The following is a 56501-nucleotide window of genomic DNA, read 5'->3' as shown; positions in this document are numbered from 1 at the left end:
GAACGTCTGGATTGTCGGCACCGCTGGCGAAGCAGATCACACGCTGTACCAGAGCAAAATGACCGGCCCGATGGCGCTGGTGATGGGGGCGGAAGGCGAAGGTATGCGCCGTCTGACTCGCGAGCACTGCGACGAGCTGATCAGCATTCCAATGGCAGGTTCCGTCTCCTCACTGAACGTCTCCGTCGCAACGGGCATCTGCCTGTTCGAAGCGGTGCGTCAGCGCAGCTAAAAAACGGGCGGGGTGGTCAACACCCCGCTTCAGACTTTTGGCAAACACCAGAAAAGCGTGGTTTTCTGGTGTTTGAGTAAAACCAGCAGACAATATTCTTTTTTTATTTTATAGATTTGTCGTCTGACAGTCTTATAGCTTCTGCAATACTCTGAGCGGGCTTACACCCCGCTTTGTGATCCCCCTCCGGGCACAAGCGCCATCTGCGTCCATAATTAATGGCAATGCCATTACAGGAGGGAACGCGATGCGCTGGCAAACTCATACCGTTTTTAACCAACCCACCCCTCTCAACAACAGTAACCTCTTTCTTTCCGACATCTCGCTGTGCGAGGCCGTTGCCCGTGAAGGGGCAGGCTGGGACGCCGAGCTGCTTGCCAGCATTGGTCAACAGCTGGGTTCCGCCGAGTCGTTAGAACTTGGCAGGCTGGCTAACGCCAATCCACCTGAATTGCTGCGCTACGACCCCAGCGGAGAACGCCTTGACGACGTGCGCTTTCACCCGGCCTGGCACCTGCTGATGCAGGGGTTGTGCGCGAACCGGGTACATAATTTTCCGTGGCAGGAGGACGCCCGTCACGGCTCTTTCGTGGCGCGTGCGGCCCGGTTTGTCCAGCATGCCCAGGTCGAGGCGGGAACGCTTTGCCCGGTGACGATGACGTTTGGCGCAATCCCACTGCTGCAAAAGTCTCTTCCGAAGGAGTTTCATTCATGGACAAAACCCCTGCTAAGCGACCGCTACGATGCCCATCTGTTGCCCGGTAGCCAGAAACGTGGGCTGCTGATTGGCATGGGGATGACGGAAAAGCAGGGCGGTTCGGACGTACTCAGCAATACCACCAGAGCGGAAGCCTTAGACAAAGCCGGGCCGGGTGAGATGTACCGCCTGGTCGGCCATAAGTGGTTCTTCTCCGTGCCGCAAAGTGATGCGCACCTCGTACTGGCGCAGGCCAAAGGCGGCCTTTCATGCTTCTTCGTGCCGCGATTTTTACCTGACGGCGAGCGTAACCATGTCCGGCTGGAGCGTCTGAAAGACAAGCTGGGTAATCGTTCCAACGCCAGCAGCGAAGTGGAATTTTGTGATGCTGTCGGCTGGCTAATCGGCGAGGAAGGGGAAGGGGTTCGCTGCATCCTGAAAATGGGCGGCTACACCCGCTTCGACTGTGCCCTTGGCAGCCATGGCCTGATGCGTCGTGCACTTTCCATAGCGCTCTACCATGCTCATCAGCGGCAGGCATTCGGTAAAAACCTTATCGACCAGCCCATTATGCGTCAGGTGCTTGGCCGTATGGCTCTCCAGCTGGAGGGGCAGACCGCATTTCTGTTCAGGCTGGCCCGGGCATGGGAATCACCGAACGAACCCCGTGAGCTGGCTTACAGCCGCCTGTTTACCCCCGCGGCGAAATTCAGCGTCTGCAAGGCAGGAATTCCGTTTGTGGCAGAGGCAATGGAGGTGCTGGGGGGGATCGGCTATTGCGAAGAAAGCGAGCTGCCCCGTCTCTACCGTGAAATGCCGGTTAACAGCATCTGGGAAGGCTCCGGGAACATTATGGGGCTGGATGTGCTGCGGGTTATCACGCGTCAGCCGGGCGTGCTGGAGATGCTCCACGCCGAGTTTGATGAAGTGAAGGGGCAGAACCGTCATTTTGACCGTAGCTGGCGGCAGCTTCAGCAGCGCCTGCGTAAGCCTCAGGAGGAGTGGGGACGTAACATTGCTAAGCAGCTGGCAAATCTGGCAACCGCTGCCCAACTGCTGCCGCACCTTTCCCCGCCGTTGGCAGAAGCCTGGTGCCGAATGGTGCTGGATGAGCGTGGAGAGTCCGTTTTGCCTGAATCGATACTGAAGGTCGTACTGCTGCGGGCGACTGGTCGCACGGCTTAAAATAAGAAAGCCACCCGGAGGGGCGGCTTTCAGGGAATATAAGATGTGTTTTCAGGCATACAGGATCGCCTGTGCACGCCAGCTATCAGCATGGTAGTTCTCCTGCATTTTAATAATGCGGTAATAGGATGCGCCTTGCTCATCGGCCTTCAGCGCGATCACTTTTTCCACATCCTGCGCGCTGCCTGCGATGCTGTTCAGGGATATCAGACCAATTTCATTCAGTCCTGTCACACAGTCAGCTGCGACATCTTCTGCCGATTGAGCCGCAGTAGTAATCATTCCTACGGATAGCAGCAATGAGGTTAAGGCAAACGATCGTTTCATTGTTAGTTCCTTATCAACAAACCCCGGTCATCAACAGGGCATTCCTTCGCTTAATCTGGGCCCCATGCAAGCCGGTGTGGCGTGAGGTCCATTGTGCATGTGAAACAATAAATCGCCGAAAATCTGTGTAAATATCAATAAACAAGCAGCATCAGGATCTCATTTTCGGTACAAAATCGCCTGCGCGTACCATTGTCCCGGAACGACCGTCTCGTCATTAAGGACGATGACATAAAAATCTGCTTTGGCCGCTGCTGCCTTTGCTTTGATTATCGCTTCAGAATCAGAAGGCGCGCCACGCTCAAGGGTGGAGACTGTTCCAATCTTTGTCAGCCCCTGGGTTTGGTTGCGCTGTATTTCCTGCGGATGATCCGCAACCGGTGGTGCTGGCTGGGGCGTTCCTTGCAGGACAGAACAGGCGCTAAGCGTTGTTGCCAGTAACAGAGCAGATAGCAGTCGCATGGTATTTTCTCGTTTCCTGATAGTCATAGTGTAGTTTCGGGCCGGCGCTGTGAAGAGGGAATGTTCCCTTTCTGTTACCTCTCCCGCGCTTTTGAATCACTTTCGAATGAAAATCGTCGGTGAGATCTCATCGTTACAATAATCCGTAATAGTGATTTTCTTGCCACCTGCTACGCCGTGGCTTACAACAGACATTCACAGCGTAACGACGGGGAGAGAATGATGATAGAAATGTATACGGAACGGCTGGCAGGGATCGAGGTTTTACATGCTGTTCCTGGCGGGCAGAGGCAAGAAGCGTTGCCCACCGTACTGTTTTATCACGGCTTTACCTCCTCGAAGCTGGTTTACAGTTATTTTGCCGTCGCGCTGGCGCAGGCGGGAATACGCGTGGTGATGCCGGATGCGCAGGCCCACGGCGCTCGTTTTAACGGGGATGTTGAAGCGCGTCTGAGCCAGTTCTGGCCGATTCTGAAAACGAATATTGACGAGTACCCCCTGTTGCGAGATGCGCTTGAGGAGCAGGGCCTGATTGCCGAAGGGCGTCTCGCCGTTGGCGGGGCATCGATGGGGGGCATGACCGCACTGGGCATAATGGCCCGCCATGAGGAAGTGCGCAGCGTGGCCTGCCTGATGGGATCGGGCTATTTCACCCAGCTCGCGAAAACCTTATTCCCGCCGAAAGCAGACCAGCTGGAAACCACTCTCGCCCGGCTTGCGGAATACGATATCAGCAGCCAGCTGGAGCGCATCGGCAACCGCCCGCTGCTGCTGTGGCATGGTGAAGAGGATGACGTAGTGCCAGCGGCAGAGACTTTCCGCTTACAGCAGGCGCTGATTCAGCAGGGGGTGGACCAGCAGCTGACCTGCCTGTGGGAAGCGGGCGTAAAGCACCGGATTACCCCCACCGCGCTGGAAGCGACCAGCCGCTTTTTCATCAGCAATCTTTAGCTAAACCAGAATGACCTGCACGCCTTGATCCTGAAGTTTTTTAACCACTTCAGGCGAGGCCTGCCTGCCGGTGATGACCAGGTCAATCTGCTCTGCGCGGCTGAACAGCATACCCGCCCGCTGCCCCACTTTGCTGCTGTCGACCAGTACCGCCAGTTTGCCCACCACCCCCAGCATTTTCTGTTCGGCCATTGCGGTAAGCATATCCGTTTTATACAGCCCTTCCGCCGTCAGCCCTTTACCGCTGGTAAACATCCAGTGGCCGGCGTACAGCGAGGTTTCGCTGTCCTGCGGGCCGAGGGTAATAGAGTGGCTCTTGTTATATTGCCCCCCCATGATAACCACGCTGTCATGCTCCTGCTCGATGAGGTAATTCGCCAGCGGCAGGTAATTAGTGATGATTTGTACCGGCTTGCCGCAAATTTCCTGTCCAAGCAAAAACGCGGTAGATCCACAGTTGATGACGACGCTTTCCCCCGGACTCACCAGCTGCGAAGCGGCGCTGGCAATACGGCTTTTCTCGTCGTGATTCTGTGCCAGGTGGATATTCATTGGCGTCCAGCGAGGCCGCTGCTGGCTTACCGCCTCCGCGCCGTTACGCACCTTTTTCAATCTGCCGCTCTCATCCAGCTTGTTGATATCGCGGCGCGCGGTGGCGGGTGAAATGGCCAGGCGTTCCATAACCTGCTCAACCGTGACGAACCCAGTTTGCTGCAGCAGTTCAAGCAGAATCTGATGACGCTGTGCTTCGGTCATGCTTATTCCCGATAAGATATGATTTTTAAAGATGATATTTGAAAACGGGTGAAAAACCTAAGTTTAACGCTGAAAAAGCCGGGCAGCTGCCCGGCTTAAGTTTAAAGGAAGGACCTGAAAGGGAGATCCGGCTCGATGGTAAAGCAGTCGTCGAATCCGCGCGGGTAGTGGTACTCGAACAGGTCTTTATCCAGCGGCCAGGTAAACTTGCCCCCCACCTGCCAGATAAACGGTTTAAAACCATATTTCAGCCGATCTTTTTTCATCTCCCATAGCACGCGAATCTCCTGCGGGTCCGCCTGGAAATTTGACCAGATATCATGGTGGAACGGGATCACGACTTTGGTGTTAAGCGACTCGGCCATGCGCAGAATGTCAGCGCTGGTCATTTTATCCGTGATGCCGCGCGGGTTCTCGCCGTAAGAGCCAAGCGCCACGTCAATCTGGTGGTCGTTACCGTGCTTCGCATAGTAGTTGGAATAATGGGAGTCACCGCTGTGATAGAGATTGCCCCCCGGTGTTTTGAACAGGTAGTTCACCGCGCGTTCATCCATTCCATCCGGCAAAACGCCAGCGGCTTTCTCTTCCGCCGCCAGGGTAATCAGCGCCGTGCGGTCAAAGGCGTCCAGCGCATGGATTTCAATATCTTTCACCTTCACCACGTCGCCCGGCTTTACCACGATGCAGCGTTCACGCGGCACTCCCCAGTTTACCCAGATATCCACGCAGGTTTGCGGCCCGATAAAAGGCACGTCTGAAGGACAGTTCTGCATGACTGCCGCCGCAACGTTCACGTCGATATGATCGTTGTGATCGTGCGTCGCCAGTACCGCATCAACAGTGCGAATGGCAAAAGGATCGAGTACGAACGGTGTGGTGCGCAGGTTTGGCTGAAGTTTTTTCACACCCGCCATACGCTGCATCTGGTGCCCGGCTTTCATCAGCGGATTACCGTGGCTCTGTTTGCCTGTGCCGCACCAGAAGTCGACGCAGATATTGGCCTGCCCCTGGGACTTCAGCCAGATCCCGGTGCAGCCCAGCCACCACATCGCAAATGTTCCAGGCACGACCGCTTCCTGCTCAATTTCTTCGTTCAGCCAGCTCCCCCACTCCGGGAAAGTGCTCAGTATCCAGGACTCGCGGGTGATCGTTGCTACTTTGCTCATGAACCTTCTCCTGATCTGTTTTTGAAATCAAGTTTAATCATTTAATGATTCGATATGATTTATATTGGCATCAAAAATCAGCCTTGAGAAGCATTATTTCTATGCTGCGTATCAGGTTATTAGGAGGTTACCGGGGCCGATCTGAAAGGTTAAATAACATAATTTTTATTTATATTGTTGATTTTAAGATAATTAAATGAGGTTTACGACCAGGGGCAATTACCTTCATAAGCGTAAGGTAAATAATTTGCGAAACATCTCACAAATAATCACATTTGATCTTGTTGTGATTACTTTTGATTCATAAAGTGTGGGCACACCGCTTCCACCTGTCGGTCACGCTTAAGTACATAGACAGGGAGCACTACCCTACGGAGAGCTTTATGGAAACCCTCTACAACGCCTTTACCATCTTTTTTAACCAGGTCATGACGAACGCGCCGCTGCTGCTGGGGATAGTCACCTGTCTGGGTTATCTCCTGCTGCGTAAAAGCGCCAGCGTCATCATCAAAGGCACCATCAAAACCATTATCGGCTTTATGTTATTACAGGCGGGGTCAGGCATTCTGACCGGCACCTTTAAACCGGTAGTCGCGAAGATGTCGGAGGTGTACGGGATTAACGGTGCCATTTCAGACACCTACGCTTCGATGATGGCCACTGTCGAAAGAATGGGAGATGCCTACAGCTGGGTGGGCTATGCCGTCCTCCTGGCGCTTGCGCTGAATATCTTCTACGTCCTGCTGCGGCGGGTGACGGGCATTCGTACCATCATGCTCACCGGGCATATTATGTTCCAGCAGGCGGGGCTGATTGCCGTCTTCTTCTTTATTCTCGGCTACCCAATGTGGACCACCATCATCTGTACCGCGGTGCTGGTTTCGCTCTACTGGGGCATCACCTCCAACATGATGTTTAAACCCACTCAGGCGGTAACGGAAAACAGCGGTTTTTCTATCGGTCACCAGCAGCAGTTTGCTTCCTGGATTGCCTACAAAATCGCGCCGTATCTGGGCAAAAAGGAAGAGAGCGTTGAGGATCTCAACCTGCCGGGCTGGCTGAATATCTTCCATGACAACATTGTTTCTACCGCCATTGTGATGACGCTGTTCTTTGGCGCTATTCTCTGCTCGTTTGGTCTCGACACTCTGCAGGCAATGGCCGGCAAAACCCACTGGACTATCTACATCCTGCAAACCGGCTTCCAGTTTGCTGTCGCTATTTTCATTATCGTTCAGGGCGTAAGGATGTTCGTAGCTGAGCTTTCGGAAGCCTTCAACGGTATCTCTCAGCGCTTAATTCCCGGCGCCGTGCTGGCCATCGACTGTGCGGCAATCTACAGCTTCGCGCCAAACGCGGTGGTCTGGGGCTTTATCTGGGGCACCATCGGTCAGCTAATTGCGGTAGGTATTCTGATCGCCATCGGCTCTTCCATCATGATCATCCCCGGCTTTATTCCCATGTTCTTCTCTAACGCCACTATCGGCGTATTTGCTAATCACTTCGGCGGCTGGCGCGCGGCGCTAAAAATCTGCCTGGTGATGGGCATGATTGAAATTTTCGGCTGCGTGTGGGCGGTGAAGCTTACGGGGCTAAGCGCCTGGATGGGGATGGCCGACTGGTCGATTCTGGCACCGCCCATTATGCAGGGGCTGACTCTTGGGCTGTGGTTCATGGGCGTCATTGTGGTTATCGCACTGGTTTACATGTTCTTTGCCGGGCGCACGCTGCGCCAGGAAGAGGACGCTGAAAAACACCTGACAGAAACTACCGTTAACGAAAGGAATTGAATTATGACCGTACGCATTCTTGCTGTTTGTGGCTGTGGGCAGGGCAGTTCCATGATTATGAAAATGAAAGTCGATCAGTTTCTGACCGAACAGGGCGTGCAGCACAGCGTCAACAGCTGCGCCGTCGGGGAGTATAAAAGCGAGCTGAGCGGCGCAGACATCATTATCGCTTCCACCCATGTCGCCAGCGAAATCACGGTGTCGGGCAACAAGTTCGTGGTCGGGGTTCGCAACATGCTGAGCGCCGCGGACTTCGGGCCGAAGCTAATGGAAGTGATTCAGGCGCATTTTCCGAAGGATATGCAGTAAGGAGCCATGATGAAATTACGTGATTCGCTGGCGCAGAACCACGCTATCCGCCTGCAGGCGGAGGCTGAAACCTGGCAGGAAGCGGTAAAAATTGGCGTCGATCTGCTGGTGGATGCCGGGGTTGTGGAGCCACGTTACTACCAGGCCATTCTGGAGGGGGTGGCGCAGTTCGGACCTTACTTCGTTATCGCTCCGGGTCTTGCCATGCCCCACGGAAGGCCGGAGGAAGGCGTGAAGCGCACCGGCTTTGCGCTGGTGACGCTGAAAACACCGCTGGTCTTCAATCATGACGATAACGATCCGGTAGACATCCTGATTACCCTGGCTGCGGAAGATGCCAATACCCATCAGGAGGTGGGCATCATGCAGATCGTCAACCTGTTTGAAGATGAAGCCAATTTTGATCGTTTACGCGCCTGCCGAACCGAGCAGGAAGTGCTGGACTTAATCGACCGCGCCACGGCTGCGGCTGCCTGAGGAGTTTTTATGTCTCATTCATTACCCATGTTGCAGGTCGCGCTGGATAACCAGACCCTTTCGGATGCCTACCACACCACGCGACTGATCGCCGAAGAGGTGGATATTATTGAAGTCGGCACCATTCTTTGCGTGGGCGAGGGCGTGCGTGCGGTACGTGACCTAAAGGCGCTTTACCCGCACAAAATTGTGCTGGCGGATGCCAAGATCGCCGACGCGGGGAAAATCCTTTCTCGTATGTGTTTTGAAGCCAGTGCGGACTGGGTCACCGTCATCTGCTGTGCGGACATCAACACTGCAAAAGGCGCGCTGGAAGTCGCCCGCGAATTTAACGGCGATGTGCAAATCGAGCTGACCGGTTTCTGGACGTGGGACCAGGCGCAGGAGTGGCGCAAAGCGGGGATTGAGCAGGTGGTCTACCATCGTAGCCGGGACGCACAGGCAGCGGGCGTAGCCTGGAGCGAAGCGGATATCACGGCGATAAAACGCCTTGCGGATATGGGCTTTAAAGTCACGGTTACCGGCGGTCTGGCACTGGAGGATTTGCCGCTCTTTCAGGGCATCCCGATTCACGTCTTTATAGCCGGGCGCAGCATTCGTGACGCCGCAGATCCCGTTGCGGCGGCGCGACAGTTTAAACGTTCCATTGCCCAGCTTTGGGGATAAGGAGCGGTTATGTTGCACAAACAGGTTCCGCTGGGTATCTATGAAAAGGCGCTCCCCGTCGGGGAGTGCTGGCAGGAAAAGCTGTCTCTTGCGGCAACGCTTGAGTTTGATTTCGTGGAAATGTCGGTGGATGAAACGGATAACCGGCTGTCGCGCCTGGACTGGAGCCGTGAACAGCGCCTGGCGCTGGTGCAGGCCGTGGCCGAAACCGGGGTTCGCGTTCCGTCGATGTGCCTTAGCGCCCACCGCCGCTACCCGCTGGGGAGTGAAGACGATGCGGTGCGTAACCAGGGGCTGGAGATCATGCGCAAAGCCATTGAGCTGGCGCAGGACGTGGGCATTCGCGTTATCCAGCTGGCGGGTTATGACGTTTATTACCAGCAGGCTAACGACGAAACCCGTCGTCGCTTCCGGGAAGGGTTAACCCTGGCGGTTGAAATGGCGAGCCGCGCGCAGGTGACGCTGGCGATGGAAATCATGGACTACCCGCTGATGAACTCCATCAGCAAGGCAATGGGCTATGCCCACTATCTTAATAATCCGTGGTTCCAGCTTTACCCGGATATCGGCAATCTCTCCGCGTGGGATAACGACGTGCAGATGGAGTTGCAGGCAGGAAGCGGGCATATCGTCGCCGTTCACGTTAAAGACACGCGCCCCGGCGTTTTTAAAAATGTGCCTTTTGGCTCGGGTGTCGTGGAGTTTGAACGCTGCTTTGAGACGTTAAAACACAGCGGCTACCGCGGCCCGTATCTCATCGAGATGTGGAGCGAAACGGCGGTAGACCCGGTAGTGGAGGTCATAAAAGCCCGGGACTGGGTGCTGGAACGTATGGCGCGGGCAGGATTGCTGGAGGAAGGTTATGCGGCAGCTTAAACAGCAGGTCTTCGAGGCGAACATGGCGCTGCCGCGCCATGGGCTGGTGACCTTTACCTGGGGAAACGCCAGCGGTATCGACCGCCAGCGCCAGCGCGTGGTGATTAAGCCAAGCGGCGTGGCGTATGAGCAAATGTCAGCAGATGACATGGTGGTGGTTGATATGAACGGCGTGGTCATTGAAGGGCGGTATCGTCCCTCCTCGGATACGGCAACGCACCTTGCGCTTTATAAAAAATACCCCGAGCTGGGCGGCGTGGTGCATACCCATTCTACGCACGCCACGGCCTGGGCGCAGGCAGGGTTGTCCATCCCCGCGCTTGGCACCACGCATGCGGATTACTTCTTCGGGGATATTCCCTGTACCCGTGCACTGTCCGCAGAGGAGATACAGGGCGAGTACGAGCTCAATACCGGCAAAGTGATCATCGAAACGCTTGCCCGGGCTAACCCGCTGCATACGCCGGGCATGGTGGTCTATCAGCACGGACCCTTTGCCTGGGGAAAAGATGTTGACGAGGCGGTACACAATGCCGTGGTGATGGAGGAAGTGGCGCGTATGGCGTGGATTGCACGTGGCATCAATCCGCAGTTGAAACCTGTCGATAGCTACCTGATGAACAAGCACTTCCAGCGTAAACACGGCGCTAACGCGTACTACGGGCAAAAATAAAAAAGCCCCCAGCAAAGGGGGCAAATCATACGTTGGCTTTCTATGTCGTTGTGGTATTCCTGGTGTTAACGCTGGGACTGACGGTGCTGCTTACTCGTACCTGTTGTTACCTGTAAATATCTGCGCTGACCCGCATGTTGCCATTGCTACCGGGTTCCCTCATCAGGATGGTGTGGTAGTAAGCTGCGCCATGCTGTTGCGCATCCTGCTGTATCGCCTGTTCCGCTTCCTGTTCGGTTGCGAAGTTATGGTTGATGTAAATCACGCCGAGGCTCTGCACATCATCCATATTTCTGGCGATACGGCTGTCTATTTTGATCGCTGCCGTCGCATTTGCGCTTAGCAAAAATGCCGCGGCAAGAAAATAAGCGAGGGTTTTCATATTTGCGCTCCACTACAGCTGGTGTGTTATCAGTGGTCGTCGCTCCTGTGAATGATTAGTGGCGGCCCTTGATACTAAGTGTAAACCGATGTGGTTGAATAAAAAGCGACCATTTCTGATGGTGTTGGTCAAAAATTTTTAGTGATCCAGCTCAACTTTATAAAATTCACGGTGTTAGTCCGCCGTCGGTTTTTTGTCCGTCAGCCAAAAGAATTAATTTCCGTTCGGCCTTGAGTTTGTCAGGCCCCGCAAGTATGATTACGCGTCAATTTTTCAGCCGCCTTTATAAACACGTTCCTTGCTTCCATGGGCCGCGGCTGACCCTGACAGGAGGCTGAATAATCCGTAAGGAGCAATTCGATGCGTCATTACGAAATCGTTTTTATGGTCCATCCTGACCAGAGCGAACAGGTTCCGGGTATGATCGAACGTTACACTGGTGCAATCACTGCAGCAGAAGGTACGATCCACCGTCTGGAAGACTGGGGCCGCCGTCAGCTGGCTTACCCGATCAATAAACTGCACAAAGCTCACTACGTTCTGCTGAACGTTGAAGCTCCGCAGGAAGCGATCGATGAGCTGGAAACTAACTTCCGCTTCAACGACGCCGTTATCCGCAGCATGGTTATGCGCGTTAAGCACGCGGTTACCGAAGCTTCTCCAATGGTTAAAGCGAAAGACGAACGCCGTGAGCGTCGTGACGATTTCGCGTCTGAAACCACTGAAGATGCAGATGCTGGGGATTCTGAAGAGTAATTTCTGATGACGGCAAACCGCCTGGTTCTGTCTGGCACAGTGTGCAAGACACCCCTGCGCAAGGTCAGCCCGTCAGGAATTCCTCACTGCCAGTTCGTGCTTGAGCATCGTTCTGTGCAAGAGGAGGCCGGTTTCAACCGGCAGGCATGGTGCAGAATGCCCGTGATTATTAGCGGACACGCACACCAGGCCATTACTCACAGTATAACGGTCGGCACGGTACTTACGGTTCAAGGCTTCATTACTTGCCATCAGGCAAAAAATGGGCTGAACAAAGTGGTATTGCATGCCGAGCAGATTGAATTGATAGATTCTGGAGACTAGCCATATGGCACGTTATTTCCGTCGTCGCAAGTTCTGCCGTTTCACCGCGGAAGGCGTTCAAGAGATTGACTATAAAGACATCGCTACGCTGAAAAACTACATCACCGAAAGCGGTAAGATTGTCCCAAGCCGTATCACCGGTACCCGTGCAAAATATCAGCGTCAGCTGGCTCGCGCTATCAAACGCGCTCGCTACCTGTCTCTGCTGCCGTACACTGATCGTCATCAGTAATCGGTCACGGTCCATTAATACGACTTTGAGAGGATAAGGTAATGCAAGTTATTCTGCTTGATAAAGTAGCAAACCTGGGTAGCCTGGGTGATCAGGTTAACGTTAAAGCGGGTTATGCTCGTAACTTCCTGGTACCACAGGGTAAAGCTGTTCCTGCTACCAAGAAAAACGTTGAATTCTTCGAAGCACGCCGTGCAGAACTGGAAGCTAAACTGGCTGACGTTCTGGCTGCTGCTGAAGCTCGCGCTGCGAAGATCAACGCACTGGAAACCGTTACTATCGCGTCTAAAGCAGGCGACGAAGGTAAACTGTTCGGTTCCATCGGTACTCGCGACATCGCTGATGCTGTTACTGCAGCTGGCGTTGAAGTGGCTAAGAGCGAAGTTCGTTTACCGAACGGCGTTCTGCGTACCACTGGCGCACACGAAGTGGACTTCCAGGTTCACAGCGAAGTGTTCGCTAAACTGACTGTAAACGTTGTTGCTGAAGCTTAATTTAAGCTGAAGTACACGTTAAAACGCCGGCCATGTGCCGGCGTTTTGCATTTATGAGCCAAGCCACTTATTGTGCGCGCAGGAAGCTGCCGTCCGGCTGGCGGGTAAATAAGACCTCACCGCTGCCTGAATCAAGTGACAGGCCTGTCACTATTCCATTCGCATTCTGACGAATCTTCACCATCTGCCCGGTCTGTAACGTTCTCAGGGGCTGATTGTCGCCTTGTACCTGAGCCATCGCGTAGACATCTGTCGGGGGTAAATTATGGTCACGGAACAGCTGTGCCAGAGTCTGCCCTGATTCCACACGGTAGGAACGCCATTGTTGTTCGATATCGTTATTGGCATGTGGCACCGGAGCCTGGCTCTGCGCTTCTGGCTGAACGGAAGGTTGAACAGGCGCTGGCTCTACGGGGGCGGCAGGCGTTGTATTAGTGGGCGGATTCACCAGCTCGGCATGCATTGGGGTCTGTGACTCAATCGAGAGCTGCGCGTCACGAGTGACCGGGCGATCTGGTTCATTGGGCGTCGGTAATAAAAAGCCAATCACCACGATAGCGGCCGCAATGATAATGCCTCGCCGATGCAGCGGGGGAAGCGGATCCATGAGACGAAAATGCTCAGGGGCGTGCCATATCCTTACGAGCTTTGGTTTAATAGCGAATCGCATCGGCAACCCTCCTCAAGTCCACATACTGTGCTGTGACCATTTCCCAACTCCATTATAGAACGCTAACTGTTTGATGCAGTGAACGATCCCGCTTTCCGTGACGCTCCACTGTAATTTAGCACTCCTGAAGCCATTGTTCCCGTTTCGTTCGCATTTGTCACCTTTCACCCTTTTGCATTTTACCCGACCAGGTGACGCTGCTATGCTGCACGCTTGCTTTTAAAACCCTAAAGGAAAACTCATGACAACCCCTTCTTTTGACAGCGTCGAAGCGCAAGCAAGTTACGGTATTGGTTTACAGGTTGGTCAGCAACTGAGCGAATCTGGTCTGCAGGGTCTGCTGCCAGAAGCGCTGGTGGCTGGTCTGCGTGATGCGCTGGAAGGGAATGCTCCGGTCGTTCCTGTTGATGTTGTTCACCGTGCTCTGCGTGAAGTTCACGAACGTGCCGATGCGGTGCGTCAGGAACGTCAGAAAGAGATGGCGGTAGAAGGTCAGAAATATCTGGAAGAGAACGTCAAGAAAGAAGGCGTGAGCAGCACCGAATCCGGCCTGCAATTCCGCGTTCTGACTCAGGGCACCGGCGCTATTCCTGCGCGCAAAGATCACGTTCGCGTGCACTATACCGGTAAGCTTATCGACGGCACCGTATTCGACAGCTCCGTACAGCGTGGCGAACCGGCTGAATTCCCGGTCAGCGGCGTCATCGCAGGCTGGATTGAAGCCCTGACCCTGATGCCGGTTGGCTCTAAATGGGAACTGACTATCCCTCACAACCTGGCCTACGGCGAGCGCGGTGCTGGCGCGTCCATCCCGCCATTCAGCACCCTGGTCTTTGAAGTCGAACTGCTGGAAATTCTGTAAGCAGTAGCAGAACCCCGCTTACAGCGGGGTTTAATGTTGTAAACCAAAAAGGAAAAACGTGGTTTTTCCTTTTTGGTTGAAGAACTGCCGAAAACCAATAAATTGATTTTCCTGATTATTTATCCGGCGAGATCTTTGCGAAATTCGTTCGCTACAGGTTTGTCATCAGTCTGGAACCCCGCTTACAGCGGGGTTTTCGTTTGGTTCTTAACAAATAACCATGATTTTATCTTGCATATGCTCACGTTACGGGTATTTTTGTGAGGCAGATCGCGTTGCGACAGTGATTTCGCACTCAAATAAAACAAAAAATTAACAAGATCGTTTTTAGCAGGTATTCATCCCGCCAAATCTCTCCTACTATCCATGTGCTTTATGAAAGCAACGTCACATCAATATTACGTAAAGGCCAGAAGAGCCAAACACAACGGTCAGGTACAGGAAAAACACAACATGGTAGATCAGGCAAAAGTCGCTGAGGCCGATCAGGCTCCGGCGGAGCAGTCACTGCGGCGAAATTTAACTAACCGTCATATCCAGCTTATCGCCATCGGTGGCGCTATAGGCACCGGGCTGTTTATGGGCTCCGGTAAAACCATCAGCCTCGCGGGGCCGTCCATCATCTTCGTCTATATGATCATCGGCTTTATGCTGTTCTTCGTGATGCGGGCGATGGGGGAGCTGCTGCTCTCAAACCTCGAGTACAAGTCATTCAGCGATTTCGCCGCCGACCTGCTTGGCCCGTGGGCCGGGTATTTCACCGGCTGGACATACTGGTTCTGCTGGGTTGTCACCGGCATGGCCGACGTGGTGGCTATCACGTCTTATGCACAATTCTGGTTCCCAGGGCTTTCGGACTGGGTGGCCTCTCTGGCCGTTGTCGTCCTGCTGCTGAGCCTGAATCTGGCCACGGTGAAGATGTTCGGTGAGATGGAGTTCTGGTTTGCAATGATCAAGATTGTCGCCATCGTAGGGCTGATTATTATCGGCCTGGTGATGATTCTGACGCACTTCCATTCGCCATCGGGCGTTGAGGCCTCTTTCAACAACCTGTGGAATGACGGTGGCTGGTTCCCGAAAGGCCTCAGCGGCTTCTTTGCCGGTTTCCAGATTGCGGTCTTCGCTTTCGTGGGGATTGAGCTGGTGGGCACAACCGCCGCGGAAACCAAAGACCCGGAGAAATCGCTGCCGCGCGCCATTAACTCGATTCCAGTTCGCATCATCATGTTCTACGTGTTTGCTCTGGTCGTGATTATGTCGGTAACGCCGTGGCGTTCCGTGGTGGCGGATAAGAGCCCGTTCGTTGAATTGTTTGTGCTGGTGGGGCTGCCTGCCGCCGCGAGCATCATCAACTTCGTGGTGCTGACGTCTGCCGCGTCCTCGGCTAACAGCGGCGTATTCTCTACCAGCCGCATGCTGTTTGGCCTTGCGCAGGACAAGATGGCGCCGCAGGCGTTCGCTAAGCTGTCTAAGCGTGCCGTTCCGGCTAAAGGGTTAACCTTCTCCTGCATCTGCCTGCTGGGCGGGGTGGTGATGCTGTATGTTAATCCGAACGTCATCGCAGCCTTCACGATGATCACCACCGTGTCGGCGATTCTGTTTATGTTCGTCTGGACGATTATTCTGTGCTCATATCTGGTGTACCGCAAACAGCGACCTGAGCTGCACAAAAAATCCATCTACAAAATGCCGCTTGGCAAACTGATGTGCTGGGTTTGCATGGCGTTCTTCGTGTTTGTGATTGTGCTGCTGACGCTGGAGGCGGATACCCGCCAGGCGCTGATGGTGACGCCGCTGTGGTTTGTGGTGCTCGGAGTGTGCTGGCTGTTTATGGGTAAAAAGCGTCTGGCTAATTCACGTAAATAACCTTTTGTGACCCTCTCCCTGTTTGGGGAGAGGGCTTAAAATTACTCCCCCGCCAAAGCCCGAGGGAACAGCACGTTGTTCTCAAGGCTGATGTGATTCATCAGATCGTCAATCAGTTCGTTAATGCCGTTATACATCGCTTTCCAGGTCGTGCACGCTTCCGGCGGTGGGGTGACGTTATTGGTGGTGTGCTTGATGACTTCCAGCAGCTCTCCCGCCTCATCATGTTCGCTCTCCATGACGCTAATCGGGCCGCCCGTCTGCGAACCCATGCCCTGCTTAATCATCGGGAACAGAATCTGTTCTTCCTTCATCATATGGCTGCTCAGTTCCTGATGCAGCATGGTGAGGTACTTCGCCAGCCCCTTCGGCACGTTCGGTTTATCCGCATGCACGCGCTCAACTTTAGTCGCCTGTAAGATCAGTTCAGGCAGCTGTTCGCGGTGCCTGTCGTGATAGCGAACCAGAATATGATCGATAATTTCAGGCAGCGGCGCGGTTCGCCACTCCTTCTCAAATGGCTCTTCGGCAAGGTTGGCTAGCTCAGCCTCTATGGCTTGCAGATCCAGCTCTTTGCGAGCGGCGGCGCGCTCAAGCGTCTGTTTGCCCCCGCAGCAAAAATCCAGATCCAGCTCGCGGAACAGCGCGGAAGCGCGGGGAATGGTCAGGGCTAATTCACCTAAAGATTGGTCGCGGAAGGTCATGGGCGGTTACCTCATCTTGAAAAATATAAGATGCATGTTAAATGCATCTTTAAGATAAGGCTATGACTATTTTTAAGTAGTGGCTGCTACTTCCGTGCAGCTACGACCTCGCTTACCTGCTGTTTTTGCGGCTTGGTCAGCACCGCCAGCACCACGCCGAGCACCAGGCAAAGAATACCCAGCAGCGTTAATACGGGAGGCCAGCTGTGGCGCAGCATAAAGGTATAGGCCAGCCCGGCCAGCGTTTCAAAGACGATAAGCGGCCCGACGATTACCGTCGGCAGACGCTGGCAGGCAATGTTCCAGCACAGATTGCCCAGCCAGGAGCAGAGCAGGGCGATAGCCAGCATCAGCGTGACGAACACCTCCGGGCGGGGGCCAAACGGCAGGGCAAAATCAGCGTTGCTGCTGGCCATAAACAGACACACGGCAACGTATCCCAGCAGCGAGAAGGGTAGCGTGGAGAGCCCCTGGGCCGTGGCCCACATCATCGGATTTTTATCAGGATTTTCCCGCAGCCAACGGGCGTTACGCAGCGCATACCACGCCCAGCAGATAACGGAAATGAAGGCCAGGATGATGCCGCTGACGTAGCGCCACCAGCTGAAATCTACACTCTCTCCGCGCAGTTCGGCGGTGTTCACCATCACCAAACCAACAGCGATTATCACCAGCGCAGGGGCGAGCCGTCGCCACGGCAGCTTGCCGTCACGCTTGCTGTACAGCAGATTGGCAAAGACCGGGATCACCACCGGCAGGGTGCCGATGATCATTGTCGAGATGGGTGCGCCGGTGCGCTGGATGGCGCTTGCCAGGCAGACGTAATAAATCAGGTTTCCTACGGTGGAAAGTTTCAGCGCGGTGAACCAGTCCTGGCCGCTAAGCTGGCGCAGACGCTGCCGCCCGAGCCACGCCAGCGGAATGGCGATCAGACCCAGCGCCAGATAGCGCCCGGTAGACTGCAAAGCCGCGGGATAGTCAGGCACAATAATCGGGCCGACAAAAATGAGCCCCCACATCAGCCCGGCCATCAGGGCATACAGCACGCCAGTTAACATTTTACTCTTCCGGTTAGTTCTTTGCGGCCAGTGTAGGGGCGAGGCGGGTGCGAGTATTGTATGAGATTGCGGTTTAGCTAGCGGGAAACCTGTTTTTGGTAGCGCACGGGCGTGATGCCGTAACGCTGGGCGAAAGCGCGGGTCAGATGTGCCTGGTCCGTCAGGCCGCTCATAGCCGCGACCTGCGCGGCGGGAACACCACTCGTCAGAAACTGCTTGGCGTACCAAAGTCGAATAGCCATCAGCATCTGATGGGGCGTGACGTGAAAGTGTACTTTGAACTGGCGCTGGAAATGCCAGGGGCTTAGTGAAACTACGGCGGCCAGTTCGTCGAGCGTTATTGGGTGCATATAGTTGTCGTGGAGGTATTCGCGGATGCGCTCGAAGCGGTGTGCGGCTTCCTGCGGCCCGGCTGGCTGATGATGCGCGTATGGCCGAAAAGCCTCGATGAGGTTGAGCAGCAGGCCTTGCTGAGTCATTGTGTCGCCCGCGCTCCAGAGGCCGTTAATCAATTGCCCAACCTGGCGCGAACGCAGCGGGTCATGGGTGACCGCATCGCTGAACCACCAGCGGCGCTCGCCGGTGACGGACTCGAGTAGCTCAGGATCCAGATAAATCATGCGGTACTGCCAGCCGTCTTCGGTCGCGGCTTCGCCGGTATGCAGTTCGTCCGGGTTCATCAGCACCAGCGAGTCCCGCGCGGCAACGTGCTGCGCGCCGCGATAGCGGAAGCGTTCGGCTCCCCAGGTGACGGTGCCGATGCCAAAGGCTTCGTGGGTGTGGGGTTCAAAGGCGTAGCGTGAGATGTGGGCGTGATAAAGCTCGACGCCGGGCAGCTGCGGCAGATGCCGGAACTGGGCGATGTCTTTCTCATCAATGAACTGCTCGGGAACGCCTTGCACTGAAAACCTCCGCGGGGACACCCCATAAGTATAGGGATGTCCACCGTTAACGGATAGTTAACAATTACAGCGTGCTGCGAACGCTTTCCTCAAGGGAAGTTGTGGGACGGCCAGTCAGCTGGCTGAGCTGGTGGCTATCGTCGAACAGGCCGCCTTTGGATGCGCCGATGTCTGAGTTTGCGAGCATTGCCGCAAAACCTTCCGGTAAACCCGCGCCCAGCAGCGCCGCTTTGAATTCCGCTTCGCTGAGGTTCTGATAAACCACGGTTTTACCGCTCTGCCTGCTGACTTCTTCCGCCAGCTCCGCCAGCGTCCAGCCGCGATCGCCCGCCAGCTCATAGGTTTTCCCAGCCTGATTATCCAGCGTCAGGACTTTTGCCGCTGCTGCCGCATAGTCAGTTCGCGTGGCAGAGGCAATTTTTCCTGCCCCTGCGCTGCCTATAAACACGCCGTGCTGCAGGGCAGCCGGAACGCTGGCAAGATAGTTTTCGGTGTACCAGCCGTTGCGCAGCAGCACGAAAGGAACGCCAGACTCTTTAAGCATTTTTTCCGTTGTCACATGCTCTTCGGCCAGGCCAAGCGGGGAGGTATCCGCGTGCAGCAGGCTGGTGTAGGCGATGAGTTTGACGCCTGCGGCCTTCGCGGCTTCAATAACGTTGCGGTGCTGAACGGCACGCTGACCAACTTCGCTGGAAGAAACTAACAGGAGCTTTTCGACGCCTGTCAGAGCCTGCTGCATCGCAGCCCTGTCGTTATAATCGCCTGCGCGAACCTGCACGCCGCGCCCGGCTAAATCACTCACTTTGGCTGGCGTGCGAACAATCGCCACTACGCTTCTTGCTTCCACGGTTTTCAGCAATTCCTCTACAACCTGACGGCCAAGCTGGCCGGAAACACCGGTAATCGCAATCATGGTAAACACCTTACTGTTTTGGGTTAGTTGTGCCACACTAGCACCCTAACTAACTTTTAGTAAGTACGCACAAAAAGGTAAGTATGGAATGAGCGATATTATCGAAAGTACGCCATCGCTTAGCGAGCAGATGCGCAGCGGCAATCTGTTTGCCGAGAAATGCCCTTCGCGGGACGTGCTGAAACATGTTACCAGCCGCTGGGGCGTGTTGATTCTGGTCGCGCTTCAGGGCGGCACGCACCGCTTCAGCGACCTGCGCCGTAAGATGGGCGGCGTGAGCGAGAAAATGCTGGCTCAGACGCTGCAATGGCTGGAAGCGGACGGTTTTGTGAATCGTAAATCTTACCCCGTTGTCCCTCCACATGTGGAATACAGCCTTACGCCGCTCGGTGAGGAAATCGCGCCCAAAGTCGCCGCACTGGCGGACTGGATTGAGGGAAATTTGCCGCAGGTGATGGCATCACGTGGGCAGGGCGGCGCGGCAGACTGACTTAATTTTATGTTGCTCAGTGATGGATATGCCTGAGCAATATTGATAAAGAATATGGATAAAATAATAACTCTGCGTGATGTTTATAGTGCGTAAATGAAAATATTTCCCCTAAGTGCATAACTATCGCTAAATATTATATTTACCAATGCGACAAATATAAATATATATAAGTCCATTTATTGTTTGATGATATATTTATATCGCCATAAATATGAGGTTATAAAATGTAAGGAGTTTTGCGACATGGATGCGAATTCTTATTTAGACGCCCCTTTGACAGGGCTGCATAATAATGACGTTAACCATCAGTTAGTTGCGCGAGCTGCGATGGTAAGTCTGTTCATGGTTAGTTCATTGATCGTAATGCCAACTGCGCAGGCCGCAAATACAGGAAGCCAGTCGGCGGATACGATAGCCCTTAATGACGGCGATCATGTCACCGCCGATCAACGTTTCAACGGCATACTTTACGGTATACTTAATCAATACGGTAGGACTGCTAATATTAATTTGGCCAATGATGTCTTCATTTCTGCCACGGACAGTGCGTATACCGAAGGTGTCATTATCCAGGGGGATAATACGATACTGAATGCCAATCGCCTCTCGATAGCGGTAAAGGGAGCTTCCGGTATCGCCATGGATGTGAGTGGCGCGAAAGACACGATTAATTTAGGGGCGGGAAGCCAAATTACGCTGGAAAGTCATGGCTCCAGTCTTAACAATATCGGGCTTTCTTTGCGGGGTGGTTCAACCCTTCAGGCCACGGGGCTTAATATTAATGTTACCAGCGATAATGCCAAAGGCCTGGCGGTTGAAGAACATGGCAGCACCGCCAACCTGGGAGCAGGTAGCTCAATTAGTGTCAGCGGCAACAACAGTTTCGGCCTGTACGTTTTTGGTATCAATGGCCGCGGCACGCTTCCCGCTAGCTTCAGCGCTACTGAACTGAGCATTAATACGCAGGGGCAGGCGTCCTATGGAATCAATAACCAGGACGAAGCCATCACGATTTTGGGTTCGAATAGTCGAATCAGTACCACCGGAGAGTACGCTTCCGGGCTCTGGAACCTTGGGCAATTCGCCGCCGACGCGCTGTCTGTTTCTGTTACCGGCCAGGACGCCATTGCCATTGAGTCTTACTCCGGGACTGTCAATATTGGTGCGGACAGCCATCTGTCAGCGCTAAAGGGCGGCGGGATTGTGGCAAATAATGACAGTTCTTCTGCGGAAGTAAACTTTCTGGGAACGGCACAGAAGCGCAATTCCATTGTTGCAGGTGGCTCGTACGGCGCATCTGCTCAGTTTGCAGGTTCCATTGTGAACTTGACCAACACCGATATCGAGGTTGACGCTAATGGGGCGGTAACGCTGGGCTTGTGGGCTTTAGGCGGAGGTCGTATCACCGGTGACAATCTTTCTATCACTGGCGCTAGCGCCGCTCGTGGTGTTTACGCCATGACGGATAGCCAGATCGATCTCACCGGAAACACCGTCATTCATATGGCCGATCCTGGCGATATGGCCATAGGCACTCAGCATAATGATGGGTATACGGCAAGCCGTATTAATGCCGACGGTGAAATGGATATTACGGGTGCCATTGCCGCCCGCGGTGGCGTTATTAATCTTGATATGGCTTCAGGCTCGCGCTGGACCGGCCAGGCCTACAGTGATGGTGTGAATGGTGGTGCGTTAAATATCACCATGCAGGACACCAGCTGGAATATGATTGCAGATTCCAACCTGGATAATCTCGAGCTGAATAACTCCACGGTGAATTTTGCTACAGAAAGCAACCAGGGACGGCTGACTATCGGTAATTTAGAAGGCAACGGTAGCTTTATCATGCACACCGATATCGCAGGGAAGGGAAACGGTGTGGATAATTCGGGTGATAAAGTCATTGTGACCGGAAGCAGCGCTGGTGAACACCAAATCACCGTCGTTAACCAGGGGAGTCAGACAACTAACGGAAGTGAAGTGTTAACCGTTGTTGAAACGCAGGATGGTAAGGCGACATTTAGCACTCCCGGCAAGACGGAACTGGGCGGTTATCTTTACAATCTTCGCAAGAAAGGAAACGACTGGGAGCTCTATGCAAGCGACAGCAACAAGCCAGACCCTGATATTTCGACCGGCGCAAGTGCCGGAGCAAACTTCCTGAATATTGGCTATTTAATTAACCGTGCGGAAAACCAGACGTTACTTCAGCGTATGGGGTATATGCGCCAGAACCAGCTGCATGGCGATATGTGGGTCAAAGGCTTTGCGGGTAAATACAACTCATTTAGCGGCGGCAAGCTCAGTGGTTTCGATATGAAATACAACGGCATCCAGTTTGGTGTTGATAAACGTGTTTCCGAGACGTTACCGCTGTATATCGGCCCCTTCATGGGCCTGACCACGGGCAAGCCTGATTATGGCTCCGGTGACGGTTCGGTTCAATCCTCCTATCTGGGGGTTTACGGAACCTATGTCACACAGGACGGGTTCTATATCGATGCTATTGCCAAATACGCAAGCTTACGCAACCACTTCTCAGTGTTAGACAGCCAGAGCAATCAGGTTTCAGGCACCGGCCGCTCAGATGGTTTTAGTTTATCGCTGGAAACAGGTCAGCGCTTTAACCCGACGCCGTCGGTAAAAGGACTCTATCTCGAACCGCAGGCAGAATTTGTTTATACCCACCAGAATGCCAGCAATATCCATGAAACTAATGGGCTGAACGTTAGTTTAGGGAGCTATGAATCCATGGTTGCCCGAGCCAGCGGTATTCTGGGGTACGAGGTTATAGACGCTAACAATTCGGTAAACGTTTATCTGAAAACTGGCATCTTACGTGAATTTTCAGGCGATACGGCTTATCGCCTGAATGGTTCTCGCGAGGATCACTCCTTTAAAGGAGACTGGTGGAATAATGGTATTGGCGTCAGCGCCCAGTTAAACAACGCGCATACTTTGTACGTCGATCTGGATTACTCCGTGGGCCATAAATTTGATCAGCGGCAGGTCAACGGCGGCTATCGCTTTAGCTTCTGATGGTTGCCCCAACAACAGGCCGCAGCGCGCTGCGGCCTGTTTTTTTATCCTCGCTATTTGTCTAAATCAATCTGATATAGCGCAAAACCGATATCATCCGTGCCGACATTTTTCATCGGATACTGAGCCTTCTCTTTAATGAATGCGGCAGCTTTTTGGCCTGGTAAAGTTTCAAAGCGAATATCCAGCGGCTGCTTGCTGTGAATCGGTGCCAGACGCCAGTTGTTATCCGCCGCCGGATGGATCTCCTTCTGCGCGCTAATCCAGTTCGCCAACACCGAGCGGTTTTCATCCGGAGACGCAAAGGCAATGTGCTTCTCGCCCGTTCCGGCGAAGGTGCCGCCGTAGGCGCGATAGTTGTTGGTGGCGACCAGGAAGGTGGCGTTCGGATCGACTGGCTTGCCTTTAAACGTCAGGTTTTTAATGCGCTCAGACTGCGGGTTCGCAAGCTTACAATCGCTGTCGTAGCGCGCAGGCTGAGAAACATCAATCTGATACTCCACTCCGTCTATCACATCAAAGTTATAGGTGCGGAAACTGTCCCAGTTGATGAGCGACTGCGGCTTGCTGCTGTTGACATCAATCTGGTTAAACTGCCCGGCGGAGCATTCCAGCCATTCCTTCACCTCTTGACCACTCGCCTTTACCACGACCAGCGTGTTTGGGTAGAGGTATAAATCGGCGGCGTTGCGGAAGGTCAGCTGGCCTTTTTCGACTTCGACAAAGCTTGCCGGATCGTTTTTACGCCCGCCCACCTTGAACGGGGCGGCAGCGGAAAGCACCGGGAGACTGGCCAGGTCCGGGTCGCCCTGAATGTATTTCTCCACGTAGGCGCGCTGGGCGTTGTTCACCACCTGCACGGTAGGATCATCCTGTACCAGCGCCAGATAGCTGTACATATTATCGGCTGATTTGCCGATGGGTTTGCTGACAAATTCACGGGTGGCGTCATGGTCGTGGGCCAGCACTTTCACCAGATCCTTGTCTTCCGGTGCCAGCGATTTTTTCGCCGCGTTGTCATAGATCGGGCGCGCCTCGGCTTTACTGCCGGTGACTTTCCACGAGCCGCCGTCGTTGTTGAGCACCAGATCCACCACGCCCAGATGATCGCCCCACATCCCCGGCATCACTGCGGGCACGCCGTTTAGCGTGCCTTGCTTGATGTCCGCGCCTTTGATCTTCGCAAAGTCTTTGCCCGGGAAAACGGCGTGAGCATGGCCGAACAGTATGGCATCGACCCCAGGTACCTGGCTCAGGTAATAAACGGAGTTCTCGGCCATCGCGTGATACGGGTCGCTGGAAAGTCCTGAATGCGCAACCACAACCACTAAATCCGCCCCTTCTTTACGCATCTGCGGAACATAATGCTTCGCGGTTTCGGTGATATCCCGCACCGTGACTTTACCCTCCAGATTCGCCTTATCCCACGTCATGATTTGCGGCGGCACGAAGCCGATGTAGCCGATGCGTAATGTCTGCGGCCTGCCGTCTTTATCCATCACACGGGTCTCTTTGATGAGATAAGGCGTAAACAGCGGCTTATTGGTTTTTGCGTCGATGATATTGGCGTTTACGTACGGGAATTTCGCACCGGACAGCGCCTTGTGCAGATAATCCAGCCCGTAGTTGAATTCATGGTTTCCCAGGTTCCCTACGGCATAGTCCAGCGTGTTCAGCGCCTTATAAACGGGATGGATTTCTCCTGCTTTTAATCCCTTTGCCGCCATGTAGTCGCCAAGTGGGCTACCCTGAATCAAATCACCGTTATCAACGAGCACGCTGTTTTTTGCTTCGCTACGTGCTGCATTAATGAGGCTTGCGGTCCGTACCAGCCCGAATTTCTCGGTTGGCGTATCTTTGTAGTAGTCGAAGTCCATCATATTGCTGTGCAGGTCGGTGGTTTCGAGGATACGCAGATCGACGGTTGCCGCGCTGACGCTGGTGGCAATCAGCGTGGCAAGCATCGTTACGCTAAACTTGATCATGATTAAGGTCCTTTTTCGAGGTACGCCACAAAAGGCAATGAATTTACAGGCCGTTGCTTACAAAAGTGTGAAGTCTGCCAGAAACAGGGCCTGGGAAACCGGAATCGCTTCACAGATAGCGCATCAGGACGCAATGAGATATAAGTAAAACAACAGGTTAATCGCGCGGTGAAGCGTGTGCTGCAATGACATGAGGTGGAGAATGTTAGAATCAATTTGCCAACTGGCACGAGAGGCGGGAGCCGCCATCATGCAGGTTTACGACGGGGAGATGCCGCTTGCGGCAACCCAGAAATCCGACGACTCACCGGTCACCGCGGCGGATCTCGCTGCCCACGGCATTATTATGCAGGGCCTGACGGCGCTCACACCGGACGTGCCGGTATTATCCGAAGAGGATCCGCAAAGCTGGGAACTTCGCCAGAAATGGAGCCGTTACTGGCTGGTCGATCCGCTGGATGGCACGAAAGAGTTTCTTAAGCGCAACGGTGAATTCACGGTAAACATCGCGCTTATTGAGAAGGGCAAAGCCGTCATGGGCGTGGTTTATGCCCCGGTGCTGGACATCATGTACAGCGCGGCGGAAGGCAAAGCGTGGAAAGAAGAGAGTGGGACACGTCATCAAATTCAGGTGCGAGATGCGCGCCCGCCGCTAGTAGTGGTAAGCCGTTCCCACTCAGACACGGATAGTGAACTGAAAGAGTATCTCCAGCAGATTGGCGAACACCAGACCACCGCCATCGGCTCCTCGCTGAAGTTCTGCCTGGTGGCGGATGGCCAGGCGCAGCTTTATCCGCGCTTTGGGCCAACCAATATCTGGGATACCGCCGCAGGCCACGCCGTAGCGGTTGCCGCCGGGGCGCATGTTCACGACTGGCAGGGCAAGCCTCTCGACTATACCCCGCGCGAGTCCTTCTTAAACCCAGGCTTCCGGGTGTCTATTTACTGAGTAGCTTATGCAGCAGGTCCATCACCTGCTGCACTTCTTCCTGCGTCAGGGCACCGTCTTTGGCGTACTGGATGCGCCCGTTTTTATCCAGCACCACAATCGCCGAGCCAGCATCTTCGAGCTGCCAGGTTTTTTTCGCCACGCCGTTGCTGTCCACAATAAACTGGGACCACGGGTACTGCTGCTTGTTGCTCTCAATGCTGCTACGCACAAACATCCCCGTGCCGACGATGGCGTCATCGGTATTCACAACCGTCGTCGTCTGGTAGCGGTCATGCGGGAATTTCGCGGCCTTAATCGCTTCTATCAGCCCCGCATTTTTCTCTTTCGCGCTTGAACGCCCGGCAATATGTTGCAGGACTCGCACTTTTCCAGGTAGCTGCGCGCTATTCCAGTTTTTATAGCTAAACTTATCATTATTCAGAACCAGCTCGCCGTTATCGGCAATGCCGACCGGCGGGACGCGTTGGTTCTTCTCAAAATTATGGGCTGAGGCCATCAAAGGCAGCAGCAGGGCGGTAAGCGCAAGCGCTGTGCGCAGGGTCATTATTGACTCCTTATTCTGGGTGACGAGTGACAGGTGATCCGACCACTTGGTCGCGGTGTTTTAAGCATAAGTGCTGAATCATTATTTGTCTCGCAACAACAGTGCCAGTTTGCGGGCCGCCGCACATATCCCTGATTTTTGAATGCTTAAACTGTAGTTTGGTTACATTTACATAGATTATTCTGAGAAATTGTAATCAAACGGTAAATAAGGTTATGCAAACTAGGTGTCAGTTTGTATATGGACTATAGTTTCCAGGCACCAAATTTTTCGCCTCGTTTTGTCGGACCAAATGTGGAACCGCAGGGGCGTAAACACTGCAGGAGAGTAAAAACAATGAAAATTTTCCAACGTTACAACCCGCTTCAGGTGGCGAAGTACGTGAAAATCCTGTTCCGTGGACGGTTGTACATCAAGGACGTTGGCGCTTTTGAGTTCGATAAGGGCAAGATCCTCATCCCAAAAGTGAAAGATAAGCAGCACTTATCTGTTATGTCTGAAGTAAACCGCCAGGTTCTGCGTATGCAGGCGGAGATGGCGTAAAGCCATCAGGTAGTACAAAACAGAACGGCACCCGAGGGTGCCGTTAGTGTTCCTGGCGGACGGGACGCCGGTCTATCTGCTGGAGGAAACCGCGAATCGTCGGCTCATTGCGCTGAAACTGCGTCACAACTTCCCTTATCGCTTTACCCACTCCCGTTGATTTCCACGCCAGAGAAAGCTGCGACGGCTGCCGCGCGCGCTCGACCTTCCTCGTCACCAGCTCGCCGCTTTCCAGCCACGGCTGGCAGAGGTTATAGGGTAAAAAACCAATCCCCAGCCCTTTGAGATGGCACTCCAGCTTGGTGCTGATATCCGGCACTTTGATCTCTTTCTGGCCCGGCAGCAGCCAGGCGACGCGGCGGGTTAGCGTCCGTGAGGTGTCATCGATGTTAATCGCCGGATAGCGACGAAGATGCTCCTCCGCGATGGTTTCACCGCTAAGTTTCGCTAAGGGATGGTGGGGCGCGACGACAAACAGCCACGAAATCTCGCCTAAAGGGTGCAGCGCGATATTGTTCGAAAGGGACTCCGAGCCGGTCACGCCGATGGCGATGTGAAAATCGTCGTACAGCAGCGCATCCCACACCCCCATGTAAACCTGCCGCGAAATTTGAAATTGCGTATGGGGGTAGCGCTGGTGCAGCCAGGTCAGGAACCGGGCGACGGTTTCAGGCTGATAGAGCAGGTTATTCACCACTATGTTCACCTGACGTTCCACCCCGGCGTTAATCTGTTTAAGCTCCGCGGGCATGCTATCCACCCAGCTTAGCCATTGCCGACAATGTTCCAGCAGACACTCGCCCGCCAGCGTGAGGTTCACCGTGCGCGTGGTGCGGGTAAAAAGCTGCGTACCCACATGTTCTTCAAGTGTCTTGATGCGGTAACTCATCGCCGCAGGCGTTTTGTGCAGCGCGGCGGCGGCCTGTGAAAAGCTGCCGGTTTCCGCGACCTTAATAAAAGTGCGAATCGTTTCATGGTCAAGCATGATTGGCTCCTGGAAACGCTTTCCTGAGCCAGCGCAGCCCGGTAACCAGCCCGAGAAGGGTATCTGCGCCGGAAGTATGGCCGTGACCGAGCAGATCACGGATGGCAGTTTCGCTATCGCGAGAATGGGCCAGACGGCCCATGAGTCTTACCAGCGGCGTTGAGAACTGCCCTCTGGCAGCGCTGTCGAGATAGCTACAGCTCACGGATGTCGTCAGTGTTAAAAGCGACTGAAAGTCCGGCAGAATTAAAGGGTAACGGTTAAGGGCAAGGAGTTGTTGGTTGGAATACAGCGCCGCCAGCGCGCCGATCAGCATATCATCGCCGCTGGGGGTCAGGCCTGGCCCAAGGCCTATCAGTGCGCTCCAGTCTGGAGTCTGCCCTGCCAGCCAGCGGTCCAGCTGGTGGGTTAGCAAATTCACAATCGGACTGTCAGGCTGTTTCACCGCTTCGTTGAGCGGGCCGAGCAGGCCTGTCGGGTTACTGAATTTGTGCAGGTTTGGTAGCGCAATCTCGCCTTCCGGGACGTTAAAATTCAGTCGACGCCGGTTTCGCAGCGTGTATCCACGGCCAGTAAAGCCTCGATCTTTGACGTTTAAGGAGCTATCAGCGGCAATAAAGCGGTTAATTTTATCGAAATCATCATTATAAAAAATCCAGCCCGTTGGGCTACAGCCTTTGCCATAACGATGAAAAGTAAACAGCCTGCCGCTGGGGTGCGTCACGTTAATGGCGTGGGTAAAACGGCTGTGCAGGCGAAGTTCGCTGCCGTCAGGAAAGGGCAGCCCGCTGCCGCCCGGCGCCAGAAAGAGATCCATTCATATCGCTCCATTTGAGGGGCAGCCGCGCCGCCCCCTCGTAGGTTTAAGCCGTAATATGATGAACTTGCGCAAGGGCTTCAAGTGCCAGTTCGAAGCAGGGCAGCGGTGCGCGCACTGTCCCGGCCCCAACCTGCCCCACGCCCGCTTCGCGGTGGGCAATCCCGGTATTAATCAGCGGTGTGATCCCCGTTTCCACCACGCGACGGATATCAAGGCCCAGACATGCCCCTTTAAAGTTCCACGACGGGATTTGCAGCATCGGGTTGCTGTCGAGATAGATTTCGGTCATCTCTTCGCTGGTTTCCAGCGCCGCGTCCATCCCGCCCGCGCCCACGAAGCGCGTCACGCCCGGCGCCGCAATCATCGCCGCGCCGCCGATGCCCAGCGTTTCGGTGATGGCGCTGTCGCCGATATCCGGGTTAGCGTCCGCCTGGCTGAAGCCGGTGAAGAACAGCCCCTGCGGCGTATTGACCGGCGCGGTAAACCAGCGGTCGCCCAGCCCGCTGACGCGGATGCCGAAATCGCGCCCGTTGCGGGTCATGGCGGTGACAATCGACCCTGCTTTAATCTGTGCGGCGGCGTCCATTACCGCTTTGCTGTAGGCCATCGCCAGGTTCAGGAAGAACTGGTCGGTGACGCTCAGGAACTGCATCACCTCCGCAAGCTCTGCCTTCGGGCGGTCCAGCTGCACGATATAAGGCGACAGGGTGCGCATCAGCAGGGCGGAGGCGGCAATGTTACGCTGGTGGAACTCGTCACCCATGGTGATTGCCTGCGCCATTAATGCGGTCAGGTCGATGCCGTTATCAATGCGCCCAAGCGCTTCCTGAAGCACCGGGGCCAGGGTGTCGCGCATCCAGCGCAGGCGCTGCTGCACGTCCGGGCCGTAGGCACCGAAGCGCATCACCTTACCGATCCCTTCGTTCAGGTTGCAGCAGGCCTGGTTGCCGTGCACGCTGTTTTTCACCACCAGCACCGGCATATGGGCGGAGGTAATGCCCCCCATCGGGCCAACCGCGCTGACGTGGTGGCAGGGGATGAATTCCACGCCGCCGTTGTCCAGCAGGGTCTTTGCCTCTTCTTCGCTAGCCGCCCAGCCTTCAAACAGGCAGGCCCCCAGGCATGCGCCGCGCATCGGGCCAGTCATCTCCTGCCAGGCGATCGGCGGGCCCGCATGGAGCAGCTTTTTGCCCTGCGCCAGCTCAGGAATGGCCTCATGGGCCAGACGTACGTCGGTCCAGTAGGGACGCGCCGCTTTAATTTGTTCAATGATTGCCGCATTGGCTTCGGAAATTGATGAATACATTGCCACTTCCTTCTTAATTCAGTTGTTTTAACAGACTGGCGAGCCGTGCGTTGCCACCGGCAACGGGTGCCCACTGATAGTGCACAACCGGCGTGCCCGTGCTTTGCAGATCGCTTGCAAAGCTGCGCAGGCCGGCATTGATGACTTTCACGCCGTCCAGAATGGCCGGGCGCGTTGCGGTGACAGGATGCTGATGCTGAGTGATAAGGTGGGTTGCCAGCAGGATGGCTTCCTGCAAATTGTTCATCACCACGATATCGGCGTTCAACAGCGTATCGGCCTGCGTTGTGCGGCACTGAGGATCTTTTTCCGTGCCGGTTAAGGTGGCGATAACGACCAGCGGATTGCCGGGTCCCCGGGCCTCGCGGACTTTCTGTACGGCTTCTACCACCGCGCCAGCAGGATCGGCGCAGGCGCCAAACCCCAGCACGACATCCAACAGGAGGACCCCAACGTCTTTTTGCTGGATGAGCTTTTCGATCTCAATGGAGCGGGTGGTCGGGTCGATCATCGGGTGCGGGCGGCCCACGGTATAAACATCGTCTCCCAGGTCGACAATGCGGTGACCTTTCGCCTCCAGCATGATGCCGTTGTGATGATGGGCATCCGGCTCAACGTCCAGCTGTGCGGCAAGCAGCATTGCGGCTTCGGCGGCAAGCGTGCCCCCGGCGTACAGCCCGGAGATAGTTTTGCCAACCACGGCAGACTGGGTTTCGGTGACTTCCGCCACGCAGGCGAGCATCACGGCAAGCTGCGCAGCCTGTGAAAGCGTGGAGGCCAGCCAGACGTTGCCCTCGTTGCATTTCTCTGGCTTCGCGCCGAGGAACAAGGCGACAATGGGCTTAGGGATGCGCTGCATGGCGGCGATAACCTTCTGGCGCACCGCTTCCGCCGGGGGCTTCGAGACAAATGCCAGCACTTTGCTTTGCTCATCGGCGGCCAGCCACTCCAGCGCCGTGAGCGCACTTATTCCGCCGACTTCCGCGCTGAGATCGCGTCCGCCCAGGCCAATTGCGTGGCTGACTCCGTGGTTGTGTAGGGCAATTTGCGAAGCGAGTTCCTGAATGCCGGTGCCGGACGCGCCGATAATGCCGATGTTGCCTTTCGGCAGCACGTTAGCAAACGCCAGCGGCGCTCCGGCGATCATTGCGGTGCCGCAATCGGGCCCCATGACGATCAGCCCGCGATCCCGCGCCTGCTGCTTAAGGGCGACCTCCTGCTCAACCGGTACGTTATCGGAAAACATCATCACGTTTTTGCCGCTCAGCAATCCCTGCTCGGCAACGCCTGCGGCGTACTCCCCGGCCACGGAGATCAGCAGCAGATTGGCATCCGGCATTTTGTCGCAGGCGCTCTGCCAGCGGCGCGCTTTCGCCAGATGCTGCCCCTGGCCCGCCGCCTGGGTGATGGCGGTCAGCTCGGTTTCCAGCTGTTCGCGGATCAGATCGACGATACCCGGATTTTCTGCACCAACGCGCACGGCGGCACAGATATCGTTCGGCGTGGCGTCGGTGAAATCGTCATGCCAGAACCCGGTGGTTTCCAGCAGGGACTTGTTCGCGGGCGTGCCCATCATTACCGAAACTTCTTCCACCTCGGGCGACGCGCTGAGCTTGCGCGAAATGAGCATCAGGCTGACGGAGTCCTGAAAGCTGCCCTTTTTGATAAACGCATAAATCATGGTTATTACCTCTGATTATTTCTTCTCTTTCAAAAACAGCATGCCGACCAGGCCGATGGCCAGCAGGACGGCGGAAACATAGAAGCTGGAGGCCAGGCTGCCGGTCATATCCCGCGCGGCGCCCGCGATGATCGGCGCAAGGATGGAGGAGCTCATGCCGATGAAATTGAACAGGCCAAACGCGGTGCTGTAGTTGTTCTCATCTACGCTGTCGGCGACCAGCGCCACCAGCACCGGGTCGAGCGCCAGCTTGCCAACCAGGCCATAGATGCACAGGGCGACCACCACGCCGGTCATACTCGGCATCCAGATAATCGACAGCATGCTGAGGATGGCGACCGGGACGAGGATTAAGATCAGCGGCTTACGTTTGCCGAGGCGGTCAGAAACCGAGGAGAAAATCAGCGCGCCGGGAATAGAGATCCACGCCACCAGTGAAGAGATAAAGCCGGTTTCGCTGCCCGCAATACCTCGTTCGCTTTGCAGGTAATACGGCAGCCAGGTGAGGATCACGAAGAAGCCAAACAGGCTGCAGAACACCATCAGATAGGTCAGCAGCAGGTTGCGGTTTTTCAGCAGGTCGCTGAACTTGCCTTTCTTAACGACAACGCCGTCGGCAGTGACCGCCGCGCGTTTTTTCTCTTTAACGAAGAACCAGATCCCCAGCCCCACCAGAATCGACGGCACGGCCATGGCGTAGAACGGCATCCGCCAGCTGTAGCCCTGGTCGTAAACCAGCCAGCTGGAGCTCATCAGGCCCAGCGCGATACCAAAGGCCATGCCGCTGTTGATGATGGCGCTGCCCAGCGAGCGGTACTTTTTCGGGATCTGTTCGGAGGAGAGGCCGTACTGCGGGCCGTAATAGGTCCCTTCGCCAGCGCCGGTAACCACGCGGGCAAACAGCAGGGTAGTCCAGGTTTTTGCCCAGCCGGTGACGGCGGTAAAGACGCCAAATAATAAGAAGCCGGGAACCAGCACCTTCTTCTTACCTATTTTGTCGCCCAGAATACCGGCCGGAACCTGCAGAATGGCGTAAGAGAAATAAAAGACGGAATTCAGAATACCAAGCTGGGTGCCGCTTAATCCAAACTCTTTTTCTAATTCTCCCATCACCGGATTTAATATTGTGCGGTCGGCATACATAAATATCCAGCCGAGCCAGAAGAGAAAAATGGTAACCCACCAGGCGGGAATACCTCTTTTTTGCGTTTCCGCAGCGGAGTTAATTGAATCAGACATGTTAATTTCCTTAATAACTTGAATACCCGATTTTCAACATCAAGAAAGATTCGTTGGCGCTACGATAGCGAGGTGCAGCGGGTAATCTCTTGAGCAATATCACACTTGCCTGATTGTGATAATTTCCTTTTGAGTGCTCCGTCTGGCATCGATTTATTATTAAAAATGTTTAAATAATGGCGAGTTGAAAAAATATTTTATAATTATCTTCATGGCGTGAGAGATTGCCAAAATAAACTTAGTAATTATTTTCATGTCGCGCAGATCACATTTTAACTTCGCCAGTTATTTATTTTGTTGCTCATTGACTGATGACCTGATGAGGGAACAAATGAAGAAAGTGCTGGTTATTGCCCTGGGGGGAATGCGTTATTGCGGCGCGGGGAAGTTTTATCCGCGGAGAATCAATATAAAAATATTGCGCTGGCGGCGGAGGTGGTGGCTACGCTGAGCCGCGATTACCGCGTGGTGATAGTCCACGGCAACGGTCCGCAGGTTGGGCTGCTTGCTCTGCAAAACCTCGCCTACCCGGCGGCTCCGCCTTATCCACTGGATATTCTGGTGGCGGAAACCCAGGGGATGCTGGGCTACATGATTACCCAGAAGCTGGGACAACTGGCTGGTATGCCGCCGGTCAGCACGTTGTTGACGCGGGTAGAGGTTCACGGCGACGATCCTGCCTTCCAGACGCCGGGGAAATACATTGGCCCCGTTTACTCACCGGAGCAGGAGGCGGAGCTGCGCGAGCAGTACGGCTGGCAGATGAAGCAGGATGGTCAGTACATTCGCCGCGTGGTGGCCTCCCCGCGCCCTCAGCGGGTGCTGGATGTTGAAGGCATCAAAGGGCTGCTGGCGCTGGATCACGTGGTGGTTTGTGCGGGCGGTGGCGGTATGCCGGTCGTGCAGGTTACGCAAGGGTACTGCGGCGTGGAGGCGGTAATCGATAAAGATCTCACCGCGTCGCGGCTGGCTGTGGAGCTGGAAGCTGAACACCTGATGATCCTCACCGACGCGGATGCGGTTTACCAGGACTGGGGAACGCCGCAGGCGAGAGCGCTGGATGACGTAACGACGGCGCAGCTAAAACCGTTTGCCGCACCTGACGGGGCGATGGGGCCGAAAGCGGAGGCCGTCATCGAGTTTGTGGAACGGACGGGGAACGTGGCGTGGATTGGCGCATTGAAAGACGCCCCGGCTATTCTGGCGGGACAGAAGGGAACTCGGGTACATCTGTAAAAAAAATGCCGCCTGATTGGGCGGCATGATTAGCGGCTGTTTGTCGGGTGACGCTACGCTTACCCGACCTGGAAACTCATTTAACCTGCATTCTGCTCTTCGGCATCCGGCAGCTTAGGCGACAGCCCCGACGGTTTATTGTCGATGCGGGTCACCAGCAGCTGGTCGATGCGGTAGTTATCAATATCCACCACCTCGAACTTGTAGCCAGAGAACTTCACCGAGTCGGTGCGCTTCGGAATTTTACGCAGCATAAACATCATAAAGCCGCCGATGGTCTCGTAGTTCCCGTTCTGCGGGAACTCGTCGATATCCAGCACGCGCATCACGTCGTCGATCGGCGTGCCGCCTTCAACCAGCCACGAGTTCTCGTCGCGGGCAACGATCTGCTCTTCCATGCCCTGGCCGACCAGGTCGCCCATCAGCGTGGTCATCACGTCGTTCAGGGTGATGATGCCGACGACCAGCGCGTATTCGTTCATGATCACCGCGAAGTCTTCCCCGGCGGTCTTGAAGCTTTCCAGCGCTTCGGAGAGCGTCAGGGTGTCCGGCACAATCAGCGTGTTGCGCAGGTGCACGCCGCTGTTGAGCGCCATGCTCTGGTTGCCCAGCACGCGGTTCAGCAGCTCCTTGGAGTCCACATAGCCGACGATATGGTCGATATCCCCGTTGCACACCAGGAACTTGGAGTGCGGATGCTCGGCGATTTTGTTCTTCAGGCTCTGCTCGTCTTCGTGCAGATCGAACCAGATGATGTTTTCGCGCGAGGTCATTGACGACGGCACGGTGCGGGATTCCAGTTCGAACACGTTTTCAATCAGCTCGTGCTCCTGCTTGCGCAGCACGCCCGCCAGCGCACCGGCTTCAAACACCGCGTAAACGTCGTCGGAGGTGATGTCGTCGTTGCGCACCATCGGCAGCTTGAAGATGCGGAAGATCACGTTGGCGAGACCGTTGAAGAACCAGACCATCGGACGGAAGATAAACAGACAGAAGCGCATCGGGTTGATGATTCGCAGCGCTACAGCTTCAGGCGAAATCATACCGATGCGTTTCGGGGTGAGGTCTGCAAAAAGGATGAACAGGCTGGTGACAAGGGTAAAGGAGATAATAAAGCTCAGCTGATCCGACATCTCCGGTGAAAAGAAGCGTTCCAGCAGCGACTTAAAGGCCGGGGAGAACGCCGCGTCACCGACGATACCGCCGAGAATTGCCACCGCGTTGAGGCCAATCTGCACCACGGTAAAGAACATGCCGGGCATTTCCTGCATCTTCAGCACGCGCTGTGCGTTAACGTTGCCCTCATCAGCCAGCAGCTTCAGCTTAATTTTACGGGAGGCGGCCAGCGAGATTTCGGATATCGAAAAAAATGCGCTGACGGAGATTAAGAGAAGTATCACTAAAATACTGTTTAACATAGTTTTTCTGGCTGTTGTGGCCAGATCCTCGGAAGGGGAAGTTGAAAATCCATTGGGGTCATACATAAAAAATGCTGGCCGCTCTCGTGAAGCATGTCAGCAAATTCAACGGGTAGTATAGCGTAAGGCGGGGAGGGGCTGCCACTGGCGCTAATACCAGGCTAAATGCCTGAGCGCATCCTGAGCATGGCTTAATATACGAATCACTGTGATGCGGGAGCAATGGCTGACAAAAAAGATCACGTGTTGTTCGGCTGGTATAGAGAAGATGTTTTTACCTAATTCAGGTCTGGAAGCCCCTATCTCATGGCTTATCAGCATCTTCAGGACCATCGAAATCCTGTCTATGTATTCATCGGCCTTCGTTTCGCCGTAACGGTCGTAGCTGTATAACCAGATAGACTCCATGTCCTCTGCGGCTTTAGGCGTTAGCTCAACTGTTTTCATTCCTTGATTTCACCTTTTCTTTCATCCGTTGTAGAAAAGTATCTTTTTCCCAGGCCTCTGGCGTTCCGCTGTTGATGCCTTCCGCTAATAATTCTTTCAAAGCCTGAAGCTTAGAGGCTGCCTGTTTTTCTTTTAGCAGACGTAAAGCATCTCGTAAAACTTCGCTCTGGGTTCTGTAATCCCCAGCCTCTACTAATAAATCAATGAACTCACGTAGCTCGTCACCGAGATCTACAGTCATCGTGCGCGCCATAATCCTCCTCCTTTGTAAGATTTGATCTTACAAAGGAGTATAGCGATTGTGGATATTAATTCTACAACGAACTAAAAAACAGCCTGGCTGCCTTAACAGTATTCACCCCTGAGGCGGCAGACAAACGCCAATCCCTCCGATACCGCAGTAGCCGTACGGGTTTTTATGCAGATACTGTTGGTGGTCGTCCTCGGCGTAGTAAAACGGACCTGCGTTGGCGATTTCTGTTGTCACCTGGCGGTCATCACCTGCTAAGACCATGGCGTCCTGGAAGCGCTCTAAGCTGGCACGAGCTGCCGCGTCCTGTTCTGGCGTTAACGGGTAGATACCCGAACGGTATTGGGTGCCTACATCGCCTCCCTGGCGCATGCCCTGGGCCGGATCGTGATTTTCCCAGAAAATTTGCAGCAACTGTTCATAACTGACTACCTGCGGGTCATAAACGACGCGGACTGCTTCGGTATGGCCGGTCTGGCCGCTGCAAACCTCGCGATAGGTTGGATTTGGCGTATAGCCGCCTGCGTACCCCGCTGCGGTGCTGTAAACGCCAGGCACCTGCCAGAACAGGCGTTCAACGCCCCAGAAACAACCCATCGCAAAATAAGCGATTTCCATGCCATCTGGTACATTAGTCATGGAGTGTTCATTAACTGCATGCAGGGTAGCAACCGGCATTGGCGTGTTGCGACCCGGTAGGGCCTCAGACTGCGCAACGGGATGGGTTTTCTCAAAGAGTGACATTTACTTATTCTCCCGATTTGTCAAAAATCGATCGCAACCGTTACACGGTTGTAACCAGGTCTGTAATTGCGGACAATAACTACGCTTTATGAGACAGCAGTACATATAAGAATTATTTGGGTGTTTGAGCAGTTTTCAACCCCGATGTTGGGGTTTTGTTAAGCCGTGGAGCGGTAGAAGCGTTTCTGAGCAGGGACGTTAACAAGGATCTTCAGGAGAAAACGTGCCAAGAATCCGAATGTTATGGCTGGCAAGTTTATGCCTGGCAAGCACCTGGGCAAGTGCTGCCAACGTACGATTACAGGTTGAAGGGTTAAGCGGGGAGCTGGAAAAGAACGTCCGCGCTCAGCTTTCGACTATTCAGGGCGATGAGGTCACGCCGGACAGGCGTTTTCGCGCTCGCGTTGATGATGCTATCCGCGAAGGGTTAAAAGCGCTCGGCTATTACGAACCCACCATTGAATTTGATTTACGTCCACCCCCTGCCAAAGGTCGCCAGGTGCTACTGGCTAAAGTTCAGGCGGGGCCGCCGGTGCTGATTGGCGGGACGGATGTTATTTTGCGCGGCGGCGCACGCGACGACCAGGACTTCCTGAAGCTTTTAAGCGAAAAACCAAAAAATGGCACGGTCCTTAATCACGGCGAATACGACAGTTTCAAAAAGAGCCTGACCAGCATCTCGCTGCGTAAAGGCTATTTCGACAGCCAGTTTGATAAGAGCCAGCTGGGTGTCTCCCTTGCGCGTCATCAGGCGTTCTGGGATATCGACTATAACAGCGGACAACGCTATCGTTTTGGCGATGTGAGCTTTGAAGGCTCGCAGATTCGCGAAGAGTATCTGCAAAACCTGGTGCCCTTTAAAAAGGGCGAATACTACCAGTCAAAAGATCTTGCCGAACTGAACCGTCGCCTGTCGGCTACCGGCTGGTTTAACTCTGTTGTCGTTGCACCAGAGTTCGACAAAGCTCGCAAAACGAAAATATTACCGCTGCACGGCGTGGTGTCGCCGCGTACCGAAAACACGATTGAAACCGGCGTGGGCTACTCCACCGACGTTGGTCCACGCGTCAAAGCGTCGTGGAAGAAGCCGTGGATGAACTCCTATGGCCATAGTTTAACCACCAGCGCCAGTATTTCGGCGCCAGAGCAGATCCTCGACTTTACCTACAAAGTCCCGCTGCTAAAAAATCCGCTCGAACAGTACTACCTGATGCAGGGCGGTTTCAAAAACACTGACCTGAACGATACAAAGTCCGATTCAAGTACGCTTGCCATTTCACGCTACTGGGATTTATCCAGCGGCTGGCAGCACGCGATTAACCTGCGCTGGAGTCTCGATCACTATACCCAGGCAGATGTCACCAACACCACCATGCTGCTTTACCCGGGCGTGAGCCTCAACCGAACCCGTTCTCGCGGTGGGTTGATGCCAACCTGGGGGGATTCACAACGCTACTCAATCGATGTGTCAAACACGATGTGGGGTTCCGACGTGGACTTCGCCGTTGTGCAGGCGCAGCAGGTGTGGATCCGTACGCTATATGACAAACACCGTTTCGTGGTGCGTGGCAACGTCGGTTGGATAGAGACCGGCGATTTTGACAAAGTGCCGCCGGATCTGCGCTTCTTCGCCGGTGGCGACCGCAGTATCCGTGGTTATAAATACAAATCTATCTCCCCTGAAAACGACAAGGGCGAGCTGACCGGCGCCTCGAAGCTGGCTACCGGCTCGCTGGAATATCAGTACAACGTCACCGGGAAGTGGTGGGGCGCAGCCTTCGTCGACTCCGGTGAGGCGGTTAACGATATCAAGAAGAGTGACTTCAAAACTGGTGCAGGTGTCGGTGTGCGCTGGCAGTCGCCGGTTGGGCCGGTCAAGCTCGATTTGGCCGTACCCGTGGGGGATAAAGACGAACACGGATTGCAGTTTTACATCGGTCTGGGGCCTGAACTATGAGTCGTTGGAAGAAAATAAGCCTCGCGGTGCTGGTTGTTGTTTTATTGCTGATTGGCTCGGTGGGCTTCCTGGTGGGGACGACTACCGGCCTTCACGTGCTGTTTAATGCGGCAAACCGCTGGGTGCCGGGGCTGGACATCGCCAGCGTCACGGGGGGCTGGCGTAATCTGACCATCAAAGGGCTGCGCTATGAGCAGCCGGGCGTGGATGTGAGGGCGGGGGAAATAAATCTCGCCGTGAAGCTCGGCTGTCTGCGCGACAGCAGCCTGTGCGTCAACAATTTCTCGCTCAAAGATGTCGACGTGGTCATCGACTCTAAAAAGATGCCGCCGTCAGCGCCAGCGCCTGAAGAGGACAGCGGGCCACTCGATCTGACCACGCCCTATCCCATCACGCTCAGCCGTGTGGCGCTCAATAACGTCAATATCAAAATTGATAATACTACCGTCTCGGTGATGGCCTTCACCTCCGGTCTGAACTGGCAGGAGAGGAACGTCACGCTGACGCCAACCAGCCTCGAAGGGCTGCTGATTGCGCTGCCGAAGGTGGCGAAGGTGGCGCAGGAAGAGGTGGTTGAGCCGAAAATCAATAATCCGCAGCCGGATGAGCTGCCGCTGGGCGAAACCCTGAAACAGCTCTTTGAAAAGCCTGTTTTGCCGGAAATGACCGACGTTCATCTGCCGCTCAATCTGAACATCCAGGAGTTTCGCGGCAGCAACCTGCGCCTGACGGGCGATACGGATTTACTGGTCAGCAGCCTGCTGTTGAAGGTCAGCAGCATCGACGGCAATTTGAAGCTGGACGCGCTGGATGTGGACTCGTCCCAGGGGCTGGTCAACGCCACGGGCAGCGCCCAGCTTCGCGATAAATGGCCGGTCGACCTGACGCTCAACACCACACTTAACATCGACCCTGTAAAAGGCGAGAAGGTGAAGATGAAGATCGGCGGTGAGCTGCGGGACGTGCTGAAAGTCGGCGTGAGTCTCTCAGGCCCGGTCAACATGGATCTTACCGCTCATACACAGCTTGCTGAGGCAGGCCTGCCGCTCAACCTGGAAGTGGTCAGCAAACAGCTGTACTGGCCGTTTACCGGTAAGAAAGCGTATCAGGCGGACGGCGTGAAGCTGAAGTTCAGCGGCAAAATGACGGACTACGCGCTGTCGTTCCGCGCCGCCGTGAAGGGCGAGCAGATCCCGCCTGCCATCATCACGCTTGATGGCAAAGGCAACGAGCAGCAGCTCAATCTGGACAAGCTGCGAATTGCAGCGCTTCAGGGCAATACCGATCTGAAAGCCATCCTCGACTGGAGCAAGGCGATCAGCTGGCGCGGGGAGCTGAAGTTCGACGGCATTAATACGGCTAAGCAATTCCCTGACTGGCCAGCGAAGCTTAACGGTCTGGTGAAAACCAGCGGAAGCCTCTACGGTGGAACCTGGCAGGTGGATGTGCCTGAGCTAAAAATTGCCGGCAACGTGAAGCAAAACAAAGTCAGCGTCTCCGGGAAGCTCAAAGGCAACAGCTATATGCAATGGAACATTCCCGGGCTCCATCTGGAACTGGGCCGCAACAGCGCGGACGTGAAGGGGGAGCTGGGGCCGAAGGAGCTGGAGCTGGATGCTAATATCGACGCGCCAGGGCTGGATAATGCCTTACCGGGCCTGGGCGGGACGGCGAAGGGCATCATTAAAGTACGTGGCAACGTTAAAGCACCACAGATACTGGCCGATCTCACCGCTAACAATCTGCGCTGGCAGGAGCTGTCCATCGCGCGCGTCTTGCTGAAAGGTGATGTGAAGTCTACCGATCAAATCGGCGGGAATCTGAACCTGCGCGTTGAGCGCATCGCGCAGCCTGGCGTCAATCTCAGCCTCGTTACGCTGGAAGCAAAAGGCACCGAGAAGCAGCACCAGCTCCAGCTGCGCATGCAGGGCGAACCGGTTTCCGGGCAGCTTAGCCTCAGCGGCAGTTTCGATCGTGCCGAAGAGCGCTGGAAAGGCAATCTCACCAACACCCGCTTTGAAACGCCGGTGGGGCCGTGGAGTCTGAACCGCTCCATCGCGCTGGATTACCGCAATAAAGAGCAGAAAATCAGCATCGGGCCGCACTGCTGGAACAACCCGAACGCTGAGCTGTGCGTGCCGCAAACCATTGATGCCGGCGCGAAGGGACGGGCGATTGTTAATCTCAACCGTTTCGACCTGGCGATGCTCAAGCCCTTCATGCCGGAGACAACTCAGGCAAGCGGCACGTTCAGCGGTAAAGCTGATGTCAGCTGGGACAGTGAATCAGGTGGCCTGCCGCAGGGGGAAGTGACCCTTAATGGACGTGGCGTTAAGGTGACGCAGGACGTGAACAACAGTCCACTGCCGGTGGCGTTCGATACGCTGAACCTGAGTGCGGAGCTGAAAAACAACCGCGCCCAGCTCGGCTGGCTGATCCGGGTCGCTAAGAACGGGCAGTTTGACGGACAGGTGCAAATCACCGATCCGCAGGGACGGCGTAACCTTGGCGGTAACGTCAATCTGCGGGGCTTTGACCTGGCTATCGCCAACGCGATTTTTGCCCGCGGGGAAAAAGCCGCCGGCAAGCTGAATGCAAACCTGCGGCTCGGCGGGAATGTCGAAAGGCCACAGATCTTCGGGCAGCTGCAGCTCAACGGCGTGGATATCGACGGTAACTTTATGCCGTTTGATATGCAGCCCAGCCAGATTGCCATGAACTTCAACGGCATGAATTCAACGCTTGCCGGTACGGTGCGCACAAAACAGGGCGATATCGCTCTGAGCGGTGATGCCGACTGGACTCAGCTTGATAACTGGCGTGCGCGAGTGGCGGCGAAGGGTAATAAGGTGCGCATCACGGTGCCACCCATGGTGCGCCTGGACGTCTCGCCAGACATTGAGTTTGTCGCCACGCCTAGCTTGTTCACGCTGGATGGCCGAGTGGATATCCCGTGGGCGCGCATCGTGGTGCATGATGTGCCGGAAAGTTCTGTGGGCGTGTCCAGCGATGAAGTGATGCTCGATAAGGATCTGAAACCGGAGAAACCGCAAACCGCGGGAATTCCGATTAACAGCAACCTGATTATCCATGTCGGCGATAATGTGCGTCTGGACGCCTTCGGCCTGAAAGCAAGGCTGAATGGCGATCTGAAAATGGTGCAGGACAAACAGGGGCTGGGTCTGAATGGTCAAATCAACATCCCACAGGGCAGTTTCAAAGCCTACGGCCAGGACCTGATTGTCCGTAAAGGGGAGCTGCTGTTCTCCGGGCCGCCGGATCAGCCGCTGCTAAATATTGAGGCGATCCGAAATCCTGAGGCAACCGAAAACGACGTGATTGCAGGTGTTCGCGTAACAGGAACAGCCGATGAGCCAAAAGCCGAAATATTTTCCGATCCGGCCATGTCTCAGCAGGAAGCCTTGTCCTACCTGCTTCGCGGCCAGGGTTTAGACAGTTCAGGCGACGATGGTAACGCCATGACCTCAATGCTGGTGGGTCTGGGGGTTGCACAAAGTGGTCAGATTGTGGGTAAAATCGGCGAGACGTTTGGCGTAAGCAATCTGGCACTGGATACCGCAGGGGTAGGAGACTCCTCTCAGGTGGTGGTCAGCGGCTATATCATGCCGGGTCTCCAGGTGAAATATGGCGTGGGTATTTTCGACTCGCTGGCAACGCTAACCCTGCGTTATCGCCTGATGCCTAAGCTATATCTGGAAGCGGTGTCTGGCATAGACCAGGCACTTGATGTGCTCTATCAGTTTGAGTTTTAGCAATGCGAATATTTGTTTACGGCAGTTTAAGACGCAAGCAGGGCAACAGCCACTGGATGACCAACGCCCAGTGGCTGGGGGATCACACTCAGGAAAACTATGTGCTCTATAGTCTTGGCCACTATCCAGGCGCAGTGCCTGGTGACGGCAAGGTTATAGGCGAGGTTTACCGTATTGATGCCTCAACCCTTGCCGAACTGGATGCCCTGCGTACCAAGGGCGGCGAGTATAAACGTCAGCTTATTCAGACAGCGCAAGGCAGCGCGTGGATGTACGTATACCAAAGACCCGTGGATGGATTAACCCGCATCGACAGCGGCAACTGGCTGGATAAAGATAAGTACTGAGCTTTCTTCACAACGGCCACTCGCCCTGAGTGGCCGCTTCTTTGCGAACGGCTTCGCATCTTTTTGTTGGTTTCGCTCTCTGTTTCTTTATTCCTGAACGCTCTGTTCCAGAAATCATTTTTGATCAATTCTCAGGCTGGTCTCTCCCCATCCGATTGTTTATAAATAGTGCACCTCAAAAGGAAGTGTTTATACTTTGTATAACTCGTCCGTTTGGGAGCAAAGCATGCGCATTACCATCAAAAAATGGGGAAACAGTGCCGGAATGGTTATTCCTGGGGTAGTTCTCAACGAGCTGGGCCTGAAAGTTGGCCAGAGCATGGAGGCGGAAGTGAAAAATAATCAGCTGATTTTAAAACCTGCTATTCGCAAACGTTACACGTTGGAAGAGCTGTTGGCCCAGTGTGATATGGATGCGCCGCAGAATTCTGAAGAAGATGTTTGGGGTAAAGATAACCCGGTAGGCAAAGAGATATGGTGAAACGTCCCTGCTTTGAGCGCGGAGATATTGTGCTAGTGGGTTTTGACCTGAGCAGAGGGCGAGAGCAACAGGGAGTTAGCCGTCCGGCCCTGGTCTTATCGAAGGGGAATTTTAACCGGTTAGGCATGGTGCTTGTCGCACCTGTAACCCAGGGTGGCAGCTTTGCGCGTGAAGCGGGTTTTAGCGTATCGCTGAGCGGCAGCGGAACTGAAACGAACGGCGTTGTGCTTCTGAATCAGGTACGCATGATAGATCTGGCGAATCGCGGGGCCCGTAAAATTGAAACTGCCCCCGAAGAGGTTGTTGAAGAAGCGCTGGCGCGCCTTCAGGCCATCGTGGAATAACCGCATGGTTTAACATTAAGAGTAAAAGGGAAAACGCAGCGTCATCTCCTCCTATTTCGCCCATAAAAAAACACCGCCATCTGGCGGTGTTTTTACGTCAGCATCGCGGTAAGAATTACTTCTTCGCTGCGCGCTCGAAGGAAGCAACGATTTCGGCTTTCGCCGCTTCTGCGTTGTCCCAGCCGTCAACTTTAACCCACTTGCCTTTTTCGAGGTCTTTGTAGTGCTCGAAGAAGTGGGTGATCTGCGCTTTCAGCAGCTCTGGCAGGTCGTTCACGTCTTTGATGTGATCGTACTCTTTGCTCAGCTTGGTGTGCGGAACCGCAACCAGCTTGGCATCTTCGCCCGCTTCGTCGGTCATCTTCAGCACGCCAACCGGACGGCAGCGAACCACGGAGCCTGGTGCCAGTGGGTATGGCGTCGGGACCAGCACGTCAACCGGGTCGCCGTCCAGGGACAGGGTGTGGTTGATGTAGCCGTAGTTGCACGGATAGAACATCGCGGTAGACATGAAGCGGTCTACGAACAGCGCGCCGGTGTCTTTATCGATTTCGTATTTGATTGGATCGGCATTGGCCGGGATCTCGATAACAACGTAGATGTCTTCTGGCAGATCTTTACCCGCCGGGACGTTGAGTAAGCTCATGTCGGTTTCCTTTAAACTGGGGGACATTCAAGTGCCCGGTATTATAGCCAACTGCGTATAAATGTCTTCGCCTCTTTTACCCGCCCGCTTTTACTCAACTGCTTTTCAGAGCACTCCGGCAACGGATATATCCATAAACTCAGTCGTTTTTTTCATGCTTTTGTGTAAGCGTTTACAAGGTGAAGCGGATCTTTTTGGAATTGTGATGTAACTCATTCTGTTAACCAGGGCGTCGACTATGCTTTCCCGCACAGGCCATTTTTTACCCAACAATAAACCCTACGAGGATGCCCCTATGTGGAAGCGCTTACTTTTGGTCTCTGCAGTAACCGCAGCAATGTCGTCTATGGCAGTTGCTGCTCCCTTAACGGTTGGATTTTCGCAGGTAGGCTCTGAATCCGGCTGGCGCGCGGCAGAAACCTCCGTGGCGAAGAGCGAAGCCCAGAAACGCGGCATTACGCTGAAAATCGCCGACGGCCAGCAAAAACAGGAAAACCAGATTAAGGCCGTACGGTCGTTTATCGCCCAGGGCGTGGACGCTATCTTCATTGCGCCAATCGTCGCCACGGGCTGGGAACCGGTATTGCAGGAAGCCAAAGAAGCCAACATTCCGGTCTTCCTGTTAGACCGTAACATCGACGTCAAAGACAAATCCTTATATATGACGGTGGTCACCGCCAACAACGTGCTGGAAGGCCAGCTGATTGGCGAATGGCTGCTCAAAGAGCTGAACGGCAAGCAGTGTAACGTGGTTGAACTGCAGGGCACCGTGGGCGCAAGCGTCGCCATCGACCGTAAAAAAGGCTTCGCGGACGCCATCTCTAAAGCCTCCAACGTGAAAATTGTCCGCTCCCAGTCCGGCGACTTCACCCGCAGCAAGGGCAAAGAAGTGATGGAGAGCTTCATCAAGGCTGAGAACAACGGCAAGAACATCTGCATGGTTTACGCGCACAACGACGACATGGCGATCGGTGCCATCCAGGCCATTAAAGAAGCGGGCCTGAAGCCGGGCAAAGACATCCTGACCGGCTCCATTGACGGCGTGCCGGATATCTACAAAGCGATGATCGACGGCGAAGCGAACGCCAGCGTAGAGCTGACGCCGAATATGGCTGGCCCGGCGTTTGACGCGTTAGAGAAATTCAAGAAAGACGGCACCATGCCGGAAAAAGTCACCGTGACCAAATCAACGCTCTACCTGCCGGATACCGCGAAAGAAGAGCTTGAGAAGAAAAAAACGATGGGCTACTAACGGGCAGCATTTTCTTTTGTAGGGCGGATAAGCGTAGCGTCATCCGCCATTCAGCGGATGGCAGCGTGGATGGCGCTGGGCTTATCTACCCTACGAAGTGAACGGCTTTCGCCAGGAGTGCGGTGATGAATACAAACAATCAGGAAATTCTGCGCACGGAAGGGCTAAGCAAACATTTCCCGGGGGTGAAGGCCCTCGACAAAGTCGATTTCAGCCTGCGCCGCGGGGAAATCATGGCGCTGCTGGGGGAAAACGGCGCCGGGAAATCGACGCTGATCAAAGCGCTGACGGGGGTATACCAACGCGACAGCGGAAATATCTACCTTGAAGGCGCTCTCATTTCGCCAAAAAATACTGCCCATGCCCAGCAGCTTGGCATTGGCACCGTCTACCAGGAGGTTAACCTCCTGCCCAATATGTCCGTTGCGGATAACCTGTTTATTGGCCGTGAGCCGCGCCGTTTCGGGCTGCTCAGGCGCAAAGAGATGGAGAAGCGCGCCACCCGGCTTATGGAGTCTTACGGCTTCTCGCTGGACGTCGCGGAGCCGCTCAACCGTTATTCCGTGGCGATGCAGCAGATCGTCGCCATCTGCCGCGCTATCGACCTTTCCGCCAAAGTGCTGATCCTCGACGAGCCCACCGCCAGCCTCGACACCAAAGAAGTGGAGATGCTGTTTACCCTGATGCGCCAGCTGCGGGATCAGGGCGTCAGCCTGATCTTCGTCACCCACTTTCTCGATCAGGTTTACGAAGTGACCGACAGGATCACCGTGCTGCGCAACGGCGCGTTTGTCGGCACGCGCGATACTAAGGATCTGCCACAGATCGATCTGGTGAAAATGATGCTGGGTCGCGAGCTGGAAACCACTGCGCTTCAGCGCGCCGGGCGTACGCTGCTCAGCGAAAAACCCGTTGCCGCATTCAAAGAGTTTGGCAAGAAAGGGGTGATCAATCCGTTCGATCTTGAAGTGCGCCCAGGGGAGATCGTGGGGCTTGCCGGCCTGCTGGGATCGGGCCGTACGGAAACCGCAGAAGTGATCTTCGGCATCAAACCGGCCGACAGCGGCAAGGCGTGGATCAAAGGCAAGCCGCAGACGCTGCGCTCGCCGCATAAGGCCTCCAGCCTCGGCATCGGCTTCTGTCCGGAAGATCGCAAAACTGACGGGATTATTGCCGCCGCCTCGGTGCGGGAAAATATTATCCTGGCGCTTCAGGCCCAGCGCGGCTGGCTGCGTCCTATTCCCCGCCGGGAACAGAATCAGATAGCGGAGCGCTTTATCCGCCAGCTTGGCATCCGCACCCCGAGCGCCGAGCAGCCTGTTGAATTTCTCTCCGGCGGCAACCAGCAAAAAGTTCTGCTTTCACGCTGGCTGCTGACCAAACCGCAGTTCCTGATCCTCGATGAGCCAACGCGCGGCATCGACGTGGGCGCGCATGCCGAAATCATCCGCCTGATCGAAACGCTGTGCGCCGACGGGCTGGCGCTGCTGGTCATCTCTTCGGAGCTTGAGGAGCTGGTGGGCTACGCGGATCGCGTGGTGATCATGCGTGACAGGCAGCAGGTGGCGGAGATCCCGCTTAAAGCGCTGTCCGTCTCGGCCATTATGAATGCCATTGCGGCATGAGGAGTAAATCGTGATGACTCGTTCACTGCCGCAAACGGAAGCGCAGAAGCCGAAGCGCAGCTTCCGCTGGCCACCCGGTATTCCCCAGGTCATCGCGCTGGTGCTGGTGCTGCTGGTCGACAGCATGGTTGCCAACCATTTCTTTAATATCGTCGTGCAGGACGGACGGCTGTTCGGCAGCCCGATAGATATTCTGAACCGTGCTGCTCCCGTGGCGCTGCTGGCGATTGGCATGACGCTGGTAATTGCCACCGGCGGCATTGATTTGTCCGTCGGTGCGGTAATGGCCATTGCCGGGGCGACCGCCGCCACGCTCACCGTTGCGGGACATAGCCTGCTGGTGGTGGTGCTTGCCTCGCTGGGCGTAGGGGTGCTGGCGGGGTTGTGGAACGGTATTCTGGTCGCCATTCTTAAGATCCAGCCGTTTGTTGCCACGCTGATCCTGATGGTCGCCGGGCGCGGCGTTGCCCAGCTGATCACCACCGGGCAGATCGTCACTTTTGACTCACCCAGCCTGTCGTTCCTCGGCAGCGGCTCTATTTTTTACTTCCCGACGCCGGTGATTATCGCCATCGCCACGCTGATCGTCTTCTGGCTGTTTACCCGCAAAACGGCGCTGGGGCTGTTCATCGAGTCGGTGGGGATTAACATCCGCGCCGCAAAAAACGCCGGGGTTAACACGCGCCTGGTGGTGATGCTCACCTACATGCTGAGCGGCCTGTGCGCGGCGATTGCCGGGATCATCGTGACGGCGGACATTCGCGGTGCCGATGCCAACAACGCCGGGCTGTGGCTGGAGCTGGACGCCATTCTGGCGGTGGTGATCGGCGGCGGTTCGCTGATGGGCGGGCGCTTTAACATCGCGCTCTCCGTCGTCGGCGCGCTGATTATCCAGGGCATGAACACCGGCATCCTGCTCTCCGGCTTTCAGCCCGAGCTGAACCAGGTCGTCAAAGCCGTGGTGGTGATGTGCGTGCTGATCGTGCAGTCGCCGCGTTTTATTGCTTTGCTCAAAGGACTCCGCCGCCATGATCAAACGTAACCTGCCGCTGATGATAACCCTGGCGGTCTTTGTGCTGGGCTATCTGTACTGCCTGACGCAGTTTCCGGGCTTCGCCTCCACCAGGGTGATTTGCAACATTCTGACCGACAACGCCTTTCTGGGGATTATCGCCGTCGGCATGACCTTTGTGATTTTATCCGGCGGAATCGACCTGTCGGTCGGCTCGGTGATTGCCTTTACCGGCGTGTTTCTTGCCAAAGCGATAGGTTTCTGGGGGCTGTCGCCGCTGGTGGCCTTCCCGCTGGTGCTGTTAATGGGCTGCGCGTTTGGCGCATTTATGGGCCTGCTTATCGACGCGCTGAAAATCCCGGCCTTCATCATTACCCTCGCCGGAATGTTCTTCCTGCGCGGGGTCAGCTATCTGGTCTCCGAAGAGTCGATCCCCATTAACCACCCGATCTACGACACGCTCTCAAGCCTTGCGTGGCGCATACCCGGCGGCGGACGCTTAAGCGCGATGGGGCTGCTGATGCTGGCGGTGGTGGTGATGGGTATTTTCCTCGCCCACCGCACCCGCTTCGGGAATCAGGTTTACGCGATTGGCGGAAGCGCGACTTCTGCAAACCTCATGGGCATCTCAACGCGCAGTACTACCGTGCGCATCTATATGCTTTCAACCGGGCTTGCTACGCTCGCGGGCATCGTCTTTTCCGTTTATACCTCGGCAGGCTATGCGCTGGCGGGCATGGGCGTGGAGCTGGACGCCATTGCCTCCGTGGTGATCGGCGGTACGCTGCTGAGCGGCGGAGTAGGCACCGTGCTGGGCACGCTGTTCGGCGTGGCGATTCAGGGGCTTATACAGACTTATATTAACTTCGACGGCACGCTCAGTTCGTGGTGGACGAAGATCGCCATCGGGATTTTGTTATTTATCTTCATAGCCTTGCAGCGTGGTTTGACGGTGCTGTGGGAGAACCGCCAGAGTTCGCCAGTCAAACGCGTGAGCGTGAACGGCGGATGAGGGGACCTCACCCGCCGAAAGCAGGAAGACTTAAGCGTCCGGGAACTCGCGAATAAAGCGCTCTACGTCATCAACCATATGTTCGTTGCCGACAAAGAACGGGCGGCGCTGGTGCAGGGTTTCCGGGATGATATCCAGAATACGCTCTTTGCCATCGCTCGCTTTCCCGCCCGCCTGCTCGGCAAGAAACGCCATCGGGTTACCTTCATACAGCAGGCGCAGCTTCCCTTCCGGGTGGCTGGCGGTGCTTGGGTAAAGGTAGATGCCGCCTTTGAGCAGGTTACGGTGGAAATCCGCCACCAGAGAACCGATGTAGCGTGAGGTGTACGGGCGCTGCGTGGAGCTGTCTTCTTCCTGGCAGAACTTGATGTACTTCTTCACCCCGGTCGGGAAGCGGATGTAGTTGCCTTCGTTGATGGAGTAGGTGTTGCCTTTCTGTGGGAAACGCATGCGCTCCTGAGAGAGGCAGAACACGCCCAGCGACGGGTCGTACGTAAAGGCGTGAACGCCACAGCCGGTGGTATAAACCAGCATGGTGGAGGAGCCATAAACCACGTAGCCCGCGGCCACCTGCTTGTTACCCGGCTGGAGGAAATCCTCCATCGTGACCGGAGAGCCAACCGGCGTAATGCGGCGGTAGATAGAGAAGATGGTGCCAACGGACACGTTGACATCAATGTTAGATGAGCCGTCGAGCGGGTCCATCAGTACGACATATTTAGCATGATCCGCCCCGTCAAAGACGACAATTTCGTCTTCTTCTTCGGAAGCGATCCCCGCGACGATCCCTCGGGCCTTGAGTGCGGCTTTCAGTTTATCATTGGCGAACAAATCGAGTTTTTGCTGAACCTCGCCCTGCACGTTTTCGGCACCGCTGGCACCCAGGATATCGACCAGGCCGGCCTTGTTGATATCGCGGTGGATGATCTTAGCGCCCAGCTTTATTGCCGACAGTAAAGCAGTAAGCTCGCCGGTTGCGTGGGAGAACTCGTGCTGCTTCTCAACAATAAATTCACCTAACGTTTTCATAACACTTTCCCTGCAGTTGCGGTTGAGTAAATGACGTAAAGCAATGGCAACAATCTTAACAAACTTTCAAATAGCCGCGCTCAGGTGAATCGCGCCAGCAATTTAAGGAATATCCTGAAATGCGGTTCTCCCCCGCGGAACATGCGGGTAGAATGTGCGCCAAACAGAGAAAGGATAGTTTTGTATGCGCATTCATATTCTAGGGATTTGTGGCACCTTTATGGGCGGACTGGCTATGCTTGCTCGTACGCTCGGCCACGAAGTCACCGGTTCAGACGCTAACGTTTACCCGCCAATGAGCACGCTGCTCGAAGAGCAGGGCATCTCCCTCATTCAGGGCTATGACCCGAGCCAGCTGGACCCACAGCCAGATTTAGTGATCATCGGCAACGCCATGACGCGCGGTAATCCGTGTGTTGAGGCCGTGCTCGAGAAGAACATCCCATACATGTCAGGCCCTCAGTGGCTGCATGATTTTGTCCTGCGTGACCGCTGGGTTATTGCCGTGGCGGGCACACACGGCAAAACCACCACTGCCGGTATGGCAACATGGATTCTGGAAGCCTGCGGCTACAAGCCTGGCTTCGTGATTGGCGGCGTGCCGGGGAACTTCGACGTTTCCGCGCGCCTGGGCGACAGCCCGTTCTTCGTTATCGAAGCCGACGAATACGACTGCGCCTTCTTCGACAAGCGTTCCAAATTTGTGCATTACTGCCCGCGCACGCTGATCATCAACAACCTTGAGTTCGACCACGCGGATATCTTCGACGATCTGAAAGCGATCCAGAAACAGTTCCACCACCTGGTGCGCATCGTGCCGGGGCAGGGGAAAATTATCTGGCCGGAACACGACGGCAATATCAAGCAGACCATGGCGATGGGCTGCTGGAGCGAGCAGGAGCTGGTTGGCGAACAGGGCCAGTGGCTGGCGAGAAAGCTCAATGCAGATGCCTCCCGCTGGGAAGTGCTGCTCGATGGCGAGCGCGTCGGCGAAGTGAACTGGCAGCTTGTGGGTGAACACAATATGCATAACGGGCTGATGGCGATCGCCGCTGCGCGTCATGTGGGGGTGACCCCGGCAGACGCAGCTAAAGCGCTGGACAGTTTCGTGAACGCCCGTCGCCGCCTGGAGCTGCGCGGTGAAGAGAATGGCGTCGCGGTTTATGACGACTTCGCCCACCACCCAACGGCTATCCTTGCGACCCTCGCCGCGCTGCGTGGCAAAGTTGGCGGCACCGCGCGTATTCTCGCCGTGCTTGAACCTCGTTCTAACACCATGAAAATGGGCCACAGCAAAGATGACCTTGCGCCTTCTTTAGGCCGCGCTGACGAGGTGTTCCTGCTGCAGCCGCCGCACATTCCGTGGCAGGTGGTGGAAGTGGCCGAAGCCTGCATCCAGCCTGCGCACTGTAGCGCCGACGTGGACTCGTTGGTGGAGATGATCCTCAAAACCGCACAGCCGGGCGATAACATCCTGGTGATGAGCAACGGCGGCTTCGGCGGCATCCATCAAAAATTACTCGACGGCCTGGCAAAAAAAGCCGCTCAGTAATTAAGCTACTATCCTGTATTCATGCCAGCCTGTCCGGCTGGCATTTTTTTTACCCACGCTGAAAGAGCGCTGAAAAATGACTGTAAACACCCAAGCTATTGATGTCGTTTACCATAACGGCACGATCTATACCGCTGATGAGCAGGACACCTTCTGTCAGGCCATCGCGATTGGTGAAGGTTATATCGTTGCCGTGGGCAGCGATGAAGAGGTTATGCGCCTTGCCGGGCCGGAAACCGAAGTTATCGACCTGCAGGGGAAAGTGATGCTGCCGGGGATCATCGACAGCCACATGCACCCGTTCTGGGGCGGTAAGCAGCTGCGCGGCTGCAACCTGAACTACGCAGCACTCTCTGTGGAAGAGACGCTGGCGATAATCCAGAAGCACATCGATAACGACCCGTTCAATGGCGAAAACGACTGGCTGACCGTGCGCGCGTGGCAGCGTCAGGCAATGACGCCGGTCGGGGCGGATATGAGCCGCGAAGCGCTGGACTCACTGAACACCAGGCGCCCGGTGGCGCTGTTCTCCAACGACTGCCATACCCTGGCCGCCAACAGCCGCGCGCTGGAAATGTTGGGCATCGATGAAAACACGCCGATCCCTGCGGACGGCAAGATTGCCCGCAACGAAGCAGGCCGTCTGACCGGTATTCTGGAAGATGCGCCAGCCATGCGCGCGTTTGACAGCATCCCATCCGGCACGCCGGAGCAGAACGTACAGATTGCGACCCACGTCCAGCAGGTGCTTAACGAGCAGGGAGTGACGACGGTAATGGATACCCGCGTATTTGCGGAGCAGCTCGAAGCTTTCGCCGTGCTGCGCGACCGTGGCGAACTGACGGTGCGGATGCTGGGTGCCAAAGAAGTGACGCCGGACAGCGTTGACGGTCCACAAGATGCCGCACGCGCCATCGACGAAATCGCCGAGTTTAACCGCAGCTGGAACGACGCCGAATGGACGCCAGCGCCGGGCTTCGGCACCACGCACGTAAAATTCTTTGTGGACGGCGTGCTTCAGCCGCCAACCATGACCGCCTCGCTGCTGGAACCTTACCGCGAGAACCGTGGCACGCACGACGCGCCGGACTGGCAGCCGAGCGAGCGTTACGGCGATCTCTATTTCACCGCGCCGGTGCTCGAAGCCCTGATGGTGGAATGTGGCCGCGCTGGCATTCACCCGCACACCCACACTGTTGCCGACGGTGCAATCGAGATGGTGCTGAACGCGGTGGAAAAAATGCGAGCCGCTTATCCGGGCAAAGACGTCCGTCCTGGCCTTGCGCACAACGAGCTGGTTGCGCCGCATCAGTACGATCGTTTCGCGAAGCTGGGCGCGACGGCGGTGCTCTCCTACCAGTGGGGCGGACTGCCTGGCGTGCTGATTGATGAAGAGCGCGAAATGCTGGGCGACGCGCGTTTTGAGCACATGGAGCCAGCGGCCCGTTTCCTGGATGCCGGTGCGCGCCTGGCGTACGGCAGCGACTGGCCGATCGACCGTCTGGACGAATGGTACAACCTGCAGGTGGGCATGACCCGTCGCGCGTGGGACAGCGAAGGCAATCCGGCAGGCCCGCGTCTGGATACCGACCGCGACCTGACGCTCATCGAAGCGCTGCGTTCAGCGACTATTGACGCCGCCTACATGATTGCCCGCGAGCAGTACATCGGTTCGCTGGAAGTCGGCAAGCTGGCGGACGCCATCGTGCTGGAAAACAACCTGTTCGAACAGCCGGTGGAGAAGGTTTACCAGACGAAGGTTATGCGCACGCTGGTCGGCGGGAAAATCGTGTATCAGGCCTGAGTAATCTGGCGGATGGCGCTGGCTGCTTATCCGCCCTACTAACCGCAGTCGTAGGGTGGATAAGCGAAGCGTCATCCACCGTTTCTGCCTGGATTTTCTGATTTGTGACAAACTTCATTGACTATAATGGCTAATTAATAATAAGCGCCTTTCCAACCCCCACCCCTTGTGCCAAAATCCGCCGTTTTCAAAATTCCCCTGCCCAGGCAGGAAGACCAGTCGGTGCTTTGTTTCACCAGGAGATGATACGGTAATGCCACAAAATATTCAGTTGCGAAGAGTCCTCAAAACGCCTGCGCTCGTCGCATTTGGCCTCGCTTATATGGTCCCGCTGGGTGTCTTTACCACCTACGGCCAGGTCACAGTGTTGAGCCACGGCCATCTGCCCATCGCCTACCTGCTAACCATTGTCACCATCCTGTTTACTGCCCTGAGCTACTGCCGCATGACCAGCGCCCTGCCGCTGGCCGGGTCGGCGTTCTCCTACGTGCAGCGCAGTTTTGGCGGTAAAATTGGCTTCCTGGTCGGCTGGGCGCAGATTCTGGACTACCTGTTCCTGCCAATTCTTAACTACTTAGTGTTGGGGATCTTCCTGCATGAGGCCTTCCCGGCTATTCCTGCCTCCGTGTTTGTGGTGGCCTGTATAGCGTCGGTGAGCCTGCTGAATATTCTGGGCGTCCGCCTGATGACTTCGGTGAACTTCTCGCTGATTGCGGCACAGATGGTGTTCATCGTGCTGTTTATCGCGCTGTCGTTTAGCGAAGCAAATTTGAGTCCTGAAGCTTTAATGAAACCGCTGCTGGTGGGGGCTGGTGACTTTGCTGGTCTGCTTTCGGGGGCGGCCGTGCTGTGCCTTGCGTTTCTTGGTTTTGATGCCATTGCCACGATGGCAGAAGAAGCCCACGATGCAAAACGTACTCTGCCACGCGCGATTCTGATTACCGTTGTGGCGGCTGGTGCCATTTTCATGGCCGTCTCTTATGCGGCGCATCTTGCTTATCCAGACTGGCAGTCGCTGATCCCGGTGCAGGATACCGCAAGCCTGGTGGTGTCCGAGAAAGTCGGCGGCAAGTGGATGTATAACTTCTTTATGGCAGCCTACCTGACCGGCGTTTACGCCTCCGCAATGACCGCGCAAACGGGCGTGTCCCGTATCTTCTACGCCATGGGGCGTGAAGGCGTGCTGCCGCGTAAAATCTTCTTCCACCTGCACAAAAAATTCCATACGCCGTACCGTGCGATTCTGTTCGTGGCGACTATCTCCCTGTCTGCGCTGTTCATGGATCTCGGGCTGGTTGTCTCTATGATCAGCTTCGGCGCACTTGGCGCGTTCATCTTCGTTAACCTCAGCGTGGTGAAACACTTCCTGATTAACGAAAAGCGCCGCGGTACGAGTGCGATGATCAAGTATGGGTTACTGCCGCTTATCGGCTTCGTGATGTCCGTCTGGCTGTGGATCAACCTTGAGCGCGACGCGATGATTGTCGGTCTGGTCTGGCTGGCGATTGGCTTCTGCTATCTGCTGTTTCTCACCGACTTCCTGCGTAAATCCCCACCGTCGGTGGATTACGACGATATCGCCCATCTGATTGATTAATATGCTGACGTTTAAAAAAATAGCGGGGATGGATTCCCCGTGGTTTGCCGAGGTAGACGCGCTTTATGAAAGCGCGTTTCCCCTGCATGAGAAGCGCGAGCAGCAGGCCAAAGCCAGCGCGCTGAGAAACGAGCGCTACGAGCTACAGGCGTGGTTCGACGGCGAACAGTTTATCGGCATGATTGGCGCGTGGCGCTTCAGCTGCTACACCTACATCGAGCACCTGGCGGTAAACGGCAAGCTGCGTGCGCGGGGCTACGGTAAAAGAATGCTGAGCCAGTTCCTGCAAATGCACCCGTTAACCATTCTGGAAATCGACCCGCTGACCACGGAGATCGCCCATAAGCGCCTGCGCTTCTATCAAAGCCTGGGCTTCCATGAAAATGGCTATGAGCATGTCCACCCGAGCTACCATGAGGGAATTGCCGATCACGAACTGATTGTGCTGAGCTACCCGCAGCAGATTAGCGAAGAGCAGTACCAGCGGTTTAACGAGGATTTGTGCGACGTGGTAATGGCCTGGAACGGATAAGTTTGTAGCTACCGTCTTGAACGTCAAGCGGTAGCTGCATAATTTTCATCCCATGGCAGGCGTGTTTTAAGCACCCCGAAGCACATGTGCACCAGCTTGCGCATTACTGCACCCAGCGCCGCC

General features: G+C 55.3%; 55 protein-coding genes and 1 pseudogene (1 of these 56 running past the window's edge). 33 read left to right on the top strand and 23 right to left on the bottom strand.

Annotated features, from left to right (window positions below; genetic code table 11):
* Both rlmB and HYQ67_RS19745 read left to right on the top strand, forming a co-directional pair.
* Positions 1-232, top strand: the 3' end of a protein-coding gene (rlmB, locus tag HYQ67_RS19750; RefSeq protein WP_202306601.1) for a 23S rRNA (guanosine(2251)-2'-O)-methyltransferase RlmB. The gene continues 500 nt to the left of window position 1, outside the view; 232 of the gene's 732 nt are visible here — the last part of the coding sequence; its start codon lies off the left edge, out of view; its stop codon occupies positions 230-232.
* Between the two features lie 247 nt (positions 233-479).
* Entirely contained in the window at positions 480-2114 is a 1635-nt protein-coding gene (locus HYQ67_RS19745) for an isovaleryl-CoA dehydrogenase (protein ID WP_202306599.1), read from the top strand.
* A gap of 51 nt (positions 2115-2165) precedes the next feature.
* On the opposite strand, the gene HYQ67_RS19740 is transcribed toward HYQ67_RS19745, so the two are convergent.
* Together HYQ67_RS19740 and bsmA are read right to left on the bottom strand one after the other, a co-directional pair.
* Positions 2166-2441 carry a YdgH/BhsA/McbA family protein gene (locus HYQ67_RS19740; protein WP_202306597.1) on the bottom strand — a complete coding sequence of 92 codons (276 nt, stop codon included), beginning with the start codon at positions 2439-2441 and terminating at the stop codon, positions 2166-2168.
* Between the two features lie 159 nt (positions 2442-2600).
* Complete coding sequence (gene bsmA / locus HYQ67_RS19735; protein WP_202306596.1) at positions 2601-2930, bottom strand: biofilm peroxide resistance protein BsmA; 330 nt, start codon at positions 2928-2930, stop codon at positions 2601-2603.
* 195 nt (positions 2931-3125) lie between these two features.
* Between bsmA and yjfP the strand changes: the two genes are divergently transcribed.
* The gene (gene yjfP, locus HYQ67_RS19730) at positions 3126-3854 is read left to right on the top strand and encodes an esterase (RefSeq protein ID WP_202306677.1); all 729 of its coding nucleotides are present in this window, start codon (positions 3126-3128) and stop codon (positions 3852-3854) included.
* Here yjfP and ulaR read toward each other — a convergent pair whose 3' ends face one another.
* Positions 3855-4610, bottom strand: a complete 756-nt coding sequence (ulaR, locus tag HYQ67_RS19725; RefSeq protein WP_202306594.1) for an HTH-type transcriptional regulator UlaR — start codon at positions 4608-4610, stop codon at positions 3855-3857. It lies immediately after the preceding gene.
* Positions 4611-4711: 101 nt separating this feature from the next.
* The gene (gene ulaG / locus HYQ67_RS19720; RefSeq protein ID WP_202306592.1) at positions 4712-5776 is read right to left on the bottom strand and encodes an L-ascorbate 6-phosphate lactonase; all 1065 of its coding nucleotides are present in this window, start codon (positions 5774-5776) and stop codon (positions 4712-4714) included.
* 383 nt (positions 5777-6159) lie between these two features.
* Here ulaG and HYQ67_RS19715 point away from each other — a divergent pair, with 383 nt between their 5' ends.
* From HYQ67_RS19715 to HYQ67_RS19690, 6 genes are read left to right on the top strand one after another with little or no spacing between them, the layout of a single operon-like run.
* Positions 6160-7566 (top strand): PTS ascorbate-specific subunit IIBC, encoded by a 1407-nt coding sequence (locus HYQ67_RS19715; protein ID WP_202306590.1) that lies wholly within the window; start codon positions 6160-6162, stop codon positions 7564-7566.
* Positions 7567-7569: 3 nt separating this feature from the next.
* Positions 7570-7875: a PTS ascorbate transporter subunit IIB gene (gene ulaB, locus HYQ67_RS19710; RefSeq protein WP_202306588.1), complete on the top strand. Its 306-nt coding sequence runs from the start codon at positions 7570-7572 to the stop codon at positions 7873-7875.
* A gap of 9 nt (positions 7876-7884) precedes the next feature.
* Positions 7885-8352 carry a PTS ascorbate transporter subunit IIA gene (gene ulaC / locus HYQ67_RS19705; RefSeq protein WP_202306675.1) on the top strand — a complete coding sequence of 156 codons (468 nt, stop codon included), beginning with the start codon at positions 7885-7887 and terminating at the stop codon, positions 8350-8352.
* Between the two features lie 9 nt (positions 8353-8361).
* Positions 8362-9018 carry a 3-keto-L-gulonate-6-phosphate decarboxylase UlaD gene (locus HYQ67_RS19700; protein ID WP_202306586.1) on the top strand — a complete coding sequence of 219 codons (657 nt, stop codon included), beginning with the start codon at positions 8362-8364 and terminating at the stop codon, positions 9016-9018.
* Between the two features lie 9 nt (positions 9019-9027).
* Positions 9028-9894 (top strand): L-ribulose-5-phosphate 3-epimerase, encoded by an 867-nt coding sequence (locus HYQ67_RS19695; protein ID WP_202306584.1) that lies wholly within the window; start codon positions 9028-9030, stop codon positions 9892-9894.
* Positions 9881-10567: an L-ribulose-5-phosphate 4-epimerase gene (locus tag HYQ67_RS19690; protein WP_202306582.1), complete on the top strand. Its 687-nt coding sequence runs from the start codon at positions 9881-9883 to the stop codon at positions 10565-10567. The genes HYQ67_RS19695 and HYQ67_RS19690 overlap by 14 nt, the downstream gene beginning before the upstream one ends.
* Before the next feature lie 106 nt (positions 10568-10673).
* On the opposite strand, the gene yjfY is transcribed toward HYQ67_RS19690, so the two are convergent.
* Positions 10674-10949: a DUF1471 family protein YjfY gene (yjfY, locus tag HYQ67_RS19685; RefSeq protein WP_202306580.1), complete on the bottom strand. Its 276-nt coding sequence runs from the start codon at positions 10947-10949 to the stop codon at positions 10674-10676.
* Positions 10950-11309: 360 nt separating this feature from the next.
* Between yjfY and rpsF the strand changes: the two genes are divergently transcribed.
* The 4 genes from rpsF to rplI are packed head-to-tail and all read left to right on the top strand — an operon-like array spanning position 11310 to position 12755.
* Entirely contained in the window at positions 11310-11705 is a 396-nt protein-coding gene (gene rpsF, locus HYQ67_RS19680; RefSeq protein WP_202306578.1) for a 30S ribosomal protein S6, read from the top strand.
* Positions 11706-11711: 6 nt separating this feature from the next.
* The gene (gene priB, locus HYQ67_RS19675) at positions 11712-12029 is read left to right on the top strand and encodes a primosomal replication protein N (RefSeq protein ID WP_167609871.1); all 318 of its coding nucleotides are present in this window, start codon (positions 11712-11714) and stop codon (positions 12027-12029) included.
* Between the two features lie 4 nt (positions 12030-12033).
* Positions 12034-12261: a 30S ribosomal protein S18 gene (gene rpsR, locus HYQ67_RS19670; RefSeq protein ID WP_000135199.1), complete on the top strand. Its 228-nt coding sequence runs from the start codon at positions 12034-12036 to the stop codon at positions 12259-12261.
* Positions 12262-12302: 41 nt separating this feature from the next.
* Positions 12303-12755 carry a 50S ribosomal protein L9 gene (gene rplI, locus HYQ67_RS19665; protein WP_202306576.1) on the top strand — a complete coding sequence of 151 codons (453 nt, stop codon included), beginning with the start codon at positions 12303-12305 and terminating at the stop codon, positions 12753-12755.
* 67 nt (positions 12756-12822) lie between these two features.
* On the opposite strand, the gene HYQ67_RS19660 is transcribed toward rplI, so the two are convergent.
* A complete protein-coding gene (locus HYQ67_RS19660; RefSeq protein WP_202306574.1) occupies positions 12823-13431 on the bottom strand; it encodes a LysM-like peptidoglycan-binding domain-containing protein in 609 nt (202 codons plus the stop codon).
* Positions 13432-13666: 235 nt separating this feature from the next.
* Between HYQ67_RS19660 and bamJ the strand changes: the two genes are divergently transcribed.
* Both bamJ and cycA read left to right on the top strand, forming a co-directional pair.
* The gene (bamJ, locus tag HYQ67_RS19655; RefSeq protein ID WP_202306572.1) at positions 13667-14287 is read left to right on the top strand and encodes a BamJ family beta-barrel-assembly machinery protein; all 621 of its coding nucleotides are present in this window, start codon (positions 13667-13669) and stop codon (positions 14285-14287) included.
* A gap of 453 nt (positions 14288-14740) precedes the next feature.
* On the top strand, positions 14741-16153 hold the full coding sequence (gene cycA, locus HYQ67_RS19650; protein ID WP_202306563.1) for a D-serine/D-alanine/glycine transporter: 1413 nt from the start codon (positions 14741-14743) through the stop codon (positions 16151-16153).
* A gap of 41 nt (positions 16154-16194) precedes the next feature.
* Here the strand turns inward: cycA and ytfE are convergent, their stop codons facing one another.
* The 4 genes from ytfE to HYQ67_RS19630 form a co-directional block, all read right to left on the bottom strand.
* Positions 16195-16857, bottom strand: a complete 663-nt coding sequence (gene ytfE, locus HYQ67_RS19645; RefSeq protein ID WP_202306561.1) for an iron-sulfur cluster repair protein YtfE — start codon at positions 16855-16857, stop codon at positions 16195-16197.
* Between the two features lie 86 nt (positions 16858-16943).
* On the bottom strand, positions 16944-17915 hold the full coding sequence (locus tag HYQ67_RS19640) for a DMT family transporter (protein WP_202306559.1): 972 nt from the start codon (positions 17913-17915) through the stop codon (positions 16944-16946).
* A gap of 77 nt (positions 17916-17992) precedes the next feature.
* Complete coding sequence (locus tag HYQ67_RS19635; RefSeq protein ID WP_202306557.1) at positions 17993-18817, bottom strand: AraC family ligand binding domain-containing protein; 825 nt, start codon at positions 18815-18817, stop codon at positions 17993-17995.
* Positions 18818-18881: 64 nt separating this feature from the next.
* On the bottom strand, positions 18882-19730 hold the full coding sequence (locus tag HYQ67_RS19630; protein ID WP_202306555.1) for an SDR family oxidoreductase: 849 nt from the start codon (positions 19728-19730) through the stop codon (positions 18882-18884).
* 88 nt (positions 19731-19818) lie between these two features.
* On the opposite strand from HYQ67_RS19630, the gene HYQ67_RS19625 reads away from it, so the two are divergent.
* Both HYQ67_RS19625 and HYQ67_RS19620 read left to right on the top strand, forming a co-directional pair.
* Positions 19819-20220 (top strand): winged helix-turn-helix transcriptional regulator, encoded by a 402-nt coding sequence (locus HYQ67_RS19625; RefSeq protein ID WP_202306553.1) that lies wholly within the window; start codon positions 19819-19821, stop codon positions 20218-20220.
* Between the two features lie 246 nt (positions 20221-20466).
* Positions 20467-23265: an autotransporter outer membrane beta-barrel domain-containing protein gene (locus HYQ67_RS19620; protein ID WP_237391345.1), complete on the top strand. Its 2799-nt coding sequence runs from the start codon at positions 20467-20469 to the stop codon at positions 23263-23265.
* 53 nt (positions 23266-23318) lie between these two features.
* Here the strand turns inward: HYQ67_RS19620 and HYQ67_RS19615 are convergent, their stop codons facing one another.
* On the bottom strand, positions 23319-25250 hold the full coding sequence (locus HYQ67_RS19615; protein ID WP_202306551.1) for a bifunctional 2',3'-cyclic-nucleotide 2'-phosphodiesterase/3'-nucleotidase: 1932 nt from the start codon (positions 25248-25250) through the stop codon (positions 23319-23321).
* Between the two features lie 202 nt (positions 25251-25452).
* Here HYQ67_RS19615 and cysQ point away from each other — a divergent pair, with 202 nt between their 5' ends.
* A complete protein-coding gene (gene cysQ, locus HYQ67_RS19610; RefSeq protein ID WP_202306549.1) occupies positions 25453-26199 on the top strand; it encodes a 3'(2'),5'-bisphosphate nucleotidase CysQ in 747 nt (248 codons plus the stop codon).
* Here cysQ and HYQ67_RS19605 read toward each other — a convergent pair.
* The gene (locus tag HYQ67_RS19605) at positions 26189-26746 is read right to left on the bottom strand and encodes a YtfJ family protein (protein WP_202306547.1); all 558 of its coding nucleotides are present in this window, start codon (positions 26744-26746) and stop codon (positions 26189-26191) included. The genes cysQ and HYQ67_RS19605 overlap by 11 nt on opposite strands.
* 336 nt (positions 26747-27082) lie before the next feature.
* On the opposite strand from HYQ67_RS19605, the gene HYQ67_RS19600 reads away from it, so the two are divergent.
* Positions 27083-27289: a DUF1107 domain-containing protein gene (locus HYQ67_RS19600; protein ID WP_121266826.1), complete on the top strand. Its 207-nt coding sequence runs from the start codon at positions 27083-27085 to the stop codon at positions 27287-27289.
* Positions 27290-27332: 43 nt separating this feature from the next.
* Here the strand turns inward: HYQ67_RS19600 and allS are convergent, their stop codons facing one another.
* From allS to HYQ67_RS19575, 5 genes are read right to left on the bottom strand one after another with little or no spacing between them, the layout of a single operon-like run.
* Positions 27333-28274, bottom strand: coding sequence for an HTH-type transcriptional activator AllS (gene allS, locus HYQ67_RS19595; protein ID WP_202306545.1), 942 nt, complete (start codon positions 28272-28274; stop codon positions 27333-27335).
* Entirely contained in the window at positions 28267-29091 is an 825-nt protein-coding gene (locus HYQ67_RS19590) for an oxamate carbamoyltransferase subunit AllH family protein (protein ID WP_202306535.1), read from the bottom strand. Before HYQ67_RS19590 ends, allS begins: the two co-directional genes overlap by 8 nt.
* Before the next feature lie 46 nt (positions 29092-29137).
* Entirely contained in the window at positions 29138-30400 is a 1263-nt protein-coding gene (locus HYQ67_RS19585; protein ID WP_202306533.1) for a YlbE family protein, read from the bottom strand.
* Between the two features lie 13 nt (positions 30401-30413).
* Positions 30414-32081, bottom strand: a complete 1668-nt coding sequence (gene fdrA / locus HYQ67_RS19580) for an acyl-CoA synthetase FdrA (RefSeq protein ID WP_202306531.1) — start codon at positions 32079-32081, stop codon at positions 30414-30416.
* A gap of 15 nt (positions 32082-32096) precedes the next feature.
* Complete coding sequence (locus HYQ67_RS19575; protein ID WP_202306529.1) at positions 32097-33320, bottom strand: MFS transporter; 1224 nt, start codon at positions 33318-33320, stop codon at positions 32097-32099.
* A gap of 331 nt (positions 33321-33651) precedes the next feature.
* Between HYQ67_RS19575 and HYQ67_RS19570 the strand changes: the two are divergent.
* Positions 33652-34556, top strand: a pseudogene (locus HYQ67_RS19570) (carbamate kinase).
* 80 nt (positions 34557-34636) lie between these two features.
* Here the strand turns inward: HYQ67_RS19570 and paeA are convergent.
* The 4 genes from paeA to msrA form a co-directional block, all read right to left on the bottom strand.
* Positions 34637-35974: a polyamine export protein PaeA gene (gene paeA / locus HYQ67_RS19565; protein WP_202306527.1), complete on the bottom strand. Its 1338-nt coding sequence runs from the start codon at positions 35972-35974 to the stop codon at positions 34637-34639.
* Between the two features lie 150 nt (positions 35975-36124).
* Positions 36125-36421: a type II toxin-antitoxin system RelE/ParE family toxin gene (locus HYQ67_RS19560; RefSeq protein ID WP_202306525.1), complete on the bottom strand. Its 297-nt coding sequence runs from the start codon at positions 36419-36421 to the stop codon at positions 36125-36127.
* Positions 36408-36674 carry a type II toxin-antitoxin system ParD family antitoxin gene (locus tag HYQ67_RS19555; RefSeq protein WP_202306523.1) on the bottom strand — a complete coding sequence of 89 codons (267 nt, stop codon included), beginning with the start codon at positions 36672-36674 and terminating at the stop codon, positions 36408-36410. Before HYQ67_RS19555 ends, HYQ67_RS19560 begins: the two co-directional genes overlap by 14 nt.
* Positions 36675-36776: 102 nt before the next feature.
* Positions 36777-37415 carry a peptide-methionine (S)-S-oxide reductase MsrA gene (gene msrA, locus HYQ67_RS19550; RefSeq protein WP_202306521.1) on the bottom strand — a complete coding sequence of 213 codons (639 nt, stop codon included), beginning with the start codon at positions 37413-37415 and terminating at the stop codon, positions 36777-36779.
* A gap of 223 nt (positions 37416-37638) precedes the next feature.
* On the opposite strand from msrA, the gene tamA reads away from it, so the two are divergent.
* From tamA to HYQ67_RS19525, 5 genes are all read left to right on the top strand, one after another.
* Positions 37639-39372: an autotransporter assembly complex protein TamA gene (tamA, locus tag HYQ67_RS19545; protein WP_202306519.1), complete on the top strand. Its 1734-nt coding sequence runs from the start codon at positions 37639-37641 to the stop codon at positions 39370-39372.
* Positions 39369-43145 carry an autotransporter assembly complex protein TamB gene (gene tamB, locus HYQ67_RS19540; RefSeq protein ID WP_202306510.1) on the top strand — a complete coding sequence of 1259 codons (3777 nt, stop codon included), beginning with the start codon at positions 39369-39371 and terminating at the stop codon, positions 43143-43145. The genes tamA and tamB overlap by 4 nt, the downstream gene beginning before the upstream one ends.
* A gap of 2 nt (positions 43146-43147) precedes the next feature.
* Complete coding sequence (locus HYQ67_RS19535) at positions 43148-43492, top strand: gamma-glutamylcyclotransferase family protein (RefSeq protein WP_202306508.1); 345 nt, start codon at positions 43148-43150, stop codon at positions 43490-43492.
* Between the two features lie 226 nt (positions 43493-43718).
* Positions 43719-43973: an AbrB/MazE/SpoVT family DNA-binding domain-containing protein gene (locus tag HYQ67_RS19530; RefSeq protein ID WP_202306506.1), complete on the top strand. Its 255-nt coding sequence runs from the start codon at positions 43719-43721 to the stop codon at positions 43971-43973.
* Positions 43967-44317, top strand: a complete 351-nt coding sequence (locus HYQ67_RS19525) for a type II toxin-antitoxin system ChpB family toxin (protein WP_202306496.1) — start codon at positions 43967-43969, stop codon at positions 44315-44317. The genes HYQ67_RS19530 and HYQ67_RS19525 overlap by 7 nt, the downstream gene beginning before the upstream one ends.
* A gap of 115 nt (positions 44318-44432) precedes the next feature.
* Here HYQ67_RS19525 and ppa read toward each other — a convergent pair whose 3' ends face one another.
* Entirely contained in the window at positions 44433-44963 is a 531-nt protein-coding gene (gene ppa / locus HYQ67_RS19520; RefSeq protein ID WP_202306494.1) for an inorganic diphosphatase, read from the bottom strand.
* 295 nt (positions 44964-45258) lie between these two features.
* On the opposite strand from ppa, the gene ytfQ reads away from it, so the two are divergent.
* The 4 genes from ytfQ (at position 45259) to yjfF (ending at position 49864) form a co-directional block, all read left to right on the top strand.
* Positions 45259-46215 (top strand): galactofuranose ABC transporter, galactofuranose-binding protein YtfQ, encoded by a 957-nt coding sequence (gene ytfQ, locus HYQ67_RS19515; RefSeq protein WP_202306492.1) that lies wholly within the window; start codon positions 45259-45261, stop codon positions 46213-46215.
* Positions 46216-46340: 125 nt separating this feature from the next.
* Positions 46341-47840 (top strand): galactofuranose ABC transporter, ATP-binding protein YtfR, encoded by a 1500-nt coding sequence (ytfR, locus tag HYQ67_RS19510; protein WP_202306490.1) that lies wholly within the window; start codon positions 46341-46343, stop codon positions 47838-47840.
* Between the two features lie 10 nt (positions 47841-47850).
* The gene (ytfT, locus tag HYQ67_RS19505; protein ID WP_202306480.1) at positions 47851-48882 is read left to right on the top strand and encodes a galactofuranose ABC transporter, ATP-binding protein YtfT; all 1032 of its coding nucleotides are present in this window, start codon (positions 47851-47853) and stop codon (positions 48880-48882) included.
* Positions 48869-49864 carry a galactofuranose ABC transporter, permease protein YjfF gene (gene yjfF / locus HYQ67_RS19500; protein WP_202306478.1) on the top strand — a complete coding sequence of 332 codons (996 nt, stop codon included), beginning with the start codon at positions 48869-48871 and terminating at the stop codon, positions 49862-49864. The genes ytfT and yjfF overlap by 14 nt, the downstream gene beginning before the upstream one ends.
* Before the next feature lie 30 nt (positions 49865-49894).
* Here the strand turns inward: yjfF and fbp are convergent, their stop codons facing one another.
* Positions 49895-50893 carry a class 1 fructose-bisphosphatase gene (gene fbp / locus HYQ67_RS19495; protein ID WP_202306476.1) on the bottom strand — a complete coding sequence of 333 codons (999 nt, stop codon included), beginning with the start codon at positions 50891-50893 and terminating at the stop codon, positions 49895-49897.
* A 184-nt stretch (positions 50894-51077) separates the two neighbouring features.
* Between fbp and mpl the strand changes: the two genes are divergently transcribed.
* From mpl to HYQ67_RS19475, 4 genes are all read left to right on the top strand, one after another.
* A complete protein-coding gene (mpl, locus tag HYQ67_RS19490; protein ID WP_202306474.1) occupies positions 51078-52445 on the top strand; it encodes a UDP-N-acetylmuramate:L-alanyl-gamma-D-glutamyl-meso-diaminopimelate ligase in 1368 nt (455 codons plus the stop codon).
* A 76-nt stretch (positions 52446-52521) separates the two neighbouring features.
* A complete protein-coding gene (locus tag HYQ67_RS19485) occupies positions 52522-54249 on the top strand; it encodes an amidohydrolase (protein ID WP_202306472.1) in 1728 nt (575 codons plus the stop codon).
* 253 nt (positions 54250-54502) lie between these two features.
* A complete protein-coding gene (locus HYQ67_RS19480; RefSeq protein ID WP_202306470.1) occupies positions 54503-55846 on the top strand; it encodes an APC family permease in 1344 nt (447 codons plus the stop codon).
* A gap of 1 nt (position 55847) precedes the next feature.
* A complete protein-coding gene (locus HYQ67_RS19475) occupies positions 55848-56378 on the top strand; it encodes a GNAT family N-acetyltransferase (RefSeq protein WP_202306468.1) in 531 nt (176 codons plus the stop codon).
* The last annotated feature ends 123 nt before the right edge of the window (positions 56379-56501 follow it).

It is taken from the genome of Dryocola clanedunensis subsp. sulfonylureivorans (assembly GCF_016756775.1).
Lineage (GTDB): Bacteria > Pseudomonadota > Gammaproteobacteria > Enterobacterales > Enterobacteriaceae > Dryocola > Dryocola clanedunensis.
The sequence above is the reverse complement of the archived record's forward strand: the minus strand, read 5'-3'. Positions and strand labels throughout refer to the sequence as shown.

Excerpts from the sequence above, each read along its gene's own strand:
- HYQ67_RS19745 (WP_202306599.1), top strand. The coding sequence starts at position 480 with ATGCGCTGGCAAACTCATACCGTTTTTAACCAACCCACCCCTCTCAAC.
- HYQ67_RS19740 (WP_202306597.1), bottom strand. The coding sequence starts at position 2,441 with ATGAAACGATCGTTTGCCTTAACCTCATTGCTGCTATCCGTAGGAATG.
- bsmA (WP_202306596.1), bottom strand. The coding sequence starts at position 2,930 with ATGACTATCAGGAAACGAGAAAATACCATGCGACTGCTATCTGCTCTG.
- yjfP (WP_202306677.1), top strand. The coding sequence starts at position 3,126 with ATGATAGAAATGTATACGGAACGGCTGGCAGGGATCGAGGTTTTACAT.
- ulaR (WP_202306594.1), bottom strand. The coding sequence starts at position 4,610 with ATGACCGAAGCACAGCGTCATCAGATTCTGCTTGAACTGCTGCAGCAA.
- ulaG (WP_202306592.1), bottom strand. The coding sequence starts at position 5,776 with ATGAGCAAAGTAGCAACGATCACCCGCGAGTCCTGGATACTGAGCACT.
- HYQ67_RS19715 (WP_202306590.1), top strand. The coding sequence starts at position 6,160 with ATGGAAACCCTCTACAACGCCTTTACCATCTTTTTTAACCAGGTCATG.
- ulaB (WP_202306588.1), top strand. The coding sequence starts at position 7,570 with ATGACCGTACGCATTCTTGCTGTTTGTGGCTGTGGGCAGGGCAGTTCC.
- ulaC (WP_202306675.1), top strand. The coding sequence starts at position 7,885 with ATGAAATTACGTGATTCGCTGGCGCAGAACCACGCTATCCGCCTGCAG.
- HYQ67_RS19700 (WP_202306586.1), top strand. The coding sequence starts at position 8,362 with ATGTCTCATTCATTACCCATGTTGCAGGTCGCGCTGGATAACCAGACC.
- HYQ67_RS19695 (WP_202306584.1), top strand. The coding sequence starts at position 9,028 with ATGTTGCACAAACAGGTTCCGCTGGGTATCTATGAAAAGGCGCTCCCC.
- HYQ67_RS19690 (WP_202306582.1), top strand. The coding sequence starts at position 9,881 with ATGCGGCAGCTTAAACAGCAGGTCTTCGAGGCGAACATGGCGCTGCCG.
- yjfY (WP_202306580.1), bottom strand. The coding sequence starts at position 10,949 with ATGAAAACCCTCGCTTATTTTCTTGCCGCGGCATTTTTGCTAAGCGCA.
- rpsF (WP_202306578.1), top strand. The coding sequence starts at position 11,310 with ATGCGTCATTACGAAATCGTTTTTATGGTCCATCCTGACCAGAGCGAA.
- priB (WP_167609871.1), top strand. The coding sequence starts at position 11,712 with ATGACGGCAAACCGCCTGGTTCTGTCTGGCACAGTGTGCAAGACACCC.
- rpsR (WP_000135199.1), top strand. The coding sequence starts at position 12,034 with ATGGCACGTTATTTCCGTCGTCGCAAGTTCTGCCGTTTCACCGCGGAA.
- rplI (WP_202306576.1), top strand. The coding sequence starts at position 12,303 with ATGCAAGTTATTCTGCTTGATAAAGTAGCAAACCTGGGTAGCCTGGGT.
- bamJ (WP_202306572.1), top strand. The coding sequence starts at position 13,667 with ATGACAACCCCTTCTTTTGACAGCGTCGAAGCGCAAGCAAGTTACGGT.
- cycA (WP_202306563.1), top strand. The coding sequence starts at position 14,741 with ATGGTAGATCAGGCAAAAGTCGCTGAGGCCGATCAGGCTCCGGCGGAG.
- ytfE (WP_202306561.1), bottom strand. The coding sequence starts at position 16,857 with ATGACCTTCCGCGACCAATCTTTAGGTGAATTAGCCCTGACCATTCCC.
- HYQ67_RS19640 (WP_202306559.1), bottom strand. The coding sequence starts at position 17,915 with ATGTTAACTGGCGTGCTGTATGCCCTGATGGCCGGGCTGATGTGGGGG.
- HYQ67_RS19630 (WP_202306555.1), bottom strand. The coding sequence starts at position 19,730 with ATGATTGCGATTACCGGTGTTTCCGGCCAGCTTGGCCGTCAGGTTGTA.
- HYQ67_RS19625 (WP_202306553.1), top strand. The coding sequence starts at position 19,819 with ATGAGCGATATTATCGAAAGTACGCCATCGCTTAGCGAGCAGATGCGC.
- HYQ67_RS19620 (WP_237391345.1), top strand. The coding sequence starts at position 20,467 with ATGGATGCGAATTCTTATTTAGACGCCCCTTTGACAGGGCTGCATAAT.
- HYQ67_RS19615 (WP_202306551.1), bottom strand. The coding sequence starts at position 25,250 with ATGATCAAGTTTAGCGTAACGATGCTTGCCACGCTGATTGCCACCAGC.
- cysQ (WP_202306549.1), top strand. The coding sequence starts at position 25,453 with ATGTTAGAATCAATTTGCCAACTGGCACGAGAGGCGGGAGCCGCCATC.
- HYQ67_RS19605 (WP_202306547.1), bottom strand. The coding sequence starts at position 26,746 with ATGACCCTGCGCACAGCGCTTGCGCTTACCGCCCTGCTGCTGCCTTTG.
- HYQ67_RS19600 (WP_121266826.1), top strand. The coding sequence starts at position 27,083 with ATGAAAATTTTCCAACGTTACAACCCGCTTCAGGTGGCGAAGTACGTG.
- allS (WP_202306545.1), bottom strand. The coding sequence starts at position 28,274 with ATGCTTGACCATGAAACGATTCGCACTTTTATTAAGGTCGCGGAAACC.
- HYQ67_RS19590 (WP_202306535.1), bottom strand. The coding sequence starts at position 29,091 with ATGGATCTCTTTCTGGCGCCGGGCGGCAGCGGGCTGCCCTTTCCTGAC.
- HYQ67_RS19585 (WP_202306533.1), bottom strand. The coding sequence starts at position 30,400 with ATGTATTCATCAATTTCCGAAGCCAATGCGGCAATCATTGAACAAATT.
- fdrA (WP_202306531.1), bottom strand. The coding sequence starts at position 32,081 with ATGATTTATGCGTTTATCAAAAAGGGCAGCTTTCAGGACTCCGTCAGC.
- HYQ67_RS19575 (WP_202306529.1), bottom strand. The coding sequence starts at position 33,320 with ATGTCTGATTCAATTAACTCCGCTGCGGAAACGCAAAAAAGAGGTATT.
- paeA (WP_202306527.1), bottom strand. The coding sequence starts at position 35,974 with ATGTTAAACAGTATTTTAGTGATACTTCTCTTAATCTCCGTCAGCGCA.
- HYQ67_RS19560 (WP_202306525.1), bottom strand. The coding sequence starts at position 36,421 with ATGAAAACAGTTGAGCTAACGCCTAAAGCCGCAGAGGACATGGAGTCT.
- HYQ67_RS19555 (WP_202306523.1), bottom strand. The coding sequence starts at position 36,674 with ATGGCGCGCACGATGACTGTAGATCTCGGTGACGAGCTACGTGAGTTC.
- msrA (WP_202306521.1), bottom strand. The coding sequence starts at position 37,415 with ATGTCACTCTTTGAGAAAACCCATCCCGTTGCGCAGTCTGAGGCCCTA.
- tamB (WP_202306510.1), top strand. The coding sequence starts at position 39,369 with ATGAGTCGTTGGAAGAAAATAAGCCTCGCGGTGCTGGTTGTTGTTTTA.
- HYQ67_RS19535 (WP_202306508.1), top strand. The coding sequence starts at position 43,148 with ATGCGAATATTTGTTTACGGCAGTTTAAGACGCAAGCAGGGCAACAGC.
- HYQ67_RS19530 (WP_202306506.1), top strand. The coding sequence starts at position 43,719 with ATGCGCATTACCATCAAAAAATGGGGAAACAGTGCCGGAATGGTTATT.
- HYQ67_RS19525 (WP_202306496.1), top strand. The coding sequence starts at position 43,967 with ATGGTGAAACGTCCCTGCTTTGAGCGCGGAGATATTGTGCTAGTGGGT.
- ppa (WP_202306494.1), bottom strand. The coding sequence starts at position 44,963 with ATGAGCTTACTCAACGTCCCGGCGGGTAAAGATCTGCCAGAAGACATC.
- ytfQ (WP_202306492.1), top strand. The coding sequence starts at position 45,259 with ATGTGGAAGCGCTTACTTTTGGTCTCTGCAGTAACCGCAGCAATGTCG.
- ytfR (WP_202306490.1), top strand. The coding sequence starts at position 46,341 with ATGAATACAAACAATCAGGAAATTCTGCGCACGGAAGGGCTAAGCAAA.
- yjfF (WP_202306478.1), top strand. The coding sequence starts at position 48,869 with ATGATCAAACGTAACCTGCCGCTGATGATAACCCTGGCGGTCTTTGTG.
- fbp (WP_202306476.1), bottom strand. The coding sequence starts at position 50,893 with ATGAAAACGTTAGGTGAATTTATTGTTGAGAAGCAGCACGAGTTCTCC.
- mpl (WP_202306474.1), top strand. The coding sequence starts at position 51,078 with ATGCGCATTCATATTCTAGGGATTTGTGGCACCTTTATGGGCGGACTG.
- HYQ67_RS19485 (WP_202306472.1), top strand. The coding sequence starts at position 52,522 with ATGACTGTAAACACCCAAGCTATTGATGTCGTTTACCATAACGGCACG.
- HYQ67_RS19480 (WP_202306470.1), top strand. The coding sequence starts at position 54,503 with ATGCCACAAAATATTCAGTTGCGAAGAGTCCTCAAAACGCCTGCGCTC.
- HYQ67_RS19475 (WP_202306468.1), top strand. The coding sequence starts at position 55,848 with ATGCTGACGTTTAAAAAAATAGCGGGGATGGATTCCCCGTGGTTTGCC.